The sequence below is a fragment of the Streptomyces sp. NPDC057002 genome, assembly GCF_042673825.1.
GTDB lineage: Bacteria > Actinomycetota > Actinomycetes > Streptomycetales > Streptomycetaceae > Streptomyces.
On record NZ_JBHURZ010000007.1, the window covers coordinates 1 to 57,671 of the forward strand.

Consider the following 57,671-nt stretch of genomic DNA (forward strand, 5'->3'; position numbering starts at 1 on the left):
ACCCGCTACGACAAACGCGCCCGCCACTATGAAGCCATGGTCACCCTCGCCTGCCTACGACTCTGGCTCCCCTGACTTTGCGGACACGACCTAGGACGTGTCCTGTGCGGTGAGGCGGACGGGCCGCGACGCACCCCCGACCACCCCCGCCGCCCACCCCAGCTGACGCCGCACATGCACCGCGTCCCCGCCCTCATGCCCATTGAACGGGTAGGCATGGATCTCCTTCACCGGGGCCGCCCCCGCCGACTCCCCGTAGACGTTGAACGCCCCGTACGCCCCACTCGGAGGACACACCGTGTCCCGCAAGCCCACGCCGAAGTGGGCGGGGGCCGAGGCCCGGCGGGCGAAGGAGATGCCCTCCACATAGGACAGCGTGCGATACGCCTCTCGCTCGGCGCCCCGATGGACGGACAGATACGCGGCGATCTCCCCGTACGGCCCCGCGTCCGTGAGGTCCAGGGCCCGCCGGATCCCGCACAGCAGCGGGGCGGTGACGAGCAGCGCCGCCAGGTCGGGGACTAGCCCCGCGACTGCCAACGCCACTCCGCCCCCCTGGCTGTTGCCGGCCGCGACGGTCCGCCCGGCGTCCACGCCGGGCAGTGCCCGTACCGCCGAGACCGCCCGCACCGCGTCGGTGATCAGGCGCCGGTAGTGATAGTCGTCGGGCGCGAGCAGTCCGCGCACGGCCGGCCCGGGCCCGCCCGGCGCCCCGGCGTGTGGATCGGGGGTGTCGCCACCGCACCCGTACTGGTCGCCCTGGCCGCGGTTGTCCATGAGCAGATGCGCGTACCCGGCGTTCACCCACGTCAGACGCTCATGCGGAAGCCCGCGCCCGCGCCCGTACCCGGCGAACTCGACCACGGCGGGCAGGGGTTCACCGACCCCGGCGGGGCGGCTGAACCACGCCCGTACCGGATCGCCCGCGAAACCCCGGAACGTCACGTCCCAGGTCCGTGTCAGCCGAAGCCCCGTCTCCACCGGCCGCACCGACACCAGCGGATCCGCCTGCCCGGCCTCCTTCAACGTGCTCAGCCAGAACGCGTCGAAGTCGGCGGGCTCCTCCAAGTCCGGGCGATGACGCTCCAGTTCCGTCAGCGGCAGGTCGAAAGCGGGCACGGCGACACCTCGCAGGAGTCGGTGGTCATCCAGAAACTTGCGACGGACGATGGGCGGCGGATCTCCGGGGTCTACCCAGGTTCGATGGGATTCCAACGCGGCATGGACGCCCCACCTGACTGCCGCAGCACCCATTGACAGCGCTTTCTGCTGCCCTTAGGTTGCCGCGAAGTTACCGGTAAGAGCTCGAAAGTTTCGGTTCCGCGTCCCTTGCCCACGGGAGGCCCGAGCAATGAGCACGTCCACCACGTCGGCCCCGCCGGGCACCCAGGACCCGCCTCCGGCACGGGCCGCACCCCGACGCGGCAACCGGGTCTCCGCCCGGACCGGCTGGCGTCGGGCGCTGCGCCGCGACTGGCAGTTGTACTCACTGGCGATCCTGCCGCTGCTGTTCTTCCTGGTCTTCCGCTATCTGCCGATGGTCGGCAATGTGATCGCCTTCCGCCGCTTCGAGCCCGGCGGTTCGATGTTCGGCGAGGACTGGGTGGGCCTGCGCTATGTGCGCATGTTCCTCAGCGACCCGACGTTCTGGCAGGTGTTCCGCAACACCCTGTGGCTCGGCGGGCTCACGCTGGTGTTCTGCTTCCCGATTCCGATCGTTCTCGCCCTGCTGCTCAACGAGGTCCGGCGGCGCTCCCTGAAGCGGTTCGTGCAGTCGGTGTCGTACCTTCCGCATTTCTTGTCGATCGTGATCGTCGCGGGTCTGACCATGCAGATGCTCGCCACCGACGGCCCGGTCAACCACGTCCTCGGCTGGCTCGGCCACGACAAGATCCGCTTCATCCAGGAACCCGAGTGGTTCCGCACGATCTACGTCGGCTCGGAGATCTGGCAGACCGCCGGCTGGGGCACGATCCTCTACCTCGCCGCGCTCACCACCATCGACGAGGACCTGTACGAGGCCGCGCGCATCGACGGCGCCAACCGCTGGCAGCAGATCTGGCACGTCACCCTGCCCGGCATCCGCCCCACCATGATCACGCTGCTGATCCTCAACGTCGGCACCTTCATGGCCGTCGGCTTCGAGAAGGTCCTGCTGCTGTACAACCCGCTGACCTATCCGACGGCCGACGTGATCTCGACGTACGTCTACCGGGCGGGCGTCGAATCCAACAGCTTCAGCTACGCCGCCGCCATCGGGCTGTTCGAGGCGATCATCGGCCTGGTCCTGATCACCTCCGCCAACACGCTCTCGCGCCGCACAGTGGGGACCAGCCTGTGGTGAAGCCGAGCCGTTCCTATCGGGTCTTCCAGGGCGTCAACGGGGTGATCCTCACCCTCGTCGTGGTCGTGACCCTGTACCCCTTCGTCAACATCGTCGCGCGGTCCTTCAGCGGGGAGCGGCAGATCCGTGCCGGTGAAGTGACCCTGTGGCCAGAAGGGTTCAACCTCACCACGTACAAGATCGTGTTCCAGGACTCGATGTTCTGGCGGAACTACGGCAACACCGTGCTCTACACCGTCGTCGCCACCGCCGTCGCCATGGTTCTGACGACCTGTTACGCCTACGTTCTGTCGAAGAAGCAGCTCAAGGGGCGCGGGGTGCTCGTCGGCATCGCCGTGTTCACGATGTTCTTCACCGGCGGTCTGATCCCCAACTACGTCCTGGTCACCAGCCTCGGCCTGAAGAACAGCGTCTGGGCGATCGCGCTGCCCAACGCGATCAGCGTCTTCAACCTGCTGGTGATGAAGGCCTTCTTCGAGAGCCTGCCGACCGAACTGGAGGAGGCCGCGCAGATCGACGGACTGAGCACCTACGGCACCCTGCTCAGGATCGTGCTGCCGCTGTCCAAGGCGGTCGTCGCGACCATGGTGCTCTTCTACACGGTGTCCTTCTGGAACTCCTGGTTCAGCGCGTTCCTGTACATGGACCACTCCGACCTGATGCCGGTCACCGTCTATCTGCGCAACCTCATCGCGGGCGCCACCGGCGGCGGGAACGCCGGTGCCACCACCGCGGAGCTCAGCCAGGTCGGCGCGAGCATCCAGGCGGTCACCATCGTGCTCACCGCGCTACCGATCATCTGCGTGTACCCGTTCGTCCAGCGCTTCTTCGTCTCGGGCGTGATGCTCGGCGCGGTCAAGGGCTGACACCCCCTCACCTCACCTACGCCCCAAGGGAGTCCCCGTGAAGAACGCAGGAGAGCTGTCGCGGCGTCAGATCCTGGCCGCCGCAGGCTTCATCGGCCTCGCCACCCTCACCGGCTGCGGCAGCGGCGACGACGGAGGCGACTCCAAGGACCTGACCAAGAAGCAGAACGGCGCGATGAAGGACTACCGGGCCGGCCAGCAGTTCAAGGCCGCCAAGGCGCTGTCCTTCTCGATGCTGCACAACGACAACCCGGTCTACCCCCTCAAGAAGAGCTGGCTGTTCTGGAAGGAGGTCACCAAGCGCACCGGGATCACCATCAAACCCCTCGACGTCCCGCTGGCCGACTACGAGAAGAAGCGCAGCGTCCTCATCGGCTCGGGCGACGCCCCCTTCATCATCCCGAAGACGTACCACCCCGGCGAGGTCGCCTTCGTGTCCTCGGGGGCGATCCTCGCGGTCAGCGAGTACGTCGACCTGATGCCCAACTTCCGGGACAAGGTGAGGAAATGGAGTCTCGAACCCGAACTCGACTCCATCCGCCAGTCCGACGGCAAGTACTACCTGCTGCCCGGCCTGCACGAGAGGCCCAAGTCCGGCTACTCGCTGTCCTTCCGCACCGACATCCTCGACAAGCACGGACTCACTCTGCCCACGACCTGGGACGAGGTGTACGGCGTCCTCAAGGCGCTCAAGGCGGAGTACCCCGACAAGTACCCGTGGACCGACCGCTGGAGCACCAACACCCCCTTCCCCTGCGGGGCGTTGTTCCAGTACCTCGGCCAGGCCTACGGGGTGAAGGCGGGCTGGACGTACGACAACATCAGCTTCGACACCAAGGCGCAGAAGTTCGTCTTCACCGGTGCCCGGGACGCGTACCGGGACATGATCGAGTACATGCGCAGACTCGTCTCCGAGAAGCTGCTCGACCCGGAGAGCTTCACCCAGCAGGACGACCAGGCCGTGCAGAAGCTGCTGGCGGAGAAGTCCTATGTGATCAGCGCCAATCCGCAGGAGCTGGTGCAGAACTACCGCTACAACCTGAACAAGCAGGTCAAGGGCTCGAAGATCGAGATGATCCCGGTGCCGCTGGGCCCGGCGGGGCCGATCCTGCTGAGCGGCATCCGGCTGGAGAACGGCGTCATGATCTCCAGCAAGGCCCTCAAGAGCGACACCTTCGTCGCGATGATGCAGTTCGTGGACTGGCTCTGGTACTCCGACGAGGGCCAGAAGTTCTGCAAGTGGGGCGTGGAGGGCGTCACTTACACCGAATCCGGCGGCACGTACACGCTGAAGCCCGGGATCTCGCTCATGGGCTCCGACCCGGACGCGCCGAAGGACCTACAGAAGGACTACGGCTTCTTCAACGGCGTCTTCACCTACGGCGGCAGCTGGGAGCTGGTGTCCTCCAACTTCAGCCCGGACGAGAAGAAGTTCCAGGACGTCATGTCCCAGCGCAAGGAGCTCCCGGTCGACCCGGCCCACCCGCTCCAGTCCTTCGAGCAGGAACAGGCGACCCTCTGGGACACCCCGCTCAAGGACACCGTCATCCAGAACACCCTCCAGTTCGTCCTCGGCAAGCGCCCGATGTCCCAGTGGGACGCCTACCTCGCCGAGCTGAAGTCGAAGAACATGCAGCAGCTCGTCGACCTGCACAACAAGGCGTACGAGCGGTTCAAGAAGGAGAACGGGTGATCCTCCGCGTCCCCGATGCGCCGAGCGGCCGGCTCACCGACGCCTGGCGCGGTTGCGTCGGCACCGGCCGACTCGAACTCGCCCTGCGCAGCGACTACCAGGAGTCGCTGAAGGTCCTGCGGCGCGACATCGGCTTCCGGTACATCCGGGGCCACGGGCTGCTCAGCGACGGCATGGCGGTGTACCGCCCCTACGAGTGGCAGGGCCGCCGGCACGTCCGGCACTCCTTCACCCACGTCGACCAGGTCCTCGACGCCTACCTCGGTCTCGGCATCCGGCCCTTCCTCGAACTCGGCTTCATGCCGGGCGAGCTGGCCTCGGGCGAGCAGACCGTGTTCTGGTGGCGCGGCAACGTCACGCCGCCCCGCTCCCACCAGGAGTGGGCCGACCTGGTCCGTGCCCTCCTCGCCCACCTCGTCGACCGCTACGGCCTCGACGAGGTCCGCACCTGGCCCGTCGAGGTGTGGAACGAACCCAACCTGCCCGACTTCTGGCAGGACGCCGACGAGAAGGCCTACCACCGGCTGTACGAGGTGACCGCGCACGCCGTGAAGGAGGTGGACGCCGGGATCCAGGTCGGCGGGCCGGCGATCTCGCCGGGCGCGGACGAGTGGCTGGAGCGGTTCGCCGAGTTCACCGACCGTCACGACGTGCCGCTGGACTTCGTCTCCCGGCATGCCTACAGCTCCGGGCCCGCCCAGCACGTGCCGTTCGGCGTCCACCAGACCCTGGCACCCGCGAGCCGGCTGCTCGACCAGTTCGCCACGCCGAGACGACAGCTGGCAGGGACCCGGTACGCCGAACTCCCGGTGCATATAACCGAGTTCAACTCCTCCTACCGGCCCGACAACCCGGTGCACGACACCGCCTTCCACGCCGCCTACCTCGCCCCGGTCGTGGCGAACGGCGGCGAGCACGCCGACTCCTTCTCCTACTGGACGTTCAGCGACGTCTTCGAGGAGGCAGGGGTACCGACCGCCCTGTTCCACGGCGGGTTCGGCCTGCTCACCCACCGGCAGGTGCGCAAGCCGACGTACCACCTCTACGCCTTCATGGCCCGGATGGGCCCCGACCTGCTCGCGCGCGGCGACGACCACCTGGTCACCCGGCACCCCGACGGCCGGGTCACCGTCCTGGCCTGGGCACCCGTCGACCCGACCGGCGAGACACCCGGCCCCGACCGGCACACCCTGCGCCTGTCCCTGCCGGTGTCCGGCGGCGAGGTGTTCGTCCGCCGTTCCTCCGTGGACGAGGAGCGGGGCAACGCGTACACGGCCTGGCGGCACATGGGCAGCCCGGCCTCCCCGAAACCCGGACAGCTCGACGTCCTGCACGAGGCCGCCGAGCCCGCGCGCACCCACCGGCGGCTGACCACCGAGGACGGCCGCGTCGACCTGCCCCTCACCCTGAGCCGCCACGAAATCACCCTCGTCGAGCTCACGCCCGTCGACGACGAGACCCCGCCCTGGTGGGACGAACGGCGCCTGCTCGGCAGGGAGGTGACGGCATGAGCACCGTACGCACGTCCGACTTCGGCACCGGCGCCCTCTCCCGCGCCTCCGCCCTGATCCACACCGTCCTGACCGTCGAGGCGCTGCTGCTCCTCACCGCCTCCCCGGGCCTGGCAGGCCTGCTCCTGCTCGGCCCCGACCCCGCCAACCTCCCGCTCGCGGCCCTGTGTCTGCTGCCCCTCGGACCGGCCCTGTCCGCCGCCCTCTACGCCCTTCACCACCGCAGCCGCGATCTCACCGAGCTGCGTCCGGCCCGCGCCTACCTGCGCGGCTGGCGGCTCAACGCCGTACCGGCCCTGAAGCTGTGGACGCCCCTGCTGGCCTGGCTGACGGTCATCACCTTCACCCTCACCCACTTCTCCGCCACCGGCCTGCCCGGCTGGTGGGCGCTGCTGCTCGCGGCGATCGGCGCCTTCGGCCTCCTCTGGGGCGCGCACGCCCTCGTTCTCACCTCGCTCTTCGCCTTCCGAGCCCGGGACACCGCCCGCCTCGCCGGGTACTTCCTGTTCCGGCACGGCCGCGCCACCCTCGCCGCCGCCTCCCTGCTGATCCTGACGGCCGCGCTGACCACCCTGCTGACCGAGGCCCTGCCCGCCCTGCTGGCCGCCCCGCTGCTGCTGTCCCTGCTGCACGGCAGCCGCACGGTGATCACCGAGACCCAGGAGGAGTTCACGGCATGACCGCGCCCCGCACCCCCAAGATCCCGTACGGCGGCGACTACAACCCCGAGCAGTGGCCCGAGGACGTCTGGGACGACGACCACTGCCTGTTCACCAGGTCCGGCATCGACACGCTCACCGTCGGCGTCTTCACCTGGTCGCTCACCCAACCGGCCCCGGACAGCTACGACTTCACGGTCCTGGACCGCATCCTGGACCGCGCCGCCGCCGAGGGCCGCCAGATCTGCCTGGCCACCGGCACCGCCGCCCTCCCGCCCTGGCTCGCCAAGCGGTACCCCGAGGTCAACCGCACCGACTTCGAGGGCCGCCGCCACCGCTACGGCCAGCGCCACAACTTCTGCCCCAGCTCACCGGCGTACCGCGAGCACGCCACCGCCGTGGCCTCCCGCCTCGCCGAACGGTACGCGCACCACCCGGCCCTGCTCGCCTGGCACATCAACAACGAGTACGGCGGCGCCTGTTACTGCGAGCTGTGCGCCGAGGCGTTCCGGGAGTGGCTACGGGACCGGCACGGCACCCTCGACGCCCTCAACGACGCCTGGTGGACCTCCTTCTGGTCGCACCGCTACACCGACTGGGACCAGATCGAGCCGCCCAACGCCCTCACCGAGCACTGGCGCGGCCCCGACCACACCGCCTTCCAGGGCATCACCCTCGACTACTTCCGCTTCACCACGGACGCCCTCCTCGGCTGCTTCCTCGCCGAGAAGGAGGTGATCCGCGCCCATGACCCCGACACGCCCGTCACCACCAACTTCATGGGCACCTTTCGCCCCCTCGACTACCACCGCTGGGCGCCCCACCTCGACTTCGCCTCCTGGGACAGCTACCCGCCCCTCGACGCCCCGCCGACCCGGCCCGCCCTCGCCCACGACCTGATGCGCGGCCTGAAGGACGGCGCGCCCTTCTGGCTGATGGAGCAGACGCCCTCCACCACCGCCTGCCGTGACGTCAACCCGCTCCGGCGGCCCGGCGAGCTCCGACTCGCCACCTTCCAGGCCGTCGCCCACGGCGCGGACGCCGCCCTCTACTTCCAGATGCGCGCCTCACGGGGCGCCTGCGAGAAGTACCACGGGGCGGTCATCGGCCACGCGGGTCGCGACGACACCCGCGTCTTTCGCGAAGTCGCCGGACTGGGACGGGAGTTGGAGAGTCTGGGCGACCGGACGCTGGGCGCCCGCACCCCGGCCCGCACCGCCCTTCTCTTCGACTGGGACAGCTGGTGGGCCCTGGAGATCTCCGACGGCCCGTCCCGGCTGGTCAAATACCCGGACGTGGTCCACGCCTACTACCGGGCCGCCCGCCAGGCCGGCGCCGACGTGGACGTCATCCCGCAGACCGCCGACCTCACGCGCTACGACGTGGTGCTCGCGCCCGCCCTGCACATGGTCAAGGGCGACCTCGCCACCCGTCTCGAAGCCGTGGCCGCGCGCGGCGGCACGGTCCTGACCACCTTCCTCTCCGGCCGCGTCGACGAGCACGACCGGGCCTTCCTCACCGACGTCCCCGGCCCGCTCGCCCCCCTCATGGGCGTCCGCGTCGACGAGTGGGACGCCCGAGCGCCGGAGTTCGCCCAGACCGTCCCGGAGCTGGGGGCAGAGGCGCGACTCGTCTTCGAGATCGTGCTCCCGCGAGGCGCCGAGCCGGTCGCCACGTACGGCACCGACTTCTACGCGGGCACCCCGGCCGTGACCCGCAACCGCTTCGGCGAGGGCGAGGGCTGGTACGTCGCCACCGCCCTCGACCAGCCGGGCGTCGACGAGATCGTCCGCCGGATCCTGACCCGCCACGATCTGCTCGGCCCCTACGCCGGCCACCCGGCGGTCGAGACGGCGACCCGTGTCGCCCCCGACGGCACCCGCCTGCTCTTCCTCCTCAACCACGCCCCCGAACCGGCCCGCCTCACCGCCCACGCCACCGCCACCGACCTGCTCACCGGCAAGCGCGTGGACCAGGGCGAACCCCTGGTCCTCGACCCCTTGGGCGTGGCGATCCTTCAGTAGATCCGCCGCCCCCGCTCGTCCGGCACCCCGGACTTGCGCAGGAAGTAGCTGTTGATCTGGTCGCGCCACTCGCGGGCACTACGGAGCTGCTCCTCGTACCGCTCCGCCACCCGCGCATGGCGCACCGGATCCACCAGCCCGGCCAGTGAGGCCCACACCTCCCGGGCCTCCTCGACCTCCGCCACGCCCTCGAAGTGCGTGTCGTAGATGTGCTGGACCACCGTCTTGCCGCTGCGCAGGGTGTGCCCGTACGGCACGTGGTGGAAGAACAGCAGCAGCTCGTCGGGGCAGGTGTCCGGAGACTCGTACAGTTCGGCCCACGGCTTGGCGTACTGCCCGGCGTAGCCCGTGCCGGTCGCCACGCTGCGGTCGACGCCGATGCCGTCCCGGTCGGCGAAGTGGTAGGTCCCCCACGGGCTGTACTCGTAGCCGTCCACGCTCGGCCCGTAGTGGTGCCCCGGCTGCACCATGAAGCCCACGCCGAGGGGAGCGGTGTACTTCTCGTACGTCCGCCACGAGCCGTCGAGCACGGCGTGCAGCCCTTCCGCCGGCCCCGGACCGAAGGTGAGCCCGATCCACTCGTCGAGCACCTCGCCCGGCTCGGCATCGGGCTGCCAGGCCAGCCGCCCGAAGGTGTAGAGGTTCGCCTGGGCGAGGGGATGCCCGGTCCAGAACGGGTCGTCGCCGGCGTTGGACACGGCGATCAGCCCGCCCCGCGCCAACTCACCGACAGAAGACCCCTGTTCAGCCGGGAACCGCAGCACCTCGCTCCACATCGGCCCCAGCCAGCAGACATGCCGCTGCTGCCCGGTGTACTCCTGGGTGGCCTGCAGCTCCACCGCCAGCCGGGTGCCGGGCATCGCCCCGATCAGCGGCGAGACCGGCTCGCGCACCTGGAAGTCGATCGGCCCGTGCTTCACCTGGAGCACGGCGTTGGCCGCGAACTCGCCGTCCAGCGGCACGAAGTGGTCGTAGGCGGCCCGGGCCCGGTCCGTCCTCCGGTCCCGCCAGTCCTGGCAGTGGTCGTAGACGAACGCCCTCCAGTGCACGGTGCCGCCGTACGGTTCCAGCGCGGCGGCCAGCAGGTTCGCCCCGTCGGCGTGGCTGCGGCCGTAGCCGAACGGCCCCGGCTGCCCCTCCGAGTCGGCCTTCACCACGTACCCGCCGAAGTCGGGAATGGCCTCGTGGACCCGCCGTGTCGCTGTGGACCACCAGTCGCGCACCGCCCGGTCGAGGGGATCGGCCGTGGGCAGGCCGCCGAGCACCACCGGCGCGGCGAAGGACACCGACAGGTGGGTGCGGACCCCATAGGGCCGCAGCACATCGGCGATCGCGGCGACCTCGCCGATCCGGTCGGTCAGCAGACGCGCCTCTGTCTCGTGCACATTGACGTTGTTGACGGCGACCGCGTTGATCCCGCACGCCGCCAGCAGTCTGCCGTACGCCCGCACCCGTTCCAGGTCCCCGCGCGCCCGCCCGTCCTCCCAGAACAGCGAGCCGCCGGCGTACCCGCGTTCCACCTGGCCCATGACCGGGTGCACGGCGACGTTGTCCCAGTGGTCGAGCATGCGCAGGGCGAGAGCGGGGCGATGGGTCTCCCGGGCCCGCTCGCCGGTGAACGCCGTCTCCCCGAGCCGTACGACATGGAACAGGCCGTAGAGCAGCCCGCGTCCGCCCGAGGCGGTGACGGTCGTCGTGCCGTTCTCCCGGGCGACCGTGAAGTCCTCGTCTCCGAGGTCATGGACGCCGAGGCCGAGGACCAGGTCGTACGCGCCGCCCTCCGGCTCGGCGTCGCGCACGACCCGGCCCCCGAACCGCCGGCAGGCCTCCGCCACCTCTCCGTGCACCGTCTCCACCAGCGGATCCGATCCACGGATCAGCGTCCGCCCGCCGCCCACCGCGCGGAAGGCGGCGGGCGGCAGCCAGGCCGGGTCGACACCCTCGGGCAGGACGGGCACGGGAAGCGGCATGAGACCCCCAACTCGATTGCTCAGGAGAGCAGTTCGACCTCCGCCAGCGTGCCCTCGCCGTCGAGGACCAGGCGGTATTTCTCGTACGTACCCGGTGACCTCACCGTGAACGCGCGTGTCTGCCTGTCCCATGCGAAGGACTCATCGGAGCGCCGGTCCAGCGTCCGCCAGGTCGTGCCGTCGGAGGAGCCCTGGAGCGTCCAGCCCGCCGGTGCCTTCGCCCGGTCCGCCGACGACGTGAGTGTGTACTGGAACGCCTTGGCGCCCTCCGGGACCGGAAGATCCACGGACGTCACAGCCGTGTCCGTCGCCGACGTGTCGTCGAACAGGGCACCCTCGCCCTTCAGCACGTCCGCGCGGGGCGCCGGCACCTTGTCGTCCCGGGTGATCGACACGGGCGCGGCGTGCTTGCCCGTGCCCCAGGACGACGGCCGCGGGCCCATGTCGAACTCCAGGACACCGCCCTTGGCGACCATGGAGTGGGGGAGCGAGGTCTTCGTCCAGGTGCGGCCGTTGACCTTCAGCCCCTGCACATACACGTTCTTCGCGCTGTTCCGGGGCGCCTTCACCACGAGCTCGCGCCCGTTCTCCAGGTGCACGGTCGCCTTCGTGAACAGCGGTGAGCCGATCGCGTACTCGCCGCTGCCCATCACCAGCGGGTAGAAGCCGAGTGCGGAGAAGAGGTACCAGGCCGACTGCTCGCCGTTGTCCTCGTCGCCGTGGTAGCCCTGGCCGATCTCGCTGCCCGTGTACAGGCGCGACAGCACCTCGCGGACGTTCTTCTGCGCCTTCCAGGGCTGCCCGGCCGCGTCGTACATGTAGATCGCGTGGTGGGCGACCTGGTTGGAGTGCCCGTACATACCCATCCGCACGTCCCGCGCCTCGGTCATCTCGTGGATGACACCGCCGTAGGAGCCGACGAACTCGGGGGAGGCCGTCTCGGGCGTGGAGAAGTAGCCGTCGAGCTTGTCGGCGAGGCCCTTCCGGCCGCCGTACAGGTTGGCCAGGCCCCGGCTGTCCTGAGGGGCGGTGAACGCGTATCCGTACCCGTTGGTCTCGGTGTAGTCGTGGCCCCAGACCCGCGGGTCGTACTTCGAGGACTCGACCCGCCAGTCACCCTTGGCGTCCTTGCCCTGGAAGAAGCCGGCCTTGGTGTCGAAGAGGTTCACATAGTCCCGGGCGCGGTTCAGGAAGTACTCCGACTCCTCCTTGTAGCGCCGCTCGCCGGTCTCCTCGTAGAGCTTCCGGCCCATCCGGGAGATGCCGTAGTCGTTGAGGTAGCCCTCCAGTGCCCAGGACAGGCCCTCGTGCGTCTCGGTGCTGGTGTAGCCGAGGAAGGGGGAGGTGGTCATGCCCTTGCGGCCGACGCCCGGGTTCGGGGGGACCACCGTCGCGTTCTTCACGGCCGCGTCGTACGCCGCCTTCGCGTCGAAGTCGACGCCCTTGACGTACGCGTCCGCGAACGCCACGTCCGAGGACGTGCCCGTCATGAGGTCCGCGTAGCCGGGGGAGGACCAGCGCGAGGTCCAGCCGCCGTCCTTGTACTGCTGCACGAAGCCGTCGACCAGCTCACCGGCCCGTGACGGAGTCAGGAACGAGTACGCCGGCCAGGTCGTCCGGTAGGTGTCCCAGAAGCCGTTGTTGACGTACACCTTGCCGTCGACGATCTTCGCGCCGGTGTGCGTCGGGGTGTCCGGGTTCGGCATGGGGGAGAAGGGCGAGGCGTACTGGTGCTTCCCGCCGACCTTCTCGAAACCGGAGTTCGGGTACAGGTACAGCCGGTAGAGGCTGGAGTACAGCGTGGTCAGCTGGTCCGGTGTCGCGCCCTCGACCTCCACCTTGCCGAGCAGCCGGTCCCACTGCCGCTGGGCGCTCTTCTTGACGGCCTCGAAGGACCTGCCTTCGGGGATCTCCTGGCGGAGGTTGTCCTTCGCCTGGTCGACGCTGATGAGCGAGGTCGCCAGGCGCAGGGTGACGGTCCGGTCGTCGGCCTTGAAACGCAGGTGGCCCTTGACTCCGGACGAGGAGCCCTCGATCACCGGCTTGTCGAACGCGCCGTAGACGAACAGCCGGGTCGCGCCCGTGGACAGCCCGGACTTCACGTCCGAGTAGCCGGTGACGATCCCGTTCTCCTTGTCGAGGGTCAGGCCCGCCTGGTCGGTGACGTTGTCGAAGAGGACGCTCGTGTCGTCGCCGGGGTAGGTGAAGCGCAGGGCCGCCGCGTGGTCGGTCGGCGTCATCTCGGCCTTCAGCCCGTTCTCGAACCGCACCCCGTAGTAGTAGGGCCGCGCGGTCTCGTTCTCGTGCCGGAAGGCCAGCTCCCGTGCCTCCCGGCCGAGGTCGGGGGTGCCTGCCGCGATGGACGGCATCACCTGGAAGGTCTGCCGGTCGCCCATCCAGGGGCTCGGCTCGTGGCTCGCGCTGAACGCCTGGATCGTCGGCAGGTTGTCCGCGTTGTTCGCGCGTGCGTAGTCGTACAGCCAGCTCAGCGAGCCCGCGTTGGTCACCGGCGTCCAGAAGTTGAAGCCGTGCGGCACCGCCGTCGCCGGGAAGTTGTTGCCCCTCGAGAAACCGCCGCTGGAGTTGGTGCCGCGCGTCGTCACCGCGTAGTCGGACAGATGCGCCTTCGGGCGCTCGGGAGCGGCGGACTCGATGGTCACGTCGTCCAGCCAGCCCCGGAACTTCGCCGGGCCCTTGGGGGAGTCGTACGCCACCAGGATCCGGTCCACGGTCTTCCCGGCCGCGACCGACCCGATCCGCGAGGCCACGTTGTTCCACTGGTTGACGTAGAGGATCTTCGCCTCGCCCTGCCCCCGCGGCGTCAGCGGGAAGCCGTGCTGGTCGGTGGCGCGCAGCTCGCTCAGATGGGTGCCGTCGGTGAAGGCGAGGTCGACGGAGACGTTCGTCGCGTCGTAGTCGAGGTCGCCGTCCGCCATCGACGGGAAGATCCGGTAGCCCAGCCGCGTGTCCCGGCCGACGGCCACATTCACGTCGAAGACCTTGTTGTACGAGTAGGCCCGCCCGTCGGCGGTGTGCCGGCCGGCGTAGCGCAGGGCCCGGTTCCCGGTGAACCCGGCGCCCGCCTTGGCGGTGGGGGAGCCGCTCGGGCCGCGGTCGACGAGGGAGAGCATGTCCTGCGGGACGGGTCCGTCACTGCCGCCCGTGGACAGCTGGAGGTCGGCGAGCTGGAGGATGTCGCCGCCGTTGTTGCCGGTGATGTCGAGCCGGAAGTGCCGGTACTCGGCGGGCTCCGCGATGTCGTACGTCTTCGTCTGGAACCGCTCGGAGAAGGACTCGCCGGAGCGGGAGTCGAGGGTCTTCCAGTCCTTGCCGTCGGCGGAGCCCTTCAGGGTCCAGTCCTTCGGATCGCGTTCGTCGTGGTCGTTGGCCGACGTCAGTGCATAACGCACCAGTTTGACTGGTTTGTCCAGGTCGAACTCGGCCCAGCCGGTGGGCTCGAAGGTGAGCCACTTGGTGCTCGGCTCGCCGTCGACGAGGTTCTCCTTCACCTCGCCCCCGCCCGTGTTCTCGTCACTGGCCCGGACGTCGGTCACATGGTCGGTCACATTGCCCGGTATGCCGCTGCTGTAGCCGCCGTCGACACCCGAGGCCCGCTTGCCGCCGTCGGGTGCGGTGTCGACGGTGTTCAACCAGTCCGGAACCGGGTCGTCCGGCTCGAAGGAGGAGGCGAACCTCCGGTCGGGGGTCTCGGGGGCTTCGGGCAGTGCGACCGCAACGCCCTGTGAGCTCAGGGCCAAAGTGAAGGCGGTCGCCGACACGACCGCCGAACCCCATCTGTGCCGAGCTTTCCGTTGCATCAACGGGTACCCTCCCTGCGCAGTGGACAACGTTGTCAGCTTCGAGGCGCAAGGACCAGTAGTTGCCCAAGTGCCAGGGAGTGTCAAGGGTGTTGGTTGTGGCATTCGGAGGTGACGACCGGGATATTTCCGCCGAGGAGTACACGGACCGCTCGACTTTCCGCGAGGTCTCAACTCGGATAAGACCCACGGCCAACCTTGTGTTCGATCTTGATCCGTCGGCGGGAAGTGGACTATACCTGTCGGGCGCTTCACACCATCCGCACGTCATCACCCGCACTTTCCTGCACGACCCAGCGTGACCCGATCGCGGTGCCGGGGAGGATCCGGTTCACCGCCTGAGTCCTGGAGAAGGCGAGGACTTGAGCATGGGATCCACTTCCGCCGAGAACCACGGCACCGAGGGTGTCGGCCGCCGTGATCTGATCAAGAGGTCCGCCGCGCTCGGGCTGATCTCCGTACCGACGATGAGCTTCCTGTCCGCCTGCGCCAGCAGCGGCGGCGACGACAGCGGCGACAAGGCCAAGGCCGGCAAGAAGACCGCGAAGAACCCGCTCGGCGTCAACGACACCGCGGGCATGGAATTCGTCCTGTTCGACGGCGGCTTCGGCAAGGAGTACGCCGAGGACGCGGTGAAGATCTACGAGAAGAACTTCCCCGAGGTGAAGGTGAAGTTCTCCGCCACCCAGAAGATCCAGTCCACGCTCCAGCCCCGCTTCAACCAGGGCACCCCGCCGGACCTCATCGACAACTCCGGCGCCGAGCAGATGGACATGGGCGTCCTGGTCGGCAAGGACCAGCTCACCGACCTCACCCCGCTGCTGGACGCGCCCTCCTACGACGACCCGGCCAAGAAGGTCCGCGACACGCTGCGCCCCGGCATCGTCGAGATGGGCCAGTTCGACGGCGAGAAGGTCTGGATCTTCTACTACGCCTACACGGTCTACGGCGTCTGGTACTCGCAGAAGGCCCTGGACTCGCTCGACGAGCAGTACCCCGAGACCTGGGACCAGATGCTCGCGGTCTGCGCGAAGGCCAAGAAGAAGGGCATGGCGGGCTGGACGTACGCCGGCAAGTACCCGTACTACCTGCCGTTCTCGCTCTACCCCATGATCGGCAAGGTCGGCGGCGTCGAGGTCCTCGACGCCATCGACAACCTGGAGCCCAACGCCTGGAAGCACCCGGCAGTCAAGGCCTGCTTCGAGGCCTACTACGAGCTCTTCAAGAAGGGCTACATCCTCAAGGGCACCCCCGGTCTGGACCACATCCAGTCGCAGACCGCCTGGGCCCAGGGCAAGGCGCTGTTCATCCCGAACGGCTCCTGGGTGGAGAACGAGTCGGCCAACGTCATCCCCAAGGACTTCGCCCTCTCCGTCTCCGCGCCCACCGGACTCGACTCCTCCGACAAGCTGCCCTTCGGCACCATCTGGGCCTCCGGTGGCGAGCCCTTCATCGTCCCGTCCAAGGCGAAGAACGCCGAGGGCGGCATGGAGCAGCTGCGCATCATGCTCAGCGAGGCGTCCTCGAAGAACTTCACGAGCAAGGTGAAGTCGCTGACCGCGTACAACGGCGGAACCGACGGCATCGCCCTCACGCCGGGTCTGAAGTCGGGTGTCGCGGCCCTGGAGAAGGCCGGCGACAACGTGGTGAATCCCCGTCTCCAGGACTGGTACGTGCAGTTGCAGAAGGAGAAGATCGGGGTGTCCGGCCTGGGCGAGATGATGGCCGGCCGCCTCACCCCGGCCGAGGCGATCAAGAAGATCCAGGGCTTCGCCGACGAGGCCGCCAAGGACGACTCGATCAAGCACTACAAGCACCAGTAACGGCACCGGAAACTCATTTCCGCAACGGCACCGGAGTGGCGATGCAGCACGGCAAGTACCGGTTCATCGTGGGCTTCCTCGCGTTGCCCCTCGGCCTGTACGCGCTCTTCGTGGTCTGGCCGTTCATCCAGTCCATCTATTACTCGTTCACGGACTGGACCGGCCTGAGCCCCGAATTCAAGATGGTCGGCTTCGACAACTACAGCCGGCTGCTCGACGACGAGATCTTCTGGAAGTCGTTGCAGCACAGCCTGCTGTTCGCGCTTCTGCTGCCGGTCGTGACGATCAGCCTGGCGCTGTTCTTCGCCTTCATGATCAATGTCGGCGGACGGAAGAGAAGGAACGGACCGGTGGTCACCGGCGTCCGGGGCTCCTCCTTCTACAAGATCGTCTATTTCTTTCCGCAGGTGCTCTCCATCGCCATCGTCGCCCTGCTGTTCGCGTTCGCGTACAACCCGGACAGCGGCGCGATCAACTCGATCCTGCGCGGGATCGGCCTGGACGACGTCCAGCCGCTGTGGCTCGGCGACCCCGACCTCGCGCTGTGGGCCGTGATGGCGGTGCTCGTCTGGTCCACGGTCGGCTTCTTCGTGGTGCTCTTCTCCGCCGGCATGGCCTCCATCCCGGCGGAGATGTACGAGGCGGCCCTGCTGGACGGGGCGGGCCGCGCCACGACCTTCTTCCGCGTCACCCTGCCGCTGCTGTGGGACACCGTGCAGTCCGGCTGGGTCTACATGGGCATCCTCGCCCTGGGCGCCGAGTCCTTCGCGGTCGTGCAGATCATGACGACCGGGCCGGGCGGCCCCGACTACTCGACCACCGTCATGGTCCTGTACGTGTACCAGAAGGCGTTCCGTGACGGGCAGGCCGCCTACGCCACCACCATCGGTGTCGCCCTGCTCGTCGTCACGCTGGCCTTCGCCGCCGTGGTGATGCGGCTGGGCCGTCGCGAGCGGCTGGAGTACTGATGAAGACGACGCAGACCCCCGCGCCCGTGCCGGCCGAGTCCGGCGCGCCCGTCACCAAGGAGGACATCCCGGCGGGCCCGCCGCCGAAGGCGAAGAAGGAAGGCACGGTCCTCAACGTCTTCTCCCACGGCGTCCTGGTCATCTGGGCGTTCATGGTGGTGATGCCGCTGCTGTGGGCGGTGATGACGTCCTTCAAGGACGACCGGTCCATCTTCTCCTCGCCCTGGTCGCTGCCGGACACCCTGCACTTCGACAACTGGTCGCGGGCGTGGACCGAGGCCAACATGAGCGACTACTTCCTCAACACCGTCCTGGTGGTGGGTGGTTCGCTCGTCGGCACGCTGGTGCTCGGCTCGATGGCGGCCTACGTCCTGGCCCGCTTCGACTTCCCGGGCAACCGCTTCATCTACTTCCTCTTCATCGGCGGCATGAGCTTCCCGATCATGCTCGCGCTGGTCCCGCTCTTCTACGTCGTGAACAACATGGGCCTGCTGAACACCATCCACGGGCTGATCCTGGTCTACATCGCCTACTCGCTGCCCTTCACGGTGTTCTTCCTGACGGCGTTCTTCCGGACCCTGCCGACGTCCATCGCGGAGGCGGCCTTCGTCGACGGCGCCTCCCACAGCCGAACGTTCTTCCAGATCATGCTGCCCATGGCCAAGCCGGGCCTGGTCAGCGTCGGGATCTTCAACTTCCTGGGCCAGTGGAACCAGTACATGCTTCCCACGGTCCTCAACACGGACCCGGACAAGCGCGTCCTCACCCAGGGCCTCGTCCAGCTCGCGGTCAGCCAGGGCTACAAGGGCGACTGGTCGGGCCTCTTCGCGGGCCTGGTGATGGCGATGCTGCCGGTGCTCGCCGCGTACATCGTCTTCCAGCGGCAGGTGGTGCAGGGGCTGACGGCCGGCGCGCTCAAATAACCCTGCGCGTTCGCTCGCGTACACGCCGCTCCCGCTCGCGGGGGCGGCGTGCGGGCGTGTGTCCATGGACCCGGAAACGGTTCAACCTCTTGACGGGAGGCGACCCGAACAGCTCAGCTTAGAGTTCACTAGTTGGACATGGACGGGGTCTCATCGAAGCGACCCCGCGCGCAGGAGGTCGTCGTGGAGACTCCGGGGTCGCAGTCGTCGCTGCACCGAGCCAACCTGGAGCGGGTCGTACGAGCCGTGCGTCTGGCGGGTTCCCTCACCCAGGCCGAGATCGCGCGGACGACAGGCCTGTCCGCGGCGACGGTCTCCAACATCGTCCGGGAGCTGAAGGACGGCGGAACCGTCGAGGTCACGCCCACCTCCGCGGGCGGGCGCCGGGCCCGCAGCGTGTCGCTGAGCGGGGACGCCGGGATCGTCATAGGGGTCGACTTCGGGCACACCCACCTGCGCGTCGCGGTGGGGAACCTCGCCCACCAGGTGCTCGCCGAGGAGTCCGAGCCGCTGGACGTGGACGCCTCCTCGACACAGGGCTTCGACCGGGCGGAACAACTGGTCAGCCGGCTGATCGAGGCCACCGGGGTCGACCGCTCCAAGATCGCCGGGGTCGGTCTCGGCGTGCCCGGCCCCATCGACGTCGAGTCGGGGACCCTCGGCTCGACCGCCATCCTGCCCGGCTGGACCGGCACCAAGCCCGCCGAGGAGCTGCGGGGGCGGCTCGGAGTGCCGGTGCACGTGGACAACGACGCCAACCTCGGCGCCCTCGGCGAGATGGTCTGGGGCAGCGGTCGCGGGGTGCGCGACCTGGCGTACATCAAGGTCGCCAGCGGTGTCGGCGCCGGTCTGGTGATCAACGGGAAGATCTATCGCGGCCCGGGCGGCACCGCCGGGGAAATCGGACATATCACTCTCGATGAATCCGGTCCCGTCTGCCGCTGCGGGAACCGCGGCTGTCTGGAGACCTTCGCGGCGGCGCGCTATGTGCTCCCGCTCCTGCAGTCCAGCCACGGCACCGACTTGACCATGGAAGGCGTCGTACGGCTCGCACGGGACGGGGACCCGGGCTGCCGTCGGGTGGTCGCCGACGTGGGCCGCCACATCGGCAGCGGAGTGGCCAATCTCTGCAATCTGCTGAACCCGAGCCGCGTGGTCCTCGGCGGCGATCTCGCCGAGGCCGGTGAGCTGGTGCTCGGGCCGATCCGGGAGTCCGTGGGGCGCTACGCGATCCCCAGCGCGGCCCGGCAGTTGTCCGTTCTCCCCGGTGCCCTCGGCGGCCGTGCGGAGGTCCTCGGAGCGCTCGCTCTCGCCCTCAGCGAGATGGGCGATTCGACACTTTTGGACGGAACTGCCCCTGGAGCGCTGCAGACTGCGACGCCCGCCTTCACTTAGAGAACGGATGGCACCGTTGCCATCTCGTTAAGGATTTACTTCTTGACGTCGCACGTGTGGCCGAGTTGACTTCCAGCCACCTCGGCCGCAATGTCGCGGCCTCGTCAGGGAGGTTTCTGAAGTGAACACGCGTATGCGTCGCGCCGCCGTTGCGATTGCCGCCGGTGCGATGGCCGTTTCGCTTGCTGCCTGTGGCAGCGCCAAGGAGTCCGGCGACAAAGCCGATTCCAGTGGGTCCGCCAAGAAGGGCGACGACATCAAGGTCGGTCTGCTCCTTCCGGAGAACGCGACCGCCCGCTACGAGAAGTTCGACCGGGTGCTCATCGAGAAGAAGGTCAAGGAACTCACGGGCGGCAAGGGCGAGGTCGTCTACGCCAACGCCAAGCAGGACGCCGCCACGCAGAACCAGCAGGTCGACACCATGGTGACCAACAAGGTCGACGTGCTGATCGTGGACGCTGTGGACTCCAAGGCCATCGCCGGCTCGGTGAAGAAGGCCAAGGACGCGAACATCCCCGTCGTCGCCTACGACCGCCTGGCCGAGGGCCCGATCGACGCCTACACCTCGTTCGACAACGTCACCGTCGGCAAGACCCAGGGCGAGGCCCTGCTGAAGGCCCTGGGCGACAAGGCCAAGGACGGCCAGATCGTCATGATGAACGGGTCCTCCACCGACCCGAACGCCGCCCTGTTCAAGAAGGGCGCGCACTCCGTCCTCGACGGCAAGGTGAAGGTCGGCCGCGAGTACGACACCAAGGAGTGGAAGCCGGAGAACGCCAACGCCAACATGGAGGGCGCCATCTCCGCCCTCGGCAAGGACAAGATCGTCGGCGTCTACTCCGCCAACGACGGCATGGCCGGCGGCATCATCACGGCCCTGAAGGCCGCGGGCATCGCCGACGTCCCGGTCACCGGCCAGGACGCCGAACTCTCCGGCGTGCAGCGCATCGTGACCGGTGAGCAGTACATGAGCGTCTACAAGCCCTACCCGCAGGAGGCCGACGTCGCCGCCGAGATGGCCGTCGCGCTCGCCCAGGGCAAGTCGCTCGACTCCATCGCCAAGGACAAGGTCGACAGCCCGACCACCAAGGCCGTCCCCTCCGTCCTCGTCCCGGTCGTGTCGCTGACCAAGGACAACATCAAGGACACCGTCATCAAGGACGGCATCTACACCGTGAGCGAGATCTGCACCGGCAAGTACAAGGCCGCGTGCGACAAGATCGGCCTCAAGTAGTCACCCCGAGTTCCTCCGGCGCCCCGCACACCAGCCCCGCAAAGCTACGCGGGGCGCCGGAGTGATCACTCCTCCCACACTTCTGCACAACCTCCCGCCGGGTCAGGCGGCGAAGGAGATGGTTCACGTGTCCGCTACGCCCGTGCTGGCGTTGCGCGGGGTCTCCAAGCGGTTCGGTGCCGTACAGGCGCTCACCGACGTAGAGCTTGAGGTCCACGCCGGTGAGGTGGTCGCCCTGGTCGGCGACAACGGCGCCGGAAAGTCCACGCTGGTCAAGACGATCGCCGGCGTGCACCCCATCGATGAGGGCGTCATCGAATGGGACGGCAGGTCCGTCCAGATCAACAAGCCGCACGACGCCCAGAACCTGGGCATCGCGACCGTCTACCAGGACCTCGCGCTGTGCGACAACATCGACGTCGTCGGCAACCTCTACCTGGGCCGGGAGCTCCGCAAGCGCGGCGTCCTGGACGAGGTGGAGATGGAGCGCCGCTCCCGCGAGCTGCTCGACACGCTGTCGATCCGCATCCCCAGCGTGCGCATCCCGATCGCCTCGCTCTCCGGCGGACAGCGCCAGACGGTGGCCATCGCGCGGTCCATGCTCGGCGAGCCGAAGCTGGTCATCCTGGACGAGCCCACCGCCGCCCTCGGCGTCGAGCAGACCGCCCAGGTCCTCGACCTCGTCGAGCGGCTGCGGGAGCGCGGCCACGCCGTCATCCTCATCAGCCACAACATGGCCGACGTCAAGGCCGTCGCGGACAAGGTCGCCGTGCTGCGCCTCGGCCGCAACAACGGCATCTTCGAGGTCAAGTCGACCTCGCAGGAAGAGATCATCTCCGCCATCACCGGCGCCACCGACAACGCCGTGACCCGCCGTGCGGCGCGCACGAACGGGGAGGTTTCCAAGTGAGCATCGACAAGACCTCCGCGGCTACGGGAGCCCCCGAAGACCACGTGGTGGAGAACCCCGAGGCGGCCAAGGCCGCCGTCACGGTCGTCGACCCACGGCTCCTGGTGCGCGAGCAGGGCTTCGCGGGCTACGTCACCGAGTTCAAGCGGAAGATGAAGTCCGGTGACCTGGGCTCCATCCCGGTGGTCGTCGGCCTGGCCATCATCTGGATCATCTTCCAGAGCCTGAACTCCAACTTCCTCACCGCGGGCAACCTGTCCGACATGTCCGTCGCCATGGTCGGCACCGGCATGATCGCCGTCGGCATCGTGTTCGTGCTGCTGCTCGGCGAGATCGACCTGTCGGTCGGCTCGGTCAGCGGTGTGGCGGGCGCGAGCTTCGCCGTGCTCAACGTCACCAACGGCATGAACGAGTGGCTGGCCTTCGTGCTGTCCATCGTCACCGGCACGGTCGCCGGCGCGCTGCACGGCTTCTTCTTCGCGAAGATCGGCGTCCCCGCGTTCGCCGTCACGCTGGCCGGCCTGCTGTTCTGGAACGGCTTCATGCTCCAGATCCTGGGCGACAACGGCACGATCAACCTCGACCCGGACGGGGTCGTGGCCCAGCTGACCAGCTACTACTTCTCCGACGTGGCCGCCGCCTACGGTCTGGCCGCGGTGGTGACCGCCGGGTACTTCCTCAGCTCCTTCCTCGGCAACCGGCGGCGTGAGGCCGCGGGCGTGCCGTCGCGGCCGCTGAGCGAGACGGTGGTGCGGACGGTACTGCTCGCGGTCCTGGCCTTCGCCGTCGCGATCGTCTTCAACCAGTACAAGGGCCTGCCCCTGGCCGTGGTGATCTTCATCGTGGTGCTCCTGGTCACGGACTTCGTGCTGCGGCGTACGGCGTACGGGCGGAAGGTGTTCGCGCTCGGCGGCAGCGTCGAGGCGTCGCGGCGTGCCGGTATCAATGTCGAGGTGGTCCGGATCTCGGTGTTCGCGATCGCCGGGACCTTCGCCGCGGTCGGCGGTCTGTTCATCGCGTCGAAGATCGCCGCGGCGAACCAGGGCGCGGGCGGCGGTGACCTGCTGATGAACGCGATCGCCGCCGCGGTGATCGGCGGTACGTCGCTGTTCGGCGGCCGCGGGCGGACGTGGAACGCGCTGCTCGGTGTGCTGGTGATCGTGTCGATCCAGTACGGGCTCGCCCTGGAGGGCATCGCCTCTCCGGTGCAGTACATGATCACCGGTGGTGTGCTGTTGGCCACGGTCGTGATCGACGCGGTGACGCGCAAGACGCAGAAGACCGCGGGCCGCGCGTAGCGCCGGCCGACCCCCTGTGCCCGGCACCGGCAGGTGCCGGGCACAGTTGTGTCGTAGGTGTGGCACAACTTGGGTACAGCCGAATGCGTGATGTATCCCCCACGGCCTCGGCGCAGTCCTCAGGAGCGGAACATTAGACTCGACACGCCCGGCAACTGCTCGATCAGCTCTACTGCAAGGAGGCACGGGTGCCGCTGCTGACCCGTATCAGGGGACCGCGCGATCTGGACCGGCTCAGCCTGGAGGAGCTGAACCAGCTGGCGGAGGAGATCCGGAGCTTCCTCGTCGAAGCGGTCTCCAAGACCGGCGGTCACCTCGGCCCCAATCTCGGCGTGGTGGAGCTCACCATCGCCCTGCACCGGGTCTTCGACTCGCCCAGGGACAAGGTGCTCTGGGACACCGGCCACCAGTCCTACGTCCACAAGCTGCTCACCGGCCGTCAGGACTTCTCCAAGCTCAAGATGAAGGGCGGCCTGTCCGGCTACCCCTCGCAAGGAGAGTCCGAGCACGACGTCATCGAGAACTCGCACGCCTCGACCGTCCTCGGCTGGGCCGACGGCATCGCCAAGGCCAACCAGATCAAGGACCGCGACGACCACGTGGTCGCCGTGATCGGTGACGGCGCCCTGACCGGCGGCATGGCCTGGGAGGCGCTGAACAACATCGCCGACGCCAAGGACCGGCCCCTGGTCATCGTCGTCAACGACAACGAGCGGTCCTACGCGCCGACCATCGGCGGCCTCGCCAACCACCTCGCCACGCTGCGGACGACGGACGGCTACGAGCGGTTCCTCGCCCGCACCAAGGAGGTGCTGGAGCGCACCCCCGTCGTCGGCCAGGCGCTCTACGACACCCTGCACGGCGCCAAGAAGGGCCTCAAGGACTTCATCGCCCCGCAGGGCATGTTCGAGGACCTCGGCCTGAAATACGTCGGCCCGATCGACGGACACGACCTCGAGGCCCTGGAGTCCGCGCTCGCCAAGGCCAAGCGGTTCGGCGGCCCGGTCATCGTGCACTGCCTCACCGAGAAGGGCCGCGGCTACCAGCCCGCCCTCCAGGACGAGGCCGACCGCTTCCACGCCGTCGGCAAGATCCACCCCGACACCGGCCTGCCCATCAAGAGCTCCGGCGCCGACTGGACCTCCGTCTTCGGCGACGAGATGGTCGAACTCGGCAAGGAGCGCGAGGACATCGTCGCCATCACGGCCGCGATGCTCCAGCCGGTGGGCCTGGAGAAGTTCGCCAAGCGCTTCCCCGACCGGGTCTACGACGTCGGCATCGCCGAGCAGCACGGCGCCGTCTCGGCGGCCGGCCTGGCGACGGGCGGAGTGCACCCCGTGTTCGCGGTGTACGCCACCTTCCTCAACCGCGCCTTCGACCAGGTGCTGATGGATGTGGCCCTGCACAAGTGCGGTGTCACCTTCGTGCTGGACCGGGCCGGTGTCACCGGCACCGACGGGGCCTCCCACAACGGCATGTGGGACATGTCGATCCTTCAGGTCGTGCCGGGGCTGCGGCTGGCCGCGCCGCGGGACGCCGACCAGGTCCGCGCGCAGCTGCGCGAGGCCGTCGCGGTCGACGACGCGCCGACCGTGGTCCGCTTCTCCAAGGGCGCTGTCGGTCCCGCCGTACCCGCCGTCGGCCGCGTCGGCGGCATGGACGTGCTGCGCGAGCCCGGCACCGACCGGCCGGACGTCCTGCTGGTCTCCGTCGGCGCCCTCGCGCCGATGTGCCTGGAGATCGCCGGGCTGCTCGACAAGCAGGGCATCTCCGCCACCGTCGTCGACCCGCGCTGGGTCAAGCCCGTCGACGAGGCCATGGCCCCGCTCGCCGAGCGGCACCGCGTGGTCGTCACCGTCGAGGACAACAGCCGGGTCGGCGGTGTGGGATCGGCGATCGCGCAGGCACTGCGTGACGCGGGTGTGGATGTGCCGCTGCGGGACTTCGGTATCCCGCCGCGCTTCCTCGACCACGCCACGCGTGCCGAGATCCTCGCCGAGATCGGCCTCACCGCCCCGGACATCGCCCGGCAGGTGACCGGGCTGGTCGCCAAGCTGGACGGGCGGTACGAGCGGGGCGCGGTGGACTCGGTGGAGTCCGTGGAGTCCGTGCGCGACTGACGCGGCTCGCGGCCGACGCCGCCGAACGGGTTCCGATGGGCCGGTTTTCCCACCATGAGGGTGGTGGAACCGGCCCATTGGCGTGAATCAGTCCGCGCCGGGGCATACGGAGTGTGCCACCTCTCGATCATGTCGAGGACGACAAGCGTGGGAGGTACCCGTGAGCAGCACCCTCTTCCGGACGAAGAAGGTCGAGCAGTCCATCCTCGACACCGAGGAGCCAGAACACGCGCTCAAGAAGTCCTTGTCCGCGTTGGATCTGACCGTCTTCGGCGTCGGCGTGATCATCGGCACCGGCATCTTCGTACTCACCGGAACTGTCGCCAAGGACAACGCCGGGCCCGCGACGGCCCTGGCATTCGTCGCGGCCGGCGTCGCCTGCGCCCTGGCCGCACTCTGTTACGCCGAGTTCGCGTCCACGGTCCCGGTCGCCGGGTCCGCCTACACGTTCTCGTACGCGTCCCTCGGAGAACTGCCCGCCTGGATCATCGGCTGGGACCTGGTTCTGGAGTTCGCGCTGGGGACGGCGGTGGTGGCCGTCGGCTGGTCGGGCTACATCCAGTCGCTCATGGAGAACGCGGGCTGGACGATGCCCGCGGGTCTGGGCAGCCGGGAGGGCGCCGACGCCTTCGGCTTCGACATCCTCGCCGCCGCGCTCGTCCTTGTCCTCACCGGCATCCTCGTCATCGGCATGAAGCTGTCCGCGCGGATCACGTCGGTCGTCGTCGCCATCAAGGTGACGGTCGTCATGGTCGTGATCATCGCGGGTGCGTTCCTCATCAAGGGCGACAACTACGACCCGTTCATCCCCGAGGAGAAGCCGGTACCGGCCGGCTCCAGTCTCGATTCCCCACTGATCCAGCTCATGTTCGGCTGGGCGCCCTCCAACTTCGGCGTGATGGGCATCTTCACCGCCGCCTCCGTCGTGTTCTTCGCCTTCATCGGCTTCGACGTCGTGGCCACGGCCGCGGAGGAGACCAAGAACCCGCAGCGCGACATGCCGCGCGGCATCCTCGGCTCCCTCATGATCTGCACGACGCTGTACGTCCTCGTGTCGATCGTCGTCACCGGTATGCAGCACTACAGCGAGCTGTCGGTCGACGCGCCGCTCGCCGACGCCTTCAAGGCGACCGGGCATCCGTGGTTCGCGGGCTTCATCAGCTTCGGGGCCGCGGTCGGCCTGACGACGGTGTGCATGATCCTGCTCCTCGGCCAGACCCGGGTGTTCTTCGCGATGAGCCGTGACGGACTGCTGCCGCGGTTCTTCTCGCGCGTCCACCCGCGGTTCAAGACCCCGCACCGGCCGACGATCCTGCTCGGTGTGATCATCGCGGTGCTGGCGGGCTTCACGCCGCTGACCGAACTCGCCGCGCTGGTGAACATCGGCACGCTGTTCGCCTTCGTGGTCGTCGCCATCGGTGTGATCATCCTCCGCAAGACGCGTCCCGACCTGCCCCGGGCCTTCCGGACCCCGTGGGTGCCGGTCATCCCGATCCTGTCGGTGTGCGCCTCACTCTGGCTGATGATCAACCTGCCCGCCGAGACATGGGTGCGGTTCGGCATCTGGATGGCCGCCGGGTTCATCGTGTACTTCCTCTACGGCCGCACGCACAGCCGCCTCGTGACGGGAGAGGAACCGAAGACAGAGAGCACGCCGTAGCAGCCGCCGTGGGGTGTCGCTCCCGCTTGGCCGCGGGCATGCGTGCCGTTGGGGGCGGCACGGGTGGGCGCGGCGGCACCCCGCTACGCCGGGCTGCGGACCCACCCGGCCTCGGCTCCGGACACCGGGCCCCTGCACACCGGGGCCCCTACGGCCGCACCGTACGCGGCCCCGTCACCTCCGCCCCCAGCTCCCCGACCCGCCGCCGCAGCTCCCGGTCCGCCGTGACCACGAGTACGGACCGCCCGGCCGCCCCCGCGACCACCTCCACGATGTGATCGTCACCGCTGCCCGGTGCCGACTCCACCCGCACTCCCGGCACCGACTCCACCCCCCGAGCCGCCCCCTCCACCACGAGCACGATCTCCACCGGCCCGGAAACACCCGGCACCCCCTCCGACGCCAACCGGTCCCGCAGCCGCTCCGCGGCACCCCGTCGGTCCCGCCACCAGCCGTCCGGTACCGACCCGACGACGTTCGCGGCGTCGACGACGACGAGGACAGGCGCGTTGTCGTTCATGCGGCCAGGGTCGCACGGCGGTTGTCGGCCAGGCAGGGGGCGGGCCGGGCGCCGAGCCGTCCCGCACGACTAAAGTGAACTGGTGAACGGCGACTGGCTCATCCGCGGCCGCGACGGCCGCCTCACCGTCTATCTCCCCTCCGGCGACGCCGTCCTGTGCCGTGCGGAACGCGGGCCCGCGGGCCCCTGGGACGCCGCCCGCACCGTCGGCGGCGGCCAGAAGCTGCACCCGGGTCAGGCGATCGGGCAGGGCGCCGACGGCTACGCCCATCTGGCCGCCTGGCGGCCCACCGTGCCCGGCGAGTCGGGGCTCGTGCACTCGACGCACTTCCGGCCCCGGCTCGCGCCCCTGGACTGGGTCTCGATCGGGCACCCGGACAAGAAGGGCGACCGGACGGGCCCGCCGGCCGTGGCCGTGGACTCGGCGGGGCGTGGCTATGTCTTCGTCCGCAACAAGGGCGGCGGGGTGAGCCTGCGCAACCAGAAGGAGAAGGGCGGCTGGGGGCCCTGGCAGAACCTCGAAGGGCACGATGTGGAGGGCGAGCCGGCCGCCGTGACGGGGGAGTCGGGGCTTGTGGAGGTGTACGCCTCCGTGCCCGGCGGGGTGCTGCACTGGCGGCAGGAGGAGCCGGGCAGGACGCCGGTGCGGACGGAGGGCGTCGAGGTGCCCGTCCGGCCGGGGACGCTGCGGGCGCTCGCCACCTCCGCCGAGCACACGACCCTCTTCTTCACGGACACCTCGGGCGACGTGTGCGCCTGGCGGCCGGGCGAGAAGCCGGTGACGCTCATCGCCTCCGCCGGGCCGGGGCCGGTGTCCGCCGTGCGCTGTGACATCGAGGGGCACGACTGCACCGTGCTCGCCCAGCGGTCGGCGAGCGGCCGGGTCGCCTTCGCCGCCTATCCGACCGAACAGGAGTCGGCCGGTGCATGGTGGACCGAGTCCGGCCCTCAGTTGCCCTCGGACGCCGTGGTGGCGGTGGCGCTCGACGAGGACGACGAGGTCGTAGCGGCTTCCCTCTCACCCTCGACCGGGACCCTGCTTCTCACCCGTCGCAAGGACGAACCCGGGCTCGCCCTGGAGGCCTGGCGGGAGATCTGACACCCGGACAGGACCGTTCCTTTTGTGGCTCCCGTCGCTCCAGACACACCAGGTGTGTCAAGGGTTGTACGGATGTGTGCGTGACAAGGCGCACCTCGGGTGAACGTGGTCAAAAAGTGAAGGTCTTGTTAACCTCTTCGCACTTGTTCGATTTTGCTCGGGGGGGGCCGGTTGCTGTGCGCCTGGCCGGGGCCGTGGCAACGGGGTTGGGAATGATGTCGTGAGCAGATCCTCCACGGTGGATCTTGTTGTTGTCGGACTCGGTTACGTGGGGCTGCCGTTGGCCAGGTCCGCGGCCGCCGCGGGACTGAAGGTGGTCGGCCTCGACCGCAGCCGCAGGGTGGTCGACGGGCTGAACGCCGGCTGTTCGCATGTGGACGACATCACCGACTCCGATGTGCGCGCCATGCTGGAGCGGGGCTTCGAGGCCACCGACGGGGCCGAGGTCATCGCGGATGCCGCCGCCGTCGTGGTGTGCGTGCCGACGCCGCTCACCGACCACGGTGCTCCCGACCTCGGCGCGGTGCACGCCGCCGTGGACGACATCGCCGCCCACCTCAGGGCCGGCACGCTCGTCGTGCTGGAGTCGACGACGTACCCGGGGACCACCGACGAGGTCGTCAGGCCGCGGCTGGAGGCCGGGGGACTGCGGGTCGGGGCCGACTTCCATCTCGCCTTCTCGCCCGAGCGCATCGACCCGGGGAACCCCCACTTCGGGCTGGAGAACACGCCCAAGGTCGTCGGCGGCATCACGGCCGACTGCACCAAGGCCGCCCGCGCCCTCTACGAGCGTTTCGTGAACCGGGTCGTCGAGGCCAAGGGCACCCGCGAGGCCGAGATGGCCAAGCTGCTGGAGAACACCTACCGGCACGTCAACATCGCGCTCGTCAACGAGATGTCGATGTTCTGCCGTGAGATCGGCGTCGATCTGTGGGACGCGATCCGGTGCGCGTCCACGAAGCCGTTCGGGTTCGCGCCCTTCTACCCCGGCCCGGGCGTCGGCGGGCACTGCATTCCGATCGACCCCAACTACCTTTCTTACAAGGTGCGTTCGCTGGGCATCCCGTTCCGGTTCGTGGAGCTGGCGCAGGAGATCAACCAGCGGATGCCCGTGCATGTCGTCAACCGGGCGGCCGATCTGCTCAACGACCAGGGGAAGGCCGTGCGCGGCTCCCGGGTGCTGCTGCTCGGCGTGACCTACAAGCCGGACATCTCCGACCAGCGGGAGAGCCCCGCGCTGGCCGTCGCGGAGAACCTCCTCGCGCGGGGTGCCGAGCTCGTCTACTTCGACCCCCGGGTCGAGGACTGGCGCGTCGGCGGGATGCCCGTCGAGCGGGCCGGTGACTATCTCGCCGCCGCCGAGACCGCCGACCTGACCGTCCTGCTCCAGCCGCACCGCGAGATCGACCTCGGCGAACTCGCCGACCGCGCCCGGGCGTTGTTCGACACCCGGGGCAAATCCGCCGACCACCCGCGGGTGGTCAAGCTGTGACTTCCGAAGATACGTACATACCCGGGGCCGTCGACTCCGGTGGGCGTCGAGCGCACCGGAAGCGGCGGCACCTGAAGGTCTCGTACTTCGTCTTCCTGGGCCTGGCCGCGCTGATCGCCACCCGGCTCGACGCCGGCTCCCTGCACCTGTACTCCATGGGTGCCATGGGCCTGCTGACCCTGAAGATGTTCGGCGCGCTCTTCTACCGTCCGGCCAAGGCCGGGCGGGAGGAGCTGGAGTACCTGGAGAACGCCTGGGTCACCGCGGTCATCCCGATCTACAACGAGGACCCGGTGATGTTCGAGCAGGGCATGCGCAGCCTCCTCGCGCAGAGCCGCCTGCCGAACGAGATCCACATCATCGACGACGCCAGCGCCAACGACTCCGGCATCAGGGCCGCGAAGAAGATGCGCCGCGAGTTCGAGGCCAAGGGCGTCAAGTACACCGTCAGCGTGCAGCCCGAGAACAAGGGCAAGCGTGAGGCGCTGGCGCTGGGCTTCGAGGCCGCCCCGTACTCCGACATCTTCCTCTGCGTCGACTCGGACACCGTGCTGTCCCGGGACACAGTGCGCGAGCTGCTGATGCCGCTGGCCGACGAGAAGATCATGGCCTCCACCGGCATGGTGCTGGCGCTCAACCACGACAGCAACATCTTCACCCGCCTCCAGGACCTGCGCTACGGCAACTCGTTCCTCTTCGAGCGGGCCGCCTACTCCCGGCTGAAGTCGGTGCTGTGCTGCTGCGGCGCCCTGTCGGCGTACCGCGGCACGCTGGTGCGCAAGTACCTGCCGGACTTCCTCAACCAGCAGTTCCTGGGCAAGCCGGCCGTCTTCGGCGACGACCGCCGGATGACCAACTACTGCCTGATAGAGGGCCAGGTCGTCTTCCAGGAGACGGCCGTCGGCTACACCGCCGTCCCCGAGAAGCTGCCGCACTTCCTGCGCCAGCAGGTCCGCTGGAACAAGTCCTTCTTCCGCGAGTCGCTGTGGGCCTTCCGGCACCAGAAGAAGTACCGGCCGGCCTTCTGGCTGACCTGCATGGAACTCGCGCTGTGGCTGGTCTTCGGCTCGGCGATGTTCTACTCGATGGTCATCCTGCCCATCATCAAGCCCCAGCAGTTCGTCCACCACATCGGCGACTACCTCGTCTTCATGGTGCTGATGGGCTATCTGCGCAATGTGCGGTACCTCGACTTCCCGCGGCGCGGGATGGGCTTCATCAAGCGGTTCGGCATGTTCCTGCTCGCGCCGATCTACGGCGTGATCCAGCTGACCCTGCTGACCCCGCTGCGCTTCTATGCCCTGTTCACCCTGCACAAGGGGAGCTGGGGCACCCGCCAGGGCGGCGTCGAGGTGTCCGTGGCCGGTGATCACGAGAACGATGTGACGGAGATCTTCGAGGAAGAGGACCCGTACTCCGACAAGAAGGTCACCGAGACGCTCCAGTTGATGCGTCTGGAGGGCGTGGCCCTGCGCACCCGGCCCCGCCCGACGGGCGGCATCCCCTCCCAGCCGCAGCCGATCCCCGGCTACGACGAGGAGCAGCACGCGGCGGCACCGCAGCAGCGTGTGAGCTGGGGGGCGCCGGCCCCGGCCGGGCAGCAGCAGTGGCAGGGCGAATACGAAGGGCAGCACGGGTACCCCGACCCGTACCAGCAGCAGTATCAGGGGCACGGCTATCCGCCGCAGCAGGGCGCGTACCCGTACCAGGACCCCTCCTGGCAGCAGCAGGGGCAGCAAGGACGGCAGGGGGACGGCCAGGGCGGCTGGTAGGCCCTCGGAGAAGAACACGGGAGAGGGGCGGCCGGGGGGCCGCCCCTCTCCCGTGTCCGGGCCTCAGGTGTACGAGGCCATGGCCTCCTCGACCGTCAGCACCGGGATGTCCCGGTCGTCGATCGCCTTCATCAGGGTCTCGAGACCGGCCTTGCCGATCTCGGTGCTCGTCGCCGGAGGGCCCTCGGTGACCTTGTGCAGACAGAGGATCAGCCAGTCACCGCTGTTCACGCACCGGTCGAGCCGGCCGCCCGCCGCGGTCAGCTTCGACAGCGCCGTACCGCCGATGCCGTTGCCGTCGTTGATGCCGGTCAGTGCCTTGAGGCGGTACGGCATCGCCGGGGCGAACGACTCGATCGTCTCGGAGATGATCGACCGGGCCGTGGTGAAGTGCCGGCTCGCGATCTGGTCGACGGGAACGCCGTCGGACGTCTTCTGGAACGCGCCGTGCGGATAGGCGAAGTGCTCGCTGGTGAAGCCGTTGGACACCAGCCACTCGCGCAGCTTCCGGAAGTCGTCGTCGGCCTGCTCGGCGGTGAGCTTGGGATAGCTGGCCGTGTGGACGGCGTTGGCGTACGAGTGGCCCGCCATCTCCCAGCCGGAGAAGTCCTGCATCGACTTCATCTGGTTCAGCGTCAGGAAGCTGCCCGTGCCGATGGCGTCGGCGATGTTGTAGACCGTGCCGGGGAAGCCGTAGCCGTCCATGACCGGCCGGGCCAGGTCGTGGATCGACTTGTGGGAGTCGTCGAAGGTGATGGAGACGACGCCCTTGGGGAAGACCGAGACCGTGTCCGGTATCAGCTCGACGGCCTGGAGCCGGTAGGTGACCGGGCCGCCCGCGTTGTCGTACACCGCGAACGACATGTCGGTGAAGCCGGTCTTCGTGGACGACTTGCCGTCGGCGCCGATGGAGTACGTGCCGGCCGCCCCGTTGACGTCCGCCCACTGGAGGTGGACCGTCACCCACTCGCCGGACTGGACGTAGTTGGCCCCCGTCTTGGAGTGGGCGTGGATGGTCCAGGCGAAGTGATTCGCGAGGGAGCCGCTGCCCAGGTAGAAGACCATCTTGGCCAGGTTCGTCACGTCGTCGACGCGGAAGACGAGCCGGATCATCTTGCCGGTCAGGCTCATCGCGGACAGGCCGGTCTTGCGGACGTACGACTGCTTGCCGGTGCCGTTGGTGGTGACCCGGACCGACTGGGTGCCCCGCACGAACTGGGACTTGTCGTTCGCCTCGGCCGACGTGGTGCCCGCGCCGCCCGGCGTCCAGCCGTGGCCGGACTGGAACTGCTGGGACCAGCTCGCCCGGCGGTACTTGGGGCGGCGGCCGGAGGGGGCGTAGAGGGGAGGCGTGGTGAGACCTCCGATGGCGCCTTCGGCGGCCGGCGCGGCGGCGGGCTGGGCCACCACCTGGCCCAGCCACGCGCCGCCGCCGGCCATGGCGACGCCTCCTGTACCGCCCATCAGCAGGGCGGAACGCCGGCTCACCACCGGCTTCTTCTCCGCCTCCGCCGCAGCGTGCCTGTGGGCGTTGGACCGCCTTTTCCTCACCGGGACTCCCGAACCGTGTCGAAGTAGTTCATTCCCTTGTCGGTGAAGCCCTCGACCGCGGACTGGACTTCGTTCACCGACAGGGTTTCGTTCGCGTTGTAGTAGAGCCAGTCCACCTTCATGTCCCACGCACGGTCGCCCTTGAACGGCAGATCGATGAACCAGTGGTTGAAGTTCACCGACATGTCGGCGCGCGGGGCGTACTTCCCATTGCTGAGGAAGAGCTTCTCGCCGTCCATCCAGTACGCGACCACGCCGTCCTTCACCCTGATCATCACGGTGTGCCAGGCGTCGAGGCTCTTCTTCGTGGTCTCGTAGACACGGTCGTTCGTCTTGTGGTCGTACCAGGTCACGGTGTCGAGCTTGGGACCGGGCCGGCCCCAGCCGCCGTTGGGCATGTACTCGTTGTCCAGCTCGCTGTACTTCGAGCCCTTGCCGCCGATGGTGTAGAAGGTCTGGTTGACGTGATCGCCGGCGTCTCCGGAGGCCGGCTCGTCGCTGAAGTGGATCCGGGCCGCGTAGGTGCCGTCGCGGAACTTGCTGGCGGCCGTGCCGAGGCTGGCCTGCTTGGTCCCGGCCTTGGTGCCGTCCGTGCTCGCCCGCAGGTTGAGCACCTGGCCGTCGGCCAGGGAGCCCTTGGCGGTGGGGAAGGTGACGCCGTCGGCCGACCAGGTGTTCTCGACTCCGGGGCCGCCCTTGCTGGTGCGGACCAGCCAGCCGTGCTTGAACAGGGCCGGGTCCTTGGCGCCCTGGTAGGTGAAGTCGTCGAAGAGCACCCCGGCCGGGGGAGCGGGCACCGGGTCGGGCGCGGCGGCCTTCGCCGAGGCCTTCTTCTCGTCGCTCGCCTTGGTGCCGTCCGGCTCCTCGCCCCAGGCGAGGACGCCCCGCTTGTACGCGGTGACGTTCTCCGCCTCCTTGTAGCTCGTCATCTCGGCGTCGAAGGAGCGGTCGTCGGACTGCTTCAGCTTCTTGTGGTCGGTGCGGAAGAGCTGGAGGTCGATGCCCTTGCTGTTGGCGCCGGGCTTCAGGCTGCCCGCGCCTTTCCCGAACCTGACCTCCAGATAGTGGTCGGCGGTGTCGGTGGCCTTGTCCATCGCGACGACCCGTCCGGCGACGTTCGAGCAGCCGATGGCGACGTTGACGCAGTTGAATGCGTACGGCGCGGCGCCCGGGGCGTCGTCGGCGGTGAAGTAGTACCGGAGCGTCACATCGCTCAACGGCAGTGCCTTCTCGGTGTCGTTGAAGACCTCGAGCGACGGCTTGGCCACCGCGGCCGTCGCCGGAGTGTCGGTCCGGTACCGGACCTTCAGCTCGGGCGGATCCGGGTTCGCCGCCTTCCACACGGGATAGAGCGCCGTGCCGCCGGCGGCGACCACCGCCACGAGGAGAAGGAGTCTGATCTTGGGCCACACCCGGCTTCGGGCAGGGCGGCGGCGGGAGGACGCCACGGAGACTCCTTCTAAGGCATCCGGTGGCCTCTGGTGGAGACCGTCAGAGCCGGGTAAACAATGGTCGGATTGTGTGAGGATCCTATCTGTGTGTGCATACAAAAAGGGGGGCGGGTGCACGGATTGTTACCGTACGCCCCACCCCCCTCAGGGGTTACGCGTTACGCGGGGATGCTCGCCACGCCCTGCGCGAGGAACCTCTTGCCGTTGACCCGCTCGGAGACACCCTCGCGGTCCAGGTACGGCGTGATGCCGCCCAGGTGGAACGGCCAGCCGGCGCCCGTGATGAGGCACAGGTCGATGTCCTGCGCCTCGGCGACGACGCCCTCGTCGAGCATGATCCCGATCTCCTGCGCCACGGCGTCCAGCACGCGGTCGCGGACCTGCTCCTCGGTCAGGACGGAGTCGCCCTGCTTCAGCAGCGCGGCGACCTCGGGGTCCAGCTCCGGCTTCCCGGAGTCGTAGACGTAGAAGCCGCGCTTGCCCGCCTTGACGACGGCCGCGAGGTTCGGGGAGACCGTGAAGCGGTCCGGGAACGCCCTGTTGAGCGTCTCCGAGACATGCAGACCGATCGCCGGGCCGACCAGCTCCAGCAGGACCAGCGGCGACATCGGCAGACCGAGCGGCTCGACGGCCTTCTCGGCGACCGCGACCGGGGTGCCCTCGTCGATGACGTTCTGGATCTCGCCCATGAAGCGCGTCAGGATGCGGTTCACGACGAACGCCGGGGCGTCCTTGGTGAGGACCGCGGTCTTCTTCAGCTTCTTGGCGACGGCGAACGCCGTGGCCAGGGAGGCGTCGTCGGTCTTCTCGCCGCGCACGATCTCCAGGAGCGGGAGGACCGCGACCGGGTTGAAGAAGTGGAAGCCCACGACCCGCTCGGGGTTCTTGAGCTTCGACGCCATCTCGGAGACCGACAGCGAGGAGGTGTTGGTGGCGAAGATGGCGTGCGCCGGGGCGACCGCCTCGACCTCCGCGAACACCTGCTGCTTGACGCCGATCTCCTCGAAGACCGCCTCGATGATGAAGTCGGCGTCCGCGAAGCCCTCGGCCTTGTCCAGCACACCGGACACCAGCGCCTTGAGGCGGTTGGCCTTGTCCTGGTTGATACGTCCCTTGCCGAGCAGTTTGTCGATCTCGGCGTGGACATAGCCCACACCCTTGTCGACGCGCTCCTGGTCGATGTCGGTCAGGACGACCGGCACCTCCAGGCGGCGCAGGAACAGCAGCGCCAGCTGGCTGGCCATCAGACCGGCGCCGACGACACCGACCTTGGTGACCGGGCGGGCCAGGTTCTTGTCCGGGGCGCCGGCCGGGCGCTTGCCGCGCTTCTGCACCAGGTTGAAGGCGTAGATGCCGGAGCGCAGTTCACCGCCCATGATCAGGTCGGCGAGCGCCTTGTCCTCGGCGTCGTAGCCCTGCTGGAGGTCGCCGTTCTTGGCGGCGGCGATGATGTCCAGGGCGCGGTAGGCGGCCGGGGCGGCGCCGTGCACCTTGGAGTCCGCGATGAAACGGCCCTTGGCGACGGCCTGGTCCCAGGCCTCGCCGCGGTCGATCACCGGGCGCTCGATCTCGATCTCGCCCTTGAGGACGGCCGCGGTCCAGATCAGCGACTGCTCCAGGAAGTCCGCGCCCTCGAAGAGCGCGTCGGCGATCCCGAGCTCGTAGACCTGCTTGCCCTTGAGCTGCTTGTTCTGGTTGAGGCTGTTCTCGATGATCACCGAGACGGCCTTCTCCGGGCCGATCAGGTTCGGCAGCAGGGCGCAGCCGCCCCAGCCGGGGACCAGACCGAGGAAGACCTCGGGGAGCGAGAACGCCGGGAGGGCCGCGGAGACGGTGCGGTAGGTGCAGTGCAGACCGACCTCGACACCGCCGCCCATCGCGGCGCCGTTGTAGTACGCGAAGGTCGGGACCGCCAGCTTGGACAGCCGCTTGAAGACCTCGTGGCCGCCCTTGCCGATGGCGAGCGCGTGCTCGTACTCCTTGAGGATCTCCACGCCCTTGAGGTCGGCGCCGACCGCGAAGATGAACGGCTTGCCGGTGAGGCCGACGCCGGTGATCTCGCCGTCCGCCGCCTCCTTCGCGACCTGGTCGATCGCGGCGTCGAGGTTGGCCAGCGATGCCGGGCCGAAGGTGGTCGGCTTGGTGTGGTCCAGGCCGTTGTCCAGGGTGATCAGGGCGAAGCGCCCGGCACCCAGGGGGAGGTCGAAGTGGCGGACGTGCGCCTGTGTGACGACCTCGTCCGGGAACAGGTCGGAAGCCTGCTTCAGAAGCTCGGCGGTGGTGCTCACTTGTCCCCCTCGAAGTGCGGGTTCTCCCAGATGACCGTCGCGCCCATGCCGAAGCCGACGCACATGGTGGTCAGGCCGTAGCGGACGTGCGGCTGCTCCTCGAACTGGCGGGCCAGCTGCGTCATCAGACGGACGCCGGAGGAGGCCAGCGGGTGGCCGAAGGCGATGGCGCCGCCGTACTGGTTGACGCGCGCGTCGTCGTCGGCGATGCCGTAGTGGTCGAGGAAGGCCAGGACCTGGACGGCGAAGGCCTCGTTGACCTCGAACAGGCCGATGTCGGAGATCGACAGGCCCGCCTGGGCCAGCGCCTTCTCCGTGGCCGGGATCGGGCCGTAGCCCATGACCTCCGGCTCGACACCCACGAAGGAGTACGACACCAGACGCATCTTGACGGGAAGGTCGTTCTCCCGCGCGAACTCCTCGGAGGCGATGACCGAGGCGGTGGCGCCGTCGTTCAGACCGGCCGCGTTACCGGCGGTGACCCGGCCGTGCACCCGGAACGGGGTCTTCAGGCCGGAGAGGTTCTCCAGGGTCGTGCCCGGGCGCATCGGCTCGTCGGCGGTGACCAGGCCCCAGCCCGTCTCGCCGGCCTCGGGGGAGGTACGGCGTACGGAGATCGGCACCAGGTCGGCCTGGATCTTGCCGTCGGCGTACGCCTTGGCGGCCTTCTCCTGGGAGCGCACGGCGTACTCGTCGGCGCGCTGCTTGGTGATGTGCGGGTAGCGGTCGTGCAGGTTCTCCGCGGTCATGCCCATGAACAGGGCCGACTCGTCGACCAGCTTCTCGCTCACGAACCGCGGGTTCGGGTCGACGCCCTCGCCCATGGGGTGGCGGCCCATGTGCTCGACACCGCCGGCGATGGCGACGTCGTAGGCGCCGAAGGCGACGGAACCGGCGACCGCGGTCACGGCCGTCAGGGCGCCGGCGCACATGCGGTCGATGGAGTAGCCCGGGACGGACTGCGGGAGACCGGCCAGGATCCCGGCCGTACGGCCGATGGTCAGGCCCTGGTCACCGATCTGCGTGGTCGCGGCGATGGCGACCTCGTCGATCTTCTTCGGGTCGAGACCGGGGTTGCGGCGCAGCAGCTCCCGGATCGCCTTCACGACGAGGTCGTCGGCACGGGTCTCGTGGTAGATGCCCTTCGGTCCCGCCTTGCCGAACGGGGTGCGGACGCCGTCGACGAAGACGACGTCCCTGACGGTACGAGGCACGATGGCTCTCCTCCAGGGTCCGGAACTGCATTGCTGCTGCGAGGTGCGCTGAGCGCGCGCTCAGGCCCATGCTACTTATGGGTAACGTAGCTGCACAGTCCTGACAGGCGGAGCGGTGAAGGTCACACCTTCGGGGGTGCCGTGGACCCCCGAGGCGTCAGCACCGGCGTAGGCACCGGATGCGATCCGGCCGTCCCCTCTCCGGTGATCACCCCGAACAGCGTCCGGGCCACCTCCGCCCCGAACCCGTGCACGTCATGACTCATGGCGGACAGCGTCGGATGCGTCAGCCGGCACAGCTGCGAGTCGTCCCACGCCAGCAGCGAGACGTCGTCCGGCACCCGCAGCCCCATCTCCGCCGCCACCGACAGCCCCGCCACCGCCATGATGTCGTTGTCGTACACGATCGCCGTCGGCCGGTCCGGCGGCGCGGCCGTCAGCAGGGACCGTGTCGCCCGCGCCCCCGCGTCCCCGGAGAAGTCCGTCGCGACCTGCCACGCCCCGGCCAGTGCCAGCGCTCCCGCCGCCTCGTCGAACGCCGCCGTCCGGATGGCCGTGTGCCCGAGGGCCGCCGCCCCGCCGACCCGGGCGATCCGCCGGTGCCCGAGCGCCGCCAGATAGCGCACCGCCTCCGTCACGGCCGTGGCGTCGTCCGTCCACACCGAGGTGAGCCCCCCGGTCAGCGAGGGATGCCCGACCGCGACCACCGGCAGCCCGAGCCGCTCCACCAGGCCCACCCGGGGATCGCCGGCGCGGAAGTCGACCAGGATCGACCCGCCGATCTGCCGCCCCCGCCACCACGCCTCCTGGACCCCGGTCTCCTCGTCCAGATTCCGTACGAGCCGCAGCAGCAGGGAGCAGGAGTGCTCGGCCAGCACGCTCTCGACACCCGAGACGAAATCCATGTACCAGGGCTCGAGCCCCAGCATCCGCGCCGGCCTGCACACCGCGAGACCCACCACGTCCACGCGCGAACCGGCCAGCGTCCGCGCCGTGAGGTTCGGTGCCCAGCCCAGCTCCCGCGCGGCCCGGAAGATCCGGTCCCGGGTCGCCTCCGACAGGCCCGGCTTGTGGTTGAAGGCGAGTGACACGGCACCCTTGGACACACCGGCGAGCGCGGCGACGTCCTTGATGGTGACGCGGGGGGCGGGCGTTGCCGTCATCGAGTGGGCTCCACGCAGTACAGGGCCGAACGAGCATGCCGAGCGTCCGGAGTCTTCCAGCCGCGCACCCCGATGGTCACCTCTTCGCCCGGCAGCAGCGTGACCAGCCCCCGGTCGGCCCGGGCCTGCGGATCCAGCCGGTCGGCCTGGAGCAGCAGATCCCGGACCAGGGTGCGGGCGGTCACGGTGACACCGCCGGGCGCGAGCGCGACATCGAACCGCGGTGCGGGATAGAGGACTTCGCGGTCCGGTACCGGGAAGTGCAGCGCCCGCAGGCCGTCCGCGTCCGCCACCAGGAACTCCTTCGGCCCGTCGGGCGTCAGCTCTGGCGGGACACCGACCCGGGCCACGGCCCGCCTCCCGGCCGCCAGTTCCACATCCGCCCGCCCCAGCACCTCGCCCTCGACGGACACCCGGCGCAGGATCAGCGTCCCCGACCACTCCTCCGCCCCCTGGTTCACGGCGGCCAGCACCAGTTTGCCGTCACCCTCCTGGAGCGTCAGCAACCGGTCCGCGTACAGCCGCTTCAGCTCGTGGTACAGCGGCTTCTCGCGCCCGTCACCGTCGACCGCAGCCCAGGAGGTCACCGGCCAGCAGTCGTTGAGCTGCCAGACGACCGTGCCCGCGCACACCGGCCAGTGCGAGCGCCAGTGCTCGATCCCGGCGGCGACGGCACGCGCCTGGTTGACCTGCGTCAGATAGTGCCAGCGGTCGAAATCCCCGTCCGGCAAGGCGAAATGCCGGGCCAGCCCCCGTTCCAGCTTGCCGTTGCCGTCGTCGGCCTTCTGGTGGTGCAGCATGCCGGGGGAGTCCGGCGCGAGGGCCTCCCCGGGCAGCGCCCGGCGCAGGGTGGCGTACGCGGGCGGCGCCTGCCAGCCGAACTCGGCGACGAACCGCGGCACGCTCAGCCGGTAGTCGGCGTAGTCCTCCCGGTTCCACACCTCCCACGAATGGTGCGTGCCGTGCGCCAGGTCGTTCGGATGGTGCCGCCAAGACCCGGACCAGGGACTGCCCGCCGTGTACGGCCGGGTCGGATCCAGCTCGGCCACCACACGCGGCAGCACGCCCAGGTAGTAGCCCTCGCCCCAGGAGTCCCCGGCCAGCCTCGGCTCCCACGCCCAGTCCCGGAAGCCCCACAGGTTCTCGTTGTTGCCGTTCCACAGCACCAGCGACGGATGCGGCATCAGCCGTACGACGTTCTCCCGCGCCTCGGCCTCCACCTCGCCGCGCAGCGGCTGCTCCTCCGGGTAGGCCGCGCAGGCGAACGGGAAGTCCTGCCAGACCAGCAGCCCGAGTTCGTCGCAGGCGTCGTAGAAGTCCTCGCTCTCGTAGATCCCGCCGCCCCAGATCCGTACGAGGTCCACGCCCGCGGCGGCGGCCTGCTCCAGTCGCTGCCGGTAGCGAGCGCGGGTGATGCGGGACGGGAAGACGTCGTCCGGGATCCAGTTGACGCCGCGTGCGAAGAGCCGCTCGCCGTTGACGACGAGGGTGAACCCGGTGCCGTGCGAATCGGGCCGCCGGTCGAGCTCCACGGTCCGGAAGCCGATCCGCCGCCGCCACACATCCAGGGCGCCGCCATCGCCCAGCAAGCTCAACTCGACGTCGTACAGCGGTTGTTCGCCATACCCGCGCGGCCACCACAGCTCCGCGTCCGGCACCCGGAGCCGTACCGCCCCGTGCGCCCCGTCCAGTTCCGCACGGGCCCGCACCCCGCCCACCGTCGCCTCCACGGCCAGCGGCACCTCTACCCGGGTCCGCTCGACGTCAACGGCCAGTTCGACGACCCCCACACCCTCCTCGACGGTGACCAGCGGACGCACCCGGGCGATCCGGGCCGTCGACCAGTGCTCCAGGCGCACCGGCCGCCAGATCCCGGCCGTCACCAGGGTCGGCCCCCAGTCCCAGCCGAAGGAGCAGGCCATCTTGCGGAGGTACTGATAGGGCTCGGCGTAGGCGGCGGGCCGTTCGCCCAGGCGACCCCGCACGGCCTCGGCCTCGGCGTAGGCGGAGACGAACCGCACCGACAGCAGCCCGGACAGCCCCGTCACATCGAAGCGGTACGAGCGGTGCATGTTCCGCACCGTGCCCAGCGGCCGCCCGTCCAGGGAGATCTCGGCGACGGTGTCGAGCCCGTCGAAGACCAGGTCGGTCTGCTCCTGTGCGCCGGGGACCCCGAGCTCCCGCTCGTACGTCCAGTCCCGGCGCCCCACCCACGCCACCTCTGACTCGCCCTGGCCCAGGAACGGATCCGGGATCACCCCGGCCGCCATCAGGTCGGTGTGCACGCAGCCCGGCACGGAGGCCGGCAGTGTGTCCGACTCGTGCCGCAGGATCCATCCGTCTCCGAGCGGTGTGGCCTCCAGCATGCGCACTCCCTTAACCGGTCCAGTGAAGAGTCGTGTCCAGGTTTCGCATCGTTGGCGGGAATGGGACTTTACCGGTTGAGGAAAGCGCTGTCAGAGTGCCGAACCAGCCATACCGCACGTGCTCTTCCGTCCCGAGTTCTCCTCCGCGAACGGAGCTGATGCACATGAACCGCCGTACTCTCCTCGCCCTCGCCGTGGGCGCCGCCCTGCTCGCCTCGGGCTGCACCGGCACCGGAGGCACCTCCCAGGGCGCGGACGCCGAGGCGCCCGACGATCCCGGCAAGGTCAGCGGGACCATCACCGTCCTCACCCACCGGACCGACCTCGTGCAGGACGGGACGATGAAGAAGTACGCCGCCGAGTTCAGCAAGACCTACCCCAAGGTGAAGGTCGAGTTCGAGGGCCTCACCGACTACGAGGGCGAGGTCAAGATCCGTATGAACACCGAGAACTACGGCGACGTCCTCATGATCCCGGCCGTGATCGAGAAGAAGGACTACCCGAAGTTCTTCGCCTCGCTGGGCACCCGGGCCGAGCGGAGCGAGAAGTACCGCTTCACCGACTACTCCACCGTGCGGGACAAGGTCTACGGGCAGAGCCCGATCGGCGTGGTCCCCGGCTTCGTCTACAACAAGAAGGTGTGGAGCGCGGCCGGCATCACCGACTGGCCCACGACCCCGGCCGAGTTCCTCGACGACCTCAAGGCGATCAAGGCCGAGTCCGAGGCGGTCCCGTACTACACCAACTTCAAGGACATGTGGCCGCTGACCCAGTGGACGAACGTCAACGGCTCGGTCGGCTGCGACACCGGGGCCACCACGCGTCTCGCCGAGGGCGATCCGTGGGCCGCCGGCGCCGATCTGCGGGTCGGTGACACGCTGCTCCACGACATCGTGAAGTCGGACCTGATCGAGAAGGACCCGACGACCACCAACTGGGAGGCGTCCAAGCCCAAGCTGGCCAAGGGCGAGATCGCCACGATGTGGCTCGGCTCCTGGGCGATCGTGCAGATGCGGGACGCGGCGAAGCAGGCGGGCACCGACCCGGCCGACATCGGCTTCATGCCCTTCCCCGCGCAGAAGGACGGCACGTTCTGCGCGGTGACGTCCCCCGACTACCAGCAGGCCGTCAACGTCAACTCCGACAACAAGGCCGCCGCCCGCGCCTGGATCGACTGGTTCACCGACAAGTCCGGCTACGCGGACGCCAATCTCGCCCTCTCGCCCCTCAAGGACGCCCCGCTGCCCGACGTCCTGAAGCCGTACGAGGAGGCGGGCGTGAAGCTCCTCGACATCGACGACACCAAGGGCGCCGAGGTCAAGTCCATCGACAACCAGTCCGAGGTCGGCATCTACAAGCCCGACTACCGCCAGGACCTCGTCGATCTCGCCCGCGGTGCGCGCAAGGGCGGCCTGGACGACTTCCTGGCCGGACTCGGCGACAAGTGGACCGAGGCGCAGCGGAACCTGGGCTCCTGATGGCCCGGCCCACCCGGCGGTGGCGGGGCGTGACGCCCTGGCTGTTCCTCCTCGCCCCGCTCGTCCTGCTGATCACGTTCACCTACGCGCCGATCGTCAACATGGTCGCGTACAGCTTCACCGACTGGGACGGCGTCAGCCCCGAGCTTCAGTACACGGGCGCCGAGAACTACGCCGAACTCTTCACCCGCTCCGAGCTGTTCGAGGTGTTCTTCGTCAGCGGGTACTACCTCGCCGCGTCCGTGGTGCAGATCGCCGCCGCGCTCTACTTCGCCACCGTCCTGAGCTTCAACGTCCGCTTCCGTAACTTCTTCAAGGGCGTGCTCTTCTTCCCGTACCTGATCAACGGCGTCGCCATCGGCTTCGTCTTCCTGTACTTCTTCCAGGACGGCGGCACCCTGGACGCGATCCTGGGCCTCGTCGGCTACGACGGCGACCGCGCCTGGCTCGGTACGCCCACCTCGGCCAACGTCTCGCTCGCCGGCGTCTCGGTCTGGCGGTACATGGGCCTGAACTTCGTCCTCTTCCTCGGGGCGATCCAGTCCATCCCGGGGGAGCTGTACGAGGCGGCCGAGATCGACGGGGCGAACCGCTGGCAGCAGTTCCGCCACATCATCGCGCCCGGCATCCGGCCCGTGCTGAGCCTCTCGGTGATCCTGTCCGTCTCCGGGTCGCTGTCCGTCTTCGAGATCCCGTACATCATGACCGGCGGTGCGACCGGCACCGAGACCTTCGTGATCCAGACCGTGAAGCTGGCCTTCCAGTTCAACAAGACGGGCCTCGCCTCGGCGGCGGCCGTCGTACTGCTGCTGATCATCCTGGCGGTGACCTGGGTGCAGCGGCGCCTCGTCCCGGACGACAAGGTGGACCTCGTATGACGCGCCGTACGGTGGCCCGGGCCCTCGTGTATCTGTCCCTGGTCCTCGCGACACTGGTCGTGTTCCTGCCGCTGGCCGTGGTCTTCCTGACCTCGCTGAAGACCTCCGGCGAGATGGCGGACGACAGCGGCGCCCTCGCGCTGCCCGACGACCCGCTCAACTTCTCCAATTACGTGACGGCGTTCCAGGACGGCCGGATGCTCTCGGCATTCGCCAACACGGCGATCATCCTGGTGGTCGCCGTCGGGGGCACGATCCTGATCGGCTCGATGACGGCGTACGCCATCGACCGCTTCCGGTTCCGCCTCCGCAAGCTGGTCCTGGCGCTGTTCCTGGTCGCCGCGCTGGTCCCCGGGGTGACCACCCAGGTGGCCACCTTCCAGATCGTCAACAGCTTCGGCATGTTCGACAGTCTCTGGGCGCCGATCGCGCTCTACATGGGTACGGACATCGTCTCGATCTACATCTTCCTGCAGTTCGTACGATCGATCCCGGTCTCGCTCGACGAGTCGGCCCGGCTGGACGGCGCCAACGCCTTCACGGTCTACCGGAAGATCATCTTCCCGCTGCTGAAACCGGCGATCGCGACGGTCGTGATCGTGAAGGGGATCAACGTCTACAACGACTTCTACATCCCCTTCCTCTACATGCCCTCCGAAGATCTTGGCGTGATCTCGACGTCGCTGTTCCGCTTCAAGGGCCCCTTCGGCGCCCACTGGGAGACCATCTCGGCAGGCGCGATCCTGGTCATCGCCCCGACGCTGATCGTCTTCCTGTTCCTGCAACGCTTCATCTACAACGGCTTCACCAGGGGAGCGACCAAGTGACGGGGCGGCGGCTAGGCCTCCTTGACGGACAGCGCCTCGACCAGCCCAGGCGTCACCAACTCCACCTGCCAAGCCCGAGCCCCGTACCCGACAAGGGCGGCGCTCACGGACTCCGCATCCACCACACCCGGCGGCTCCCAGCAGACCCGCCGCACCGTGTCCGGCGTGATCAGATTCTCCTGCGGCATATTGATCTGCTCGGCCAGCGCCGAAACCCCCGCCCGGGCGGCGGACAGCCGCGCCGCGGCGACGGGATCCTTGTCGGCCCAGGCCCGCGGCGGCGGCGGCCCCGCGACCGGCTGCCCCGGCTGCGGCAACTGCGCCTCGGTCAGCGCCTTCGCCCGGTCCACGGCCGCCTGCCACTGCTCCAGCTGCCGCTTGCCCGTCCGGTGTCCGAAACCGTTCAGCGCGGCGAGCGCGTGCACGTTGGCCGGAAGGGCCAGCGCGGCCTCCACGATGGCCGCGTCCCCGAGCACCTTGCCGGGCGAGACGTCCCGCCGCTGCGCGATCCGGTCCCGGGTCTGCCACAGCTCCCGCACGACGGCGAGCTGCCGCCGCCGGCGCACCTTGTGCATGCCCGACGTACGACGCCACGGGTCCTTGCGCGGCTCCGGTGGCGGGGCCGAGGCGATCGCGTCGAACTCCTGGCGGGCCCACTCCAGCTTGCCCTGCCGGTCCAGCTCCTTCTCCAGCGCGTCACGCAGGTCGACGAGCAGCTCGACGTCCAGCGCCGCGTACCGCAGCCAGGGCTCGGGCAGCGGCCGGGTGGACCAGTCGACCGCGGAGTGTCCCTTCTCCAGGACGAAACCGAGCACGCCCTCGACCATCGCGCCGAGGCCGACCCGGGGGAACCCGGCGAGCCGCCCGGCCAGCTCGGTGTCGAAGAGCCGCGTCGGCACCATGCCTATCTCGCGCAGACAGGGCAGGTCCTGGGTGGCGGCGTGCAGCACCCACTCGACGCCGGAGAGGGCCTCGCCCAGGGCGGACAGATCGGGGCAGGCCACGGGGTCGATCAGAGCCGAGCCCGCGCCCTCGCGGCGCAGCTGCACCAGGTAGGCGCGCTGGCCATAGCGGTAGCCGGACGCCCGCTCGGCGTCGACGGCGACCGGGCCGGTCCCCGCCGCGAAGGCGGCGATCACCCGGGCCAGGGCGGTCTCGTCCGCGATCACGGGCGGAATGCCCTCGCGCGGCTCGAGCAAGGGGGTCGGCGCCTCCGTAGCAGAAGATCCGCCGTCGTCCGGAGGGGCGCCTCCGGTGGTTCGCAGTGAGCTGTCTGCTGCGGTGTCGTGGGCGTCGGTCACATGTCAAGGGTATCCATGTATGGACAGCGCCCGCCGACGGAACGTTCCGTCGGCGGGCGCCCGAGGGTCGCAAACCAGTCACGTCGGGGAAGTACGGGGTTCGCGAGCCACGCCTGGGGTGAAGGGGACCGGCGGACGATCCCGTTCACGTGAGTGAATGATCACAAAGGGTCATGGCGGAACGGATCAGTGGATGATCCCGGTCCGCAGCGCCACCGCCACCATGCCGGCACGGTCGCCCGTGCCGAGCTTGCGGGCGATACGGGCGAGGTGGCTCTTGACGGTCAGTGCGGACAGGCCCATCGAGACGCCGATCGCCTTGTTCGACTGGCCCTCCGCGACCAGTCGCAGCACCTCGACCTCACGGCCGGACAGTTCGCGGTAGCCGCCCGGGTGACTCGGGGCACCCGGGGGGCGGCGGTGCAGACGCGCGGCGGCGGCTCCGATGGGGGCGGCGCCCGGCCGGGTGGGGAGCCCGACGTTGGTACGGGTGCCGGTGACGACGTAACCCTTCACCCCGCCAGCGAGCGCGTTGCGCACGGCGGCGATGTCGTCGGCGGCGGAGAGGGCGAGGCCGTTGGGCCAGCCCGCCGCGCGGGTCTCCGACAGCAGGGTGAGGCCGGAGCCGTCCGGCAGGTGGACGTCGGCGACGCAGATGTCGCGGGGGTTGCCGATGCGGGGACGAGCCTCCGCGATGGACGAGGCCTCGATGACATCGCGCACACCGAGCGCCCACAGGTGGCGGGTGACGGTGGAGCGGACGCGCGGGTCGGCCACGACCACCATGGCGGTCGGCTTGTTCGGGCGGTAGGCGACCAGGCTTGCGGGCTGCTCGAGGAGAACGGACACCAGGCCTCCTGGGGTGCGGGACGGGGCCGGCTCGTGGGGATGAAGCCGGGACGAACCGTGCTTTCAAGGTCACAGTCGTCTTCGGCACCGAACCCGTCCGCCTTTAGAGAATGATCACGATTCGGTGATAACAATCCGTGCAATTCGGACACGCGGTCGATCATTCGAAGGTCGAACGGTTTCGCTCTGCGTCGCTACGCGGTCGAAAGTGGCCGTATCGACAAAGTGATTCGGCCAAGAGGGGGATGCGGGTGTGATCGTCGACCGGACATGGCTGACCGCCCCGCACAAGGTCGATCAGTGCGGGGCGGTCAGGGGGCGGTCAGCGGGCCATCGGTCAGCGGGACTGGGGTCCCCGCCGCTGCGGCAGGGTCACCACCGACGCGTCGCCCGGCCCGGCCGGCGGCAGTCCCGCGACCTGGGCGAGCAGATCGCACCAGGCCGCCAGGTGCCCGGCCGTGTCCGGAACCCCGCCCATGCCCTCGCGCGGCGTCCACGACGCGCGGATCTCGATCTGCGAGGCGGCCGGGCGTGCGGACAGACCGCCGAAGTAGTGCGAACTCGCGCGTGTGACGGTGCCGCTCGGCTCCCCGCACGCCAGCCCGCGCGCCTGGAGCGCGCCGGTCAGCCAGGTCCAGCACACCTCCGGCAGCAGCGGGTCCGCCGCCATCTCCGGCTCAAGCTCCGCGCGCACCAGCGTCACCAGCCGGAACGTGCCGTGCCAGGCCTCGTGCCCCGCCGGGTCGTGCAGCAGCACCAGCCGGCCGTCGGCCAGGTCCTGGTCGTCGTCGACGACCGCCGCCTCCAGCGCGTAGGTGTAGGGGGCGAGCCGCTGCGGCGGGCGCGTCGGCTCGATCTCGATCTGAGGCCGCAGCCGCGCCGTCCTGAGCGCGTCGACGGCGGACCGGAAGGGCAGCGGGGCGGTGTCCGCCTCCCTCCGGTCGTTCTCGGTGTCCTTCGCTTCGTCCATTCCGCCAGCGCCGTCCGACAGTCGTCCCTGAGCCGCAGCCATGCGGGAAGGTTACGGGGACCGGGCCCCGGGTGCCGGGCTAGACACCCCGCGCCGCTCCAGGGGCTGAATCGCGCTCCTTGACGGCGTGCGAAACTTGGCCCCGTGAGTGCCAACGACGCCCCCCGGGCCAAGCAGCCGTCCGCCACATACGACTCAGCCTTCCTCAAGGCCTGCCGGCGCGAGCCCGTGCCGCACACTCCGGTGTGGTTCATGCGGCAGGCCGGGCGCTCACTGCCGGAGTACCGCAAGGTCCGCGAGGGCATTCCGATGCTCGAGTCCTGCATGCGGCCGGAACTGGTCACCGAGATCACGCTCCAGCCGGTGCGCCGGCACGACGTGGACGCGGCGATCTACTTCAGCGACATCGTCGTCCCGCTCAAGGCCATCGGCGTCGACCTCGACATCAAGCCCGGCGTCGGCCCGGTCGTCGAGCGCCCGATCCGCACCCGGGCGGACCTCGCGCAGCTGCGCGACCTGACCCCCGAGGACGTCTCCTACGTCACCGAGGCCATCGGCCTGCTGACCCGCGAGCTCGGCGCCACGCCCCTCATCGGCTTCGCCGGCGCCCCGTTCACCCTCGCCAGCTACCTCGTCGAGGGCGGCCCGTCCCGCACGTACGAGAACGCCAAGGCGATGATGTACGGCGACCCCGAGCTCTGGGCCGACCTGCTCGACCGCCTCGCCGACATCACGACCGCCTTCCTCAAGGTGCAGATCGAGGCGGGCGCCTCCGCGGTCCAGCTCTTCGACTCCTGGGCCGGCGCCCTGGCCCCCGTCGACTACCGGCGTTCGGTGCTGCCCGCCTCGGCGAAGGTCTTCGAGGCCGTGGCCGGCTACGGCGTACCGCGCATCCACTTCGGCGTCGGCACCGGCGAGCTGCTGAGCCTCATGGGCGAGGCCGGCGCGGACGTCGTCGGCGTCGACTGGCGCGTCCCGCTGGACGAGGCCGTCCGCCGCGTCGGCCCCGGCAAGGCGCTCCAGGGCAACCTCGACCCGACCGTGCTGTTCGCCCCGACGGAGGCCGTCGAGGCGAAGACCCGGGAGGTCCTGGACAGCGCGGCGGACCTGGAGGGTCACATCTTCAACCTGGGCCACGGCGTCATGCCGTCCACCGACCCGGACGCGCTGACGCGGCTCGTGGAGTACGTCCACACGCACAGCGCCCGCTGACGGGCCTTCCTCAGGAAGACGGGTCCTCCCGCGTCGCCCGGATCAGCCACCAGGTGGCCGCCAGGCAGCCGGCCGCGGGCAGGGCCAGCAGCACCGGCACGGCGTCGACACCGGCCAGTTCGATGCCCTTGCCCAGCACCGGCCCGGCCGCGACCCCGCCGATCATCGAGGCGGCGATCACATGGGCCCCCGCCCGTCGTGCCCGCGGCACCGCCCGGGACAGCCACGGCAGCCCCGTGGGGAAGATCGGCGCGTGGAAGAGGCCGACACCGGCGTACGCGTACGGGGCCGCCGCCGGGATCAGGGCCAGCAGGAGGCAGACCACCATGCCGACGGAGCTGACCACCATGATCGTCTGAACCGGCCAGCGCAGCGTCAGCGGTGCGACCAGCAGCCGTCCCACGGTCACCATCAGCCAGAAGGCCGAGGTGGCCGTGGCCGCGGTCGCCGCGTCGTGCCCGACGGACTCCAGATGCGTCGGCTCCCAGCCGCCGACCCCGGTCTCCACCGCCACCATCAGGACGTACAGCGCGATGAAGACCGTGACGACCAGGGCCGCGGAAGTCCGCGGTCCGGGAGTCCCCTTCTCGTCCTCGTCGTCCTCCGCGGGCGCCGGCGGGGCGGGCGCCTCCCCGCCCTCGCGGACGCCGCGCTGCGCCAGGACCAGTACGGCGGACAGCGCGGCGAACCCGGCGAAGACGGCCGGGTACTCACCCGGGCCCAGCAGCCCCAGGAGCGCGGGACCGCCCACGGCGCCGAGGCCGTAGGCCGCGCCGATGATGTTGAGCATCGCCGGGCTGCGGCGGCCGAACCCCACCGAGAACAGCTGGTTGAGTCCGTAGTCGATGCCGCCGAAGCCCACCCCGGTCAGCAGCGCGCAGGCCAGCGCCCACGGCCAGGCGGAGGCCAGCGCGAAGCCGGCCCCGCCGAGCGCCATCAGCGCGTACGAGGCGGACAGCAGGGTTCTGTTGCCCAGCCGCCCGTGCACCCGGTTGAGCAGCAGCACACCGGCCACGCCGCCGACGAAGTGAGCGCTCAGGCTCAGCCCGGCGGCGGCAGGCGACAGGCCGAACTCCGCGCGGAACGCGGGGATCGCCGGACCGTACAGCGCCTGCAGGGCCCCGATCAGCGCGAAGCCCACACACGAGGCGACGACGGCGAACGGACTGAACAGGGGCCGCGCCACAGCGGTGTCGTGCGGCGCGGCCCGCGTCGAGGTCCCGGTCAAGAGACGTTCCTCTTCCCCGCGATGCCGGTGCCGATGCCGATGCCGATGCCCCTGCCCTGTGCGTCGCGCGGTGTCACGAGGGCACCGCGGCGGCGAGCGCGTCCTGCTCGTCGCCCGCCAGCAGGCGCTCCAGCACCCGCTGGCTGCGCAGCCCGTCGCCGAAGCGGGCCAGTGCGCTGTCGCCGCTCCGCGCGCCGGCGGTGTCCTGTGCGGAGACCGCGTCGCGCCACTCCCGCAGCTGGTGCCGGAACGTGTCGCTCCACCCGGGCACCTCACCGGGCGGCGAGGCGAGCCTCTCCTCGCGGGCGAACGTGCCCTGCTCCCAGGTGACACGGGACTTCAGGAAGTACGTCGTGTCGTCCTTGGAGTGGTAGTACAGCTCCTTGCGGTCGCCGATGATCTTCAGCGAGAAGCCGAGCTCCTCCGGCAGCGAGGACTTGGAGGTGACCAGGTTGAAGAAGGTGCCGTTCTCCAGACGGCCGCTGACGAAGGCGTAGTCGTCGACCTGGACGTCCTGGCCCTCCTTCTGCGGCACATTGACCTGGAGCTTGGTGCGGCAGCTCGTGCTGTCGACCGGGCTGTCGAAGAGCCGGTCGAGCATGTCGACCAGATGCACCCCCAGGTCGCCGAGGGAGCCGCTGGTGGAGCGGCCCAGCGCGCTGTCCCGCCAGGTGAAACGGGAGCGGGTCAGGGCGCTGCCGCGCCGGAAGGCGGCCTCGGCGAAGAGGATGGAGCCCAGTTCCCCGCTCCGTACCAGGTTCCTGATCTCGCCGATGGCCTCCAGATAGCGGTAGTTGAAGCCCATGGCGCACACCAGGCCGCTCTCCTCGGCCAGCGCGGTGATGCGCTCGGCCTCCGCGACCGTCGTCGTCATCGGCTTCTCGCACAGCACGTGCGAGCCGTGCCGGACGGCCTCCTCGGCGTAGTCGGCGTGCGTGTGGTTGGGCGAGGCGATGACGACCGCGTCGACATGCCGGTACAGCTCGGTCGTCGAGGAGAAGACGGGGCAGCCGAAGCGCTCGGCCAGCTCCGCGGCCTTGTCGGGCAGCACGTCGTACACGCCGGCCGGTACGACGCCGGGGACGGTCTCGGCGGCGCGCAGGTGGGCGAGGGCGATGCCGCCGGCGCCGATGATTCCTAACTGCATGGTCTGCCTCTTTCAGGGACGGCCCGACGGCCCGGACGCACCGGGCCGGGGGAGCGGTTCAGTGGCCGAGGTGGTGACGGAAGGCGGTGAGGAGGGCCTGGGCGTGCGGGTGCGGGGACACCCTCGCGAAGCGGCTCCTGGCCTCGGGCGTGCAGTTGGCGACGAGGTAGCCGTGGCGCACGGCGCCCAGCATCTCCAGGTCGTTGCCGCTGTCGCCGAAGGCGAGGGTCCGCTCCGGTGCGACGCCGTAGCGGGCACACAGATGCCTCACGACGTTGCGCTTGCCGCACACCGGCGGGAGGAAGTCGACGTCGTAGCAGTCGGCGGGGTCCCCGGTGGCCGGGTTGCAGCGGCTGATGTTGAGCCCGAGGCCGTACTCGTGGGCGACCTCGCGCACGAGGCCGAGGCTCCGCTCGTCGCGCCGCGGGTCACCGAGGGAGCGGAAGTAGTAGTTGACCAGGAACTCGGTGGAGTTCCCGGTGTGCGCCTCGTGCTGCGGGAACAACTCGGTCCCGTGCCGGGCGAGCTGCGCCACGGCCGTCTCCACCCGGCCCCGGTCGAACCCGCTGTCTCGCAGCAGCCGCCGCCACTCGGGGTCGGGGCGGGCGACGCCGTCGGGGAAGAACGTCAGCTCGGTGCCGAGTGCCCCGGCCACGAAGTGCGGCAGGACGCGGGCGCCGCAGCGCGCCATCTTCTCCTGCACGGAGGCCAGCGAGCTGCCGGTGACCCAGCCGAACAGCAGACCGTGCTCCACGGCCTCGGTCAGCAGGAACTCCTCCAGCGCGGCGAGGTGGGCGCGTTGCCCGGAGGTCGCGGCATGGGCCAGGTAGGTCTCGTCGAAGTCGGAGAACGCGGCCCAGCCCACCGGGTCCGGCAGACGCAGACGGTGCGGCGGACCGAGGTCCGGGCCGCCGCCGGCCTCGAACGGCAGGGTGCCGGTCATGCCGCCGCCCGGCGCGTCGCCGCGTACAGGGCCTCGACCACGCGGTCCTGCTCGCCGAGGGACAGCCCCGCGTGCAGCGGCAGATGCAGCACCCGGTCGTGCAGCCACTCGGTCCGCGGCAGGTGCGACTGCCCGAAGAACCGCTCGCGCACCGGCGTCTCCTGCCGGTGTGTCAGGACGGGGTAGTAGACGTCCGTTTCCACCCGGCTCTCCCGCGCCAGCCGCTCCAGCAGCGCGTCACGGGCCGCGGCGCCCCCGGCCGCGAGGACGGGGAAGAGGTGCCAGGAGTGGTCGGGAGCGAAGGCGGGCGTCTCGATCACGCCCTCCTCGGCCAGCGGCCGCAGCGCCTCGATGTAGCGCCGGGCCAGATACGTACGACGCAGCCCGCGCAGACCGGTCCAGGGCAGCAGGGCCAGACCGATCGCGGCCATGGTGTTGTCGATACGCGCGTTGAGCCCGAACGCCTCGCACTTGACGTTTTTCCGGCCCGGCGCGAACCCGTGGTAGCCGAGCACCCGGCAGCGCTCGGCGATCTCGGCCGAGCCGGTGAGCACGGCACCGGCCTTCCCGCACAGCCCGACGTTCTTGTACGGGTTGAAGCTGAGGGCCGCCGCGTCGGAGTACCGCCCGACCCCGGTCACCCCGATCGCCTGGCAGGCGTCCTCGACGATCCGCAGCCCGTGCCGGTCGGCGACGGCCCGCAGTCCGGCCATGTCGGCGAGCTTGCCGTACAGATGGACGGGGAGCAGCGCCACGGTGCGCGGGGTGATCCGCTCCGCTACCGACTCGGGGTCCAGATTGCCGTCCGGCGTGGTCACATCGGCGAGTACGGGTACGGCACCGCAGGCGAACACCGCGTTCTCGGTGGCGGCGAAGCTGTTGGCCGGCAAGATCACCTCGTCGCCCGGCTCGACGCCCACGGCACGCAGGGCGATGGCGAGCGCGTCCGTCCCGCTGCCGGTCGCGACGGCGCAGGACAGACCGGCATGGTCGGCGACGGCGTCCTCGAAGGCCGTGACGGCGGGACCGCTCGTGAACTCGCAGCTCTCCAGCACCCGTGCGAAGGCATCGGCGGCGGCACTCTTCTCCGCCGGTGACAGGAGCCGTTCCTTCGGCAGGAAGGGGACGTTCGACACCTGCGACGGCTCGGGGAAGAGGGAGGCGACGAACGCGTCGGGATGTCCTGGAGCGGAGTTCCACGACGAGAGGGTCTTCGCCAGTTCCCGGTCGGCGAGGGTGTCCCGTAAAGGCTGGACCACCCGCATGCCCCGGGCGAGATCCTCGGCCACGCGATGCAGTCCGCGGCTGTCGCCGAGGAGGAGGGAGCCGGTGATCGTGCCGGGTTCGGCGGTGGAGACGGTCATGCGTACTCCTTGCGTTCGGAGAGCGGGAGAATTCTGGCGCGAACGCGCGCATGGGTGTGGAATGCGAATTGATTGCCGGGCCGAATAACACTCGGACGCATTCCGTGGGGAATGCCTGAGTGGCCTACGTCGGCGATGCTGTCAGCGGTCGACAAGATGCGTCAACCGGCAGCTTTTTGCCGGAAGCTTCGCATGCCACTCCCGCCCTTGTTACGGTGTGTCCCCCCGGCAATACGCAGAGGGAGTGTTTCCGAGCGGTGTCCCGTCATGTCCAGTCTGTTTCTTCGCTGCCTCATCTGCTGCGCGCTTGGCGCGTCGACGCGGGAAACAAAATGAACAGAGGAAGACCGTTACCTCAAAAAGAGGTTGCAGACCGCATGGGTGTCAGCGAACGCTGGTATCGGAATCTCGAAACCGGGCTGCACGCCCCGCTTTCCGGCGAAATACTCGAGCGCCTTTCCCGGGCCCTGCTGCTCGGCCCCGACGAACGCATGGCCCTGTACGGGCACGCCCTCGGCGGTGCCGGCGGGCAGCAGGCCGGGGGCGAGGACCCGCACGAGGTCACCGACGCCCTCGCCGAACTCGCCTCGGCGCAGACCGGCTTCCCCACCTACCTCACCGACCAGGCGTGGAACCTCCTCGATCACAACGCGGCCATGGCCCGCTGGTTCCCCTGGGTCCGGGAGCCCGGCGCCAACCTGATGCGCTGGGCACTGACCACGACCGAGGCCCGCGAGCAGATCGTGGACTGGCCCCGGCACGCCGCGCAGTACCTCGCCCTGCTGCGGTTCGCGCTGGTGACCCGTCCCGACGACGCCGACCTCGGCGCGCTGCGCGACGCCGTCCTCGACGACCGCGTGTGCCGCGACCTCTGGGACCAGAGCCCCAAGGTTCTCGCCTACCGGCACGGCCACCGCTACGAACTGCGCCTGCCCCACGTCTGTCCGGAGACCCTCACCGTCACCTCGCAGGTGCTGCTTCCCGCGTACCGGCAGGAGCTGCGCTATGTCCTGCTGCTGCCCGTGAACCGGTGAGTGCGGCAATCGCCGAGGCGGGTGAACGCTGCCGTCGGGGCGTGCGTATGTGTCGGCAACCGCCCGCGGCGCGGGGAAGGCGGGTCGCGGGGCCGACGTGAGGAACAGGCGATGAACGACCGAGTTACTCCCGCGATGCACGCACTGCCCGACGGCGAGGCGGAGCTCACGCTGGTGGTGCGGCTGCCCTGGGAGGACGTGGCCCGTCTCGGCCAGGAGGCCGGGCGGCTGGCATCCCAGATGCGGCGGCCCGTGACGCTGGAGGAGGCGGTGAGTCATCGGCTGCGTTCGTCGCGGGCCGCTGCGCATGCGAAGCCGGCGGGGGAGCAGCCGCCGGCGGTGACGGCTTCGGCGTCGGTGTCGTCGTTGCCGTCGCGGCCGCCGGCGGAGCAGGCGCGGCAGGCGATCGATCGGATCAATGGGTCTGCCGGGACCGCGTAGGGGGGTCGCCGTGGGGGGTGCGGGCGCGTGGCCGGTGCGGCGCCGCCGTGGCCGTTCGCGCAGTTCCCCGCGCCCCTGAAAGGTCCCTCACAAGGAACCGCGCGTCTTCGCCGCCGCCTTGCGGGCCGCTACCAGGACCGGGTCCCAGACGGGGGAGAAGGGTGGGGCGTAGCCGAGGTCCAGGGTCGTCATCTGTTCCGCCGTCATGCCCGCCGTGAGGGCGACCGCCGCGATGTCGACGCGCTTGCCCGCGCCCTCCCTGCCCACGATCTGGACGCCGAGGAGGCGGCCCGTGCGGTGTTCGGCGAGCATCTTGACCGTCATGGGGGAGGAGTTCGGGTAGTAGCCCGCGCGGCTGGTCGACTCGATGGTGACCGTCTCGAAGCGCAGGCCCACACGGTGGGCGTCCTTCTCGCGCAGTCCCGTGCGCGCGATCTCCAGGTCGCAGACCTTGCTGACCGCCGTGCCGACCACGCCCGGGAACGTGGCGTAGCCGCCGCCCGCGTTGGTGCCGATGACCTGGCCGTGCTTGTTGGCGTGGGTGCCGAGCGGGATGTGCCGTTGCTGGCCGGAGACCAGGTCGAGGACCTCGACGCAGTCGCCGCCGGCCCAGATGTTCTCGTACCCGCGCACCCGCATCGAGCGGTCCGTGAGGAGTCCGTCGTGGGTGCCGAGCGGGAGGCCGGCCGCCCTCGCGAGGGTCGTCTCGGGGCGTACCCCGATGCCGAGCACGACGACGTCCGCCGGGAAGTCGCGGTCCTTCGTGGCCACCGCGCGTACCCGGCCGTCGTCGCCCGTCAGGATCCCGGTGACCTCGGCGTCGTTCACCATCGTGATGCCCAGGCCCTCCATGGCCTTGTGCACCAGGCGGCCCATGTCGGGGTCGAGGGTCGACATGGGCTCGCTGCCGCGGTTGACGACCGTCACCTCGTAGCCGCGGTTGATGAGCGCCTCGGCCATCTCCACGCCGATGTACCCGGCCCCCACGACCACCGCGCGACGGCCACGCGTGCGTGCCAGCGTGTCGAGCAGCGCCTGCCCGTCGTCCAGCGTCTGCACCCCGTGCACCCCGGGCGCGTCGGCCCCGGGAAGATCGGGCCGGATCGGCCGGGCGCCGGTCGCGATCACGAGCTTGTCGTACGGCGTCCAGTACTCGGCGCCGGAGTCGACGTCACGCGCGCGTACCCGCTGCCCGTCGGGGTCGAGCTCGGTGACCTCGGTGCGCAGCCGCAGATCGATGTCCCGCGCGCGGTGTTCCTCGGGGGTGCGGGCGATGAGCCGGTCCCGGTCCGGGACGTCGCCGCCCACCCAGTAGGGGATGCCGCACGCCGAGTACGACGTGAAATGGCCGCGCTCGAACGCCACGATCTCCAGGTCGTCGGGCTTGTTCAGACGGCGTGCCTGCGACGCCGCGGACATCCCCGCGGCGTCGCCGCCGATCACGACCAGTCGCTCCCGCGTACCCTGCGTACGGTTCATGCTCATGCGAACACGCTACGGGAGCAGGGCATTTCAGTCCTGCTCGCCGGGCGTGCGCGGATGCGCGGACTCCGGGGCCGGGCGGGCCGTCGGCAGCGGGCCCAGCGCGCTCGTGGCGGGCGCGGGACGCGGGCGGCGCGGGAGACGGGGGCGGACGACACGCAGCCACAGCAGCGTGAGCAGGGCCGCCACCGCGGCGAACGGCAGGACCGCGCCGAGGGCCACCGCGAGCCAGCGCAGCATCGTCACGAACGCGTTCCAGCCGCCCGCGAGCGCGTCCACGAAGCCCGGGTCCTCGTCCTTCGCCTCCTTCTTCTTCACCGGGGTCTCGGACAGCGAGAGGGTGATGGTGGCCAGGCTCGTGCGGTCCTTCAGGGACGTCTGGCGG

Annotated in this window: 43 protein-coding genes (1 of these 43 running past the window's edge); 24 read left to right on the forward strand and 19 right to left on the reverse strand. The window is 69.6% G+C overall.

Annotation, left to right across the window (positions count from 1 at the left end; all coding sequences use genetic code 11):
• Positions 1-90 precede the first annotated feature (90 nt).
• Positions 91-1,119 carry an acetylxylan esterase gene (locus ACFT32_RS31155; protein ID WP_382495950.1) on the reverse strand — a complete coding sequence of 343 codons (1,029 nt, stop codon included), beginning with the start codon at positions 1,117-1,119 and terminating at the stop codon, positions 91-93.
• 232 nt (positions 1,120-1,351) lie between these two features.
• Between ACFT32_RS31155 and ACFT32_RS31160 the strand changes: the two genes are divergently transcribed.
• From ACFT32_RS31160 to ACFT32_RS31185, 6 genes are read left to right on the forward strand one after another with little or no spacing between them, the layout of a single operon-like run.
• Entirely contained in the window at positions 1,352-2,344 is a 993-nt protein-coding gene (locus tag ACFT32_RS31160; RefSeq protein WP_382495952.1) for an ABC transporter permease, read from the forward strand.
• Entirely contained in the window at positions 2,338-3,210 is an 873-nt protein-coding gene (locus tag ACFT32_RS31165) for a carbohydrate ABC transporter permease (RefSeq protein ID WP_382495953.1), read from the forward strand. The genes ACFT32_RS31160 and ACFT32_RS31165 overlap by 7 nt, the downstream gene beginning before the upstream one ends.
• Positions 3,211-3,247: 37 nt before the next feature.
• Entirely contained in the window at positions 3,248-4,903 is a 1,656-nt protein-coding gene (locus ACFT32_RS31170; protein WP_382495955.1) for an extracellular solute-binding protein, read from the forward strand.
• On the forward strand, positions 4,903-6,414 hold the full coding sequence (locus ACFT32_RS31175) for a xylan 1,4-beta-xylosidase (protein WP_382496673.1): 1,512 nt from the start codon (positions 4,903-4,905) through the stop codon (positions 6,412-6,414). The genes ACFT32_RS31170 and ACFT32_RS31175 overlap by 1 nt, the downstream gene beginning before the upstream one ends.
• A complete protein-coding gene (locus tag ACFT32_RS31180; RefSeq protein ID WP_382495957.1) occupies positions 6,411-7,094 on the forward strand; it encodes a hypothetical protein in 684 nt (227 codons plus the stop codon). Before ACFT32_RS31175 ends, ACFT32_RS31180 begins: the two co-directional genes overlap by 4 nt.
• The gene (locus tag ACFT32_RS31185) at positions 7,091-9,097 is read left to right on the forward strand and encodes a beta-galactosidase (RefSeq protein WP_382495959.1); all 2,007 of its coding nucleotides are present in this window, start codon (positions 7,091-7,093) and stop codon (positions 9,095-9,097) included. The genes ACFT32_RS31180 and ACFT32_RS31185 overlap by 4 nt, the downstream gene beginning before the upstream one ends.
• On the opposite strand, the gene ACFT32_RS31190 is transcribed toward ACFT32_RS31185, so the two are convergent.
• Entirely contained in the window at positions 9,091-11,067 is a 1,977-nt protein-coding gene (locus ACFT32_RS31190; protein ID WP_382495961.1) for an alpha-glucuronidase, read from the reverse strand. The genes ACFT32_RS31185 and ACFT32_RS31190 overlap by 7 nt on opposite strands.
• A 20-nt stretch (positions 11,068-11,087) precedes the next feature.
• Positions 11,088-14,885 carry a GH92 family glycosyl hydrolase gene (locus ACFT32_RS31195; RefSeq protein WP_382495963.1) on the reverse strand — a complete coding sequence of 1,266 codons (3,798 nt, stop codon included), beginning with the start codon at positions 14,883-14,885 and terminating at the stop codon, positions 11,088-11,090.
• 368 nt (positions 14,886-15,253) lie between these two features.
• Here ACFT32_RS31195 and ngcE point away from each other — a divergent pair, with 368 nt between their 5' ends.
• From ngcE to ACFT32_RS31240, 9 genes are all read left to right on the forward strand, one after another.
• On the forward strand, positions 15,254-16,708 hold the full coding sequence (gene ngcE, locus ACFT32_RS31200) for an N-acetylglucosamine/diacetylchitobiose ABC transporter substrate-binding protein (RefSeq protein ID WP_382495964.1): 1,455 nt from the start codon (positions 15,254-15,256) through the stop codon (positions 16,706-16,708).
• A 41-nt stretch (positions 16,709-16,749) separates the two neighbouring features.
• Positions 16,750-17,676, forward strand: a complete 927-nt coding sequence (locus ACFT32_RS31205; RefSeq protein ID WP_382495966.1) for a carbohydrate ABC transporter permease — start codon at positions 16,750-16,752, stop codon at positions 17,674-17,676.
• On the forward strand, positions 17,676-18,599 hold the full coding sequence (locus ACFT32_RS31210) for a carbohydrate ABC transporter permease (protein ID WP_382495968.1): 924 nt from the start codon (positions 17,676-17,678) through the stop codon (positions 18,597-18,599). Before ACFT32_RS31205 ends, ACFT32_RS31210 begins: the two co-directional genes overlap by 1 nt.
• 183 nt (positions 18,600-18,782) lie before the next feature.
• The gene (locus ACFT32_RS31215) at positions 18,783-19,994 is read left to right on the forward strand and encodes an ROK family protein (RefSeq protein ID WP_382495970.1); all 1,212 of its coding nucleotides are present in this window, start codon (positions 18,783-18,785) and stop codon (positions 19,992-19,994) included.
• Positions 19,995-20,127: 133 nt separating this feature from the next.
• Positions 20,128-21,228, forward strand: a complete 1,101-nt coding sequence (locus ACFT32_RS31220) for a sugar ABC transporter substrate-binding protein (protein ID WP_382496674.1) — start codon at positions 20,128-20,130, stop codon at positions 21,226-21,228.
• Positions 21,229-21,346: 118 nt separating this feature from the next.
• Positions 21,347-22,138 carry an ATP-binding cassette domain-containing protein gene (locus ACFT32_RS31225; protein WP_382495972.1) on the forward strand — a complete coding sequence of 264 codons (792 nt, stop codon included), beginning with the start codon at positions 21,347-21,349 and terminating at the stop codon, positions 22,136-22,138.
• Positions 22,135-23,436, forward strand: a complete 1,302-nt coding sequence (locus ACFT32_RS31230) for a sugar ABC transporter permease (protein WP_382495974.1) — start codon at positions 22,135-22,137, stop codon at positions 23,434-23,436. Before ACFT32_RS31225 ends, ACFT32_RS31230 begins: the two co-directional genes overlap by 4 nt.
• Positions 23,437-23,624: 188 nt before the next feature.
• A complete protein-coding gene (gene dxs, locus ACFT32_RS31235) occupies positions 23,625-25,556 on the forward strand; it encodes a 1-deoxy-D-xylulose-5-phosphate synthase (RefSeq protein ID WP_382495976.1) in 1,932 nt (643 codons plus the stop codon).
• 160 nt (positions 25,557-25,716) lie between these two features.
• Positions 25,717-27,216 carry an amino acid permease gene (locus tag ACFT32_RS31240; RefSeq protein WP_382495978.1) on the forward strand — a complete coding sequence of 500 codons (1,500 nt, stop codon included), beginning with the start codon at positions 25,717-25,719 and terminating at the stop codon, positions 27,214-27,216.
• 148 nt (positions 27,217-27,364) lie between these two features.
• Here the strand turns inward: ACFT32_RS31240 and ACFT32_RS31245 are convergent, their stop codons facing one another.
• Complete coding sequence (locus ACFT32_RS31245; RefSeq protein WP_382495980.1) at positions 27,365-27,736, reverse strand: NTP pyrophosphohydrolase; 372 nt, start codon at positions 27,734-27,736, stop codon at positions 27,365-27,367.
• 82 nt (positions 27,737-27,818) lie between these two features.
• Here ACFT32_RS31245 and ACFT32_RS31250 point away from each other — a divergent pair, with 82 nt between their 5' ends.
• The 3 genes from ACFT32_RS31250 to ACFT32_RS31260 all read left to right on the forward strand — a co-directional run bounded on the left by ACFT32_RS31250 (position 27,819) and on the right by ACFT32_RS31260 (position 32,099).
• Entirely contained in the window at positions 27,819-28,835 is a 1,017-nt protein-coding gene (locus tag ACFT32_RS31250) for a hypothetical protein (protein ID WP_382495982.1), read from the forward strand.
• A gap of 220 nt (positions 28,836-29,055) precedes the next feature.
• Positions 29,056-30,327: a nucleotide sugar dehydrogenase gene (locus ACFT32_RS31255; protein ID WP_382495984.1), complete on the forward strand. Its 1,272-nt coding sequence runs from the start codon at positions 29,056-29,058 to the stop codon at positions 30,325-30,327.
• A complete protein-coding gene (locus ACFT32_RS31260; protein WP_382495986.1) occupies positions 30,324-32,099 on the forward strand; it encodes a glycosyltransferase in 1,776 nt (591 codons plus the stop codon). The genes ACFT32_RS31255 and ACFT32_RS31260 overlap by 4 nt, the downstream gene beginning before the upstream one ends.
• 63 nt (positions 32,100-32,162) lie before the next feature.
• On the opposite strand, the gene ACFT32_RS31265 is transcribed toward ACFT32_RS31260, so the two are convergent.
• From ACFT32_RS31265 to ACFT32_RS31290, 6 genes are all read right to left on the reverse strand, one after another.
• The gene (locus ACFT32_RS31265; protein WP_382495988.1) at positions 32,163-33,587 is read right to left on the reverse strand and encodes a polysaccharide deacetylase family protein; all 1,425 of its coding nucleotides are present in this window, start codon (positions 33,585-33,587) and stop codon (positions 32,163-32,165) included.
• A gap of 59 nt (positions 33,588-33,646) precedes the next feature.
• A complete protein-coding gene (locus ACFT32_RS31270) occupies positions 33,647-35,098 on the reverse strand; it encodes a cellulose binding domain-containing protein (protein ID WP_382495989.1) in 1,452 nt (483 codons plus the stop codon).
• 161 nt (positions 35,099-35,259) lie between these two features.
• A complete protein-coding gene (locus tag ACFT32_RS31275; RefSeq protein ID WP_382495991.1) occupies positions 35,260-37,389 on the reverse strand; it encodes a 3-hydroxyacyl-CoA dehydrogenase NAD-binding domain-containing protein in 2,130 nt (709 codons plus the stop codon).
• Entirely contained in the window at positions 37,386-38,603 is a 1,218-nt protein-coding gene (locus ACFT32_RS31280; RefSeq protein ID WP_382495993.1) for a thiolase family protein, read from the reverse strand. Before ACFT32_RS31280 ends, ACFT32_RS31275 begins: the two co-directional genes overlap by 4 nt.
• Before the next feature lie 122 nt (positions 38,604-38,725).
• The gene (locus tag ACFT32_RS31285; protein WP_382495995.1) at positions 38,726-39,766 is read right to left on the reverse strand and encodes a LacI family DNA-binding transcriptional regulator; all 1,041 of its coding nucleotides are present in this window, start codon (positions 39,764-39,766) and stop codon (positions 38,726-38,728) included.
• A complete protein-coding gene (locus ACFT32_RS31290) occupies positions 39,763-42,132 on the reverse strand; it encodes a glycoside hydrolase family 2 protein (protein WP_382495997.1) in 2,370 nt (789 codons plus the stop codon). The genes ACFT32_RS31285 and ACFT32_RS31290 overlap by 4 nt, the downstream gene beginning before the upstream one ends.
• 164 nt (positions 42,133-42,296) lie before the next feature.
• Here ACFT32_RS31290 and ACFT32_RS31295 point away from each other — a divergent pair, with 164 nt between their 5' ends.
• From ACFT32_RS31295 to ACFT32_RS31305, 3 genes are read left to right on the forward strand one after another with little or no spacing between them, the layout of a single operon-like run.
• On the forward strand, positions 42,297-43,610 hold the full coding sequence (locus ACFT32_RS31295) for an ABC transporter substrate-binding protein (protein WP_382495999.1): 1,314 nt from the start codon (positions 42,297-42,299) through the stop codon (positions 43,608-43,610).
• On the forward strand, positions 43,610-44,488 hold the full coding sequence (locus ACFT32_RS31300) for a carbohydrate ABC transporter permease (protein WP_382496001.1): 879 nt from the start codon (positions 43,610-43,612) through the stop codon (positions 44,486-44,488). The genes ACFT32_RS31295 and ACFT32_RS31300 overlap by 1 nt, the downstream gene beginning before the upstream one ends.
• A complete protein-coding gene (locus tag ACFT32_RS31305) occupies positions 44,485-45,315 on the forward strand; it encodes a carbohydrate ABC transporter permease (protein ID WP_382496003.1) in 831 nt (276 codons plus the stop codon). The genes ACFT32_RS31300 and ACFT32_RS31305 overlap by 4 nt, the downstream gene beginning before the upstream one ends.
• Before the next feature lie 11 nt (positions 45,316-45,326).
• On the opposite strand, the gene ACFT32_RS31310 is transcribed toward ACFT32_RS31305, so the two are convergent.
• From ACFT32_RS31310 to ACFT32_RS31320, 3 genes are all read right to left on the reverse strand, one after another.
• Positions 45,327-46,616, reverse strand: coding sequence for a ribonuclease D (locus ACFT32_RS31310; protein ID WP_382496005.1), 1,290 nt, complete (start codon positions 46,614-46,616; stop codon positions 45,327-45,329).
• 186 nt (positions 46,617-46,802) lie between these two features.
• Positions 46,803-47,465: a response regulator transcription factor gene (locus tag ACFT32_RS31315; protein WP_184589340.1), complete on the reverse strand. Its 663-nt coding sequence runs from the start codon at positions 47,463-47,465 to the stop codon at positions 46,803-46,805.
• 337 nt (positions 47,466-47,802) lie between these two features.
• Positions 47,803-48,477 (reverse strand): DUF3000 domain-containing protein, encoded by a 675-nt coding sequence (locus tag ACFT32_RS31320; RefSeq protein ID WP_382496007.1) that lies wholly within the window; start codon positions 48,475-48,477, stop codon positions 47,803-47,805.
• 102 nt (positions 48,478-48,579) lie between these two features.
• Here ACFT32_RS31320 and hemE point away from each other — a divergent pair, with 102 nt between their 5' ends.
• On the forward strand, positions 48,580-49,647 hold the full coding sequence (hemE, locus tag ACFT32_RS31325; protein ID WP_382496009.1) for a uroporphyrinogen decarboxylase: 1,068 nt from the start codon (positions 48,580-48,582) through the stop codon (positions 49,645-49,647).
• 10 nt (positions 49,648-49,657) lie between these two features.
• Here hemE and ACFT32_RS31330 read toward each other — a convergent pair whose 3' ends face one another.
• The 4 genes from ACFT32_RS31330 to ACFT32_RS31345 all read right to left on the reverse strand — a co-directional run bounded on the left by ACFT32_RS31330 (position 49,658) and on the right by ACFT32_RS31345 (position 54,329).
• Complete coding sequence (locus ACFT32_RS31330; protein ID WP_382496011.1) at positions 49,658-50,875, reverse strand: MFS transporter; 1,218 nt, start codon at positions 50,873-50,875, stop codon at positions 49,658-49,660.
• A gap of 73 nt (positions 50,876-50,948) precedes the next feature.
• Complete coding sequence (locus ACFT32_RS31335) at positions 50,949-52,022, reverse strand: Gfo/Idh/MocA family protein (RefSeq protein ID WP_382496013.1); 1,074 nt, start codon at positions 52,020-52,022, stop codon at positions 50,949-50,951.
• 58 nt (positions 52,023-52,080) lie between these two features.
• Entirely contained in the window at positions 52,081-52,965 is an 885-nt protein-coding gene (locus ACFT32_RS31340) for an HAD-IIB family hydrolase (RefSeq protein WP_382496015.1), read from the reverse strand.
• Positions 52,962-54,329 carry a DegT/DnrJ/EryC1/StrS family aminotransferase gene (locus ACFT32_RS31345; RefSeq protein WP_382496017.1) on the reverse strand — a complete coding sequence of 456 codons (1,368 nt, stop codon included), beginning with the start codon at positions 54,327-54,329 and terminating at the stop codon, positions 52,962-52,964. The genes ACFT32_RS31340 and ACFT32_RS31345 overlap by 4 nt, the downstream gene beginning before the upstream one ends.
• Before the next feature lie 257 nt (positions 54,330-54,586).
• On the opposite strand from ACFT32_RS31345, the gene ACFT32_RS31350 reads away from it, so the two are divergent.
• Together ACFT32_RS31350 and ACFT32_RS31355 are read left to right on the forward strand one after the other, a co-directional pair.
• Entirely contained in the window at positions 54,587-55,363 is a 777-nt protein-coding gene (locus tag ACFT32_RS31350) for a helix-turn-helix domain-containing protein (protein ID WP_382496019.1), read from the forward strand.
• Positions 55,364-55,474: 111 nt separating this feature from the next.
• The gene (locus ACFT32_RS31355; protein ID WP_382496021.1) at positions 55,475-55,804 is read left to right on the forward strand and encodes a hypothetical protein; all 330 of its coding nucleotides are present in this window, start codon (positions 55,475-55,477) and stop codon (positions 55,802-55,804) included.
• Positions 55,805-55,891: 87 nt separating this feature from the next.
• Here ACFT32_RS31355 and ACFT32_RS31360 read toward each other — a convergent pair whose 3' ends face one another.
• Together ACFT32_RS31360 and ACFT32_RS31365 are read right to left on the reverse strand one after the other, a co-directional pair.
• Positions 55,892-57,289 (reverse strand): FAD-dependent oxidoreductase, encoded by a 1,398-nt coding sequence (locus ACFT32_RS31360; protein ID WP_382496023.1) that lies wholly within the window; start codon positions 57,287-57,289, stop codon positions 55,892-55,894.
• Between the two features lie 27 nt (positions 57,290-57,316).
• Positions 57,317-57,671: the end of a DUF4349 domain-containing protein gene (locus ACFT32_RS31365; protein WP_382496025.1), read on the reverse strand. Its footprint extends 650 nt past the window's final position; 355 of the gene's 1,005 nt are visible here — the last part of the coding sequence; its start codon lies off the right edge, out of view; its stop codon occupies positions 57,317-57,319.

Bases quoted from the DNA above. Each gene is read 5' to 3' on its own strand.
- ACFT32_RS31160 (WP_382495952.1), top strand. From the start codon at position 1,352: ATGAGCACGTCCACCACGTCGGCCCCGCCGGGCACCCAGGACCCGCCT.
- ACFT32_RS31180 (WP_382495957.1), top strand. From the start codon at position 6,411: ATGAGCACCGTACGCACGTCCGACTTCGGCACCGGCGCCCTCTCCCGC.
- ACFT32_RS31185 (WP_382495959.1), top strand. From the start codon at position 7,091: ATGACCGCGCCCCGCACCCCCAAGATCCCGTACGGCGGCGACTACAAC.
- ACFT32_RS31190 (WP_382495961.1), bottom strand. From the start codon at position 11,067: ATGCCGCTTCCCGTGCCCGTCCTGCCCGAGGGTGTCGACCCGGCCTGG.
- ACFT32_RS31195 (WP_382495963.1), bottom strand. From the start codon at position 14,885: ATGCAACGGAAAGCTCGGCACAGATGGGGTTCGGCGGTCGTGTCGGCG.
- ngcE (WP_382495964.1), top strand. From the start codon at position 15,254: ATGGGATCCACTTCCGCCGAGAACCACGGCACCGAGGGTGTCGGCCGC.
- ACFT32_RS31205 (WP_382495966.1), top strand. From the start codon at position 16,750: ATGCAGCACGGCAAGTACCGGTTCATCGTGGGCTTCCTCGCGTTGCCC.
- ACFT32_RS31210 (WP_382495968.1), top strand. From the start codon at position 17,676: ATGAAGACGACGCAGACCCCCGCGCCCGTGCCGGCCGAGTCCGGCGCG.
- ACFT32_RS31220 (WP_382496674.1), top strand. From the start codon at position 20,128: ATGCGTCGCGCCGCCGTTGCGATTGCCGCCGGTGCGATGGCCGTTTCG.
- ACFT32_RS31225 (WP_382495972.1), top strand. From the start codon at position 21,347: ATGGTTCACGTGTCCGCTACGCCCGTGCTGGCGTTGCGCGGGGTCTCC.
- ACFT32_RS31245 (WP_382495980.1), bottom strand. From the start codon at position 27,736: ATGAACGACAACGCGCCTGTCCTCGTCGTCGTCGACGCCGCGAACGTC.
- ACFT32_RS31285 (WP_382495995.1), bottom strand. From the start codon at position 39,766: ATGACGGCAACGCCCGCCCCCCGCGTCACCATCAAGGACGTCGCCGCG.
- ACFT32_RS31290 (WP_382495997.1), bottom strand. From the start codon at position 42,132: ATGCTGGAGGCCACACCGCTCGGAGACGGATGGATCCTGCGGCACGAG.
- ACFT32_RS31295 (WP_382495999.1), top strand. From the start codon at position 42,297: ATGAACCGCCGTACTCTCCTCGCCCTCGCCGTGGGCGCCGCCCTGCTC.
- ACFT32_RS31300 (WP_382496001.1), top strand. From the start codon at position 43,610: ATGGCCCGGCCCACCCGGCGGTGGCGGGGCGTGACGCCCTGGCTGTTC.
- ACFT32_RS31305 (WP_382496003.1), top strand. From the start codon at position 44,485: ATGACGCGCCGTACGGTGGCCCGGGCCCTCGTGTATCTGTCCCTGGTC.
- ACFT32_RS31320 (WP_382496007.1), bottom strand. From the start codon at position 48,477: ATGGCTGCGGCTCAGGGACGACTGTCGGACGGCGCTGGCGGAATGGAC.
- ACFT32_RS31335 (WP_382496013.1), bottom strand. From the start codon at position 52,022: ATGCAGTTAGGAATCATCGGCGCCGGCGGCATCGCCCTCGCCCACCTG.
- ACFT32_RS31340 (WP_382496015.1), bottom strand. From the start codon at position 52,965: ATGACCGGCACCCTGCCGTTCGAGGCCGGCGGCGGCCCGGACCTCGGT.
- ACFT32_RS31345 (WP_382496017.1), bottom strand. From the start codon at position 54,329: ATGACCGTCTCCACCGCCGAACCCGGCACGATCACCGGCTCCCTCCTC.
- ACFT32_RS31355 (WP_382496021.1), top strand. From the start codon at position 55,475: ATGAACGACCGAGTTACTCCCGCGATGCACGCACTGCCCGACGGCGAG.
- ACFT32_RS31360 (WP_382496023.1), bottom strand. From the start codon at position 57,289: ATGAGCATGAACCGTACGCAGGGTACGCGGGAGCGACTGGTCGTGATC.